Annotated in this window: 43 protein-coding genes and 1 pseudogene; 23 read left to right on the forward strand and 21 right to left on the reverse strand. The window is 62.9% G+C overall.

Translation table 11 applies throughout. The features are described 5' to 3' along the window. The 10 genes and pseudogenes from H620_RS27110 to madM form a co-directional block, all read left to right on the forward strand. Nucleotides 1-214 (forward strand): annotated as a pseudogene (locus tag H620_RS27110) (hypothetical protein); the annotation flags it as partial. 147 nt (nucleotides 215-361) lie between these two features. Beyond that, nucleotides 362-2023 carry a malonate decarboxylase subunit alpha gene (gene mdcA / locus H620_RS0117695; RefSeq protein WP_023380288.1) on the forward strand — a complete coding sequence of 554 codons (1662 nt, stop codon included), beginning with the start codon at nucleotides 362-364 and terminating at the stop codon, nucleotides 2021-2023. 83 nt (nucleotides 2024-2106) lie between these two features. Next, on the forward strand, nucleotides 2107-2949 hold the full coding sequence (locus H620_RS0117700; RefSeq protein ID WP_244880967.1) for a triphosphoribosyl-dephospho-CoA synthase: 843 nt from the start codon (nucleotides 2107-2109) through the stop codon (nucleotides 2947-2949). A 1-nt stretch (nucleotide 2950) separates the two neighbouring features. Beyond that, nucleotides 2951-3250 (forward strand): malonate decarboxylase subunit delta, encoded by a 300-nt coding sequence (locus H620_RS0117705; protein ID WP_023380290.1) that lies wholly within the window; start codon nucleotides 2951-2953, stop codon nucleotides 3248-3250. Next, entirely contained in the window at nucleotides 3243-4091 is an 849-nt protein-coding gene (locus tag H620_RS0117710) for a biotin-independent malonate decarboxylase subunit beta (RefSeq protein WP_023380291.1), read from the forward strand. The genes H620_RS0117705 and H620_RS0117710 overlap by 8 nt, the downstream gene beginning before the upstream one ends. Then, entirely contained in the window at nucleotides 4088-4879 is a 792-nt protein-coding gene (gene mdcE / locus H620_RS0117715; RefSeq protein ID WP_027907784.1) for a biotin-independent malonate decarboxylase subunit gamma, read from the forward strand. The genes H620_RS0117710 and mdcE overlap by 4 nt, the downstream gene beginning before the upstream one ends. A 1-nt stretch (nucleotide 4880) precedes the next feature. Further along, on the forward strand, nucleotides 4881-5495 hold the full coding sequence (locus tag H620_RS0117720; protein WP_027907785.1) for a malonate decarboxylase holo-ACP synthase: 615 nt from the start codon (nucleotides 4881-4883) through the stop codon (nucleotides 5493-5495). Further along, entirely contained in the window at nucleotides 5492-6412 is a 921-nt protein-coding gene (gene mdcH, locus H620_RS0117725) for a malonate decarboxylase subunit epsilon (RefSeq protein ID WP_027907786.1), read from the forward strand. The genes H620_RS0117720 and mdcH overlap by 4 nt, the downstream gene beginning before the upstream one ends. A 136-nt stretch (nucleotides 6413-6548) precedes the next feature. Next, the gene (gene madL, locus H620_RS0117730; RefSeq protein ID WP_023380295.1) at nucleotides 6549-6971 is read left to right on the forward strand and encodes a malonate transporter subunit MadL; all 423 of its coding nucleotides are present in this window, start codon (nucleotides 6549-6551) and stop codon (nucleotides 6969-6971) included. Nucleotides 6972-6973: 2 nt separating this feature from the next. After that, a complete protein-coding gene (gene madM / locus H620_RS0117735) occupies nucleotides 6974-7738 on the forward strand; it encodes a malonate transporter subunit MadM (RefSeq protein WP_027907787.1) in 765 nt (254 codons plus the stop codon). An 89-nt stretch (nucleotides 7739-7827) separates the two neighbouring features. Here madM and H620_RS0117740 read toward each other — a convergent pair whose 3' ends face one another. The 6 genes from H620_RS0117740 to H620_RS0117765 all read right to left on the reverse strand — a co-directional run bounded on the left by H620_RS0117740 (nucleotide 7828) and on the right by H620_RS0117765 (nucleotide 13048). Further along, on the reverse strand, nucleotides 7828-8739 hold the full coding sequence (locus H620_RS0117740; RefSeq protein ID WP_027907788.1) for a LysR family transcriptional regulator: 912 nt from the start codon (nucleotides 8737-8739) through the stop codon (nucleotides 7828-7830). Between the two features lie 60 nt (nucleotides 8740-8799). Further along, a complete protein-coding gene (locus H620_RS0117745; protein WP_027907789.1) occupies nucleotides 8800-9900 on the reverse strand; it encodes an LLM class flavin-dependent oxidoreductase in 1101 nt (366 codons plus the stop codon). Nucleotides 9901-10187: 287 nt separating this feature from the next. Beyond that, a complete protein-coding gene (locus tag H620_RS0117750; RefSeq protein WP_023380299.1) occupies nucleotides 10188-10982 on the reverse strand; it encodes a class II aldolase/adducin family protein in 795 nt (264 codons plus the stop codon). Next, complete coding sequence (locus H620_RS27475; protein ID WP_238346520.1) at nucleotides 10979-11356, reverse strand: hypothetical protein; 378 nt, start codon at nucleotides 11354-11356, stop codon at nucleotides 10979-10981. The genes H620_RS0117750 and H620_RS27475 overlap by 4 nt, the downstream gene beginning before the upstream one ends. Before the next feature lie 219 nt (nucleotides 11357-11575). Next, complete coding sequence (locus H620_RS0117760; RefSeq protein ID WP_023380301.1) at nucleotides 11576-12469, reverse strand: LysR family transcriptional regulator; 894 nt, start codon at nucleotides 12467-12469, stop codon at nucleotides 11576-11578. Nucleotides 12470-12568: 99 nt separating this feature from the next. Continuing rightward, on the reverse strand, nucleotides 12569-13048 hold the full coding sequence (locus tag H620_RS0117765) for a GNAT family N-acetyltransferase (protein ID WP_023380302.1): 480 nt from the start codon (nucleotides 13046-13048) through the stop codon (nucleotides 12569-12571). 129 nt (nucleotides 13049-13177) lie between these two features. Here H620_RS0117765 and H620_RS0117770 point away from each other — a divergent pair, with 129 nt between their 5' ends. From H620_RS0117770 to H620_RS0117785, 4 genes are all read left to right on the forward strand, one after another. Continuing rightward, a complete protein-coding gene (locus H620_RS0117770) occupies nucleotides 13178-13807 on the forward strand; it encodes a LysE family translocator (RefSeq protein WP_023380303.1) in 630 nt (209 codons plus the stop codon). 21 nt (nucleotides 13808-13828) lie between these two features. After that, the gene (locus H620_RS0117775) at nucleotides 13829-14701 is read left to right on the forward strand and encodes an alpha/beta fold hydrolase (RefSeq protein ID WP_023380304.1); all 873 of its coding nucleotides are present in this window, start codon (nucleotides 13829-13831) and stop codon (nucleotides 14699-14701) included. Nucleotides 14702-14802: 101 nt separating this feature from the next. Further along, on the forward strand, nucleotides 14803-15690 hold the full coding sequence (locus tag H620_RS0117780; protein ID WP_027907791.1) for a pirin family protein: 888 nt from the start codon (nucleotides 14803-14805) through the stop codon (nucleotides 15688-15690). Nucleotides 15691-15890: 200 nt separating this feature from the next. Continuing rightward, nucleotides 15891-16151, forward strand: coding sequence for a DUF1652 domain-containing protein (locus tag H620_RS0117785; RefSeq protein WP_027907792.1), 261 nt, complete (start codon nucleotides 15891-15893; stop codon nucleotides 16149-16151). 46 nt (nucleotides 16152-16197) lie between these two features. On the opposite strand, the gene H620_RS0117790 is transcribed toward H620_RS0117785, so the two are convergent. Together H620_RS0117790 and H620_RS0117795 are read right to left on the reverse strand one after the other, a co-directional pair. Further along, nucleotides 16198-16485: a hypothetical protein gene (locus tag H620_RS0117790; protein ID WP_023380307.1), complete on the reverse strand. Its 288-nt coding sequence runs from the start codon at nucleotides 16483-16485 to the stop codon at nucleotides 16198-16200. Between the two features lie 141 nt (nucleotides 16486-16626). Continuing rightward, a complete protein-coding gene (locus H620_RS0117795) occupies nucleotides 16627-18204 on the reverse strand; it encodes a phosphoethanolamine transferase (protein WP_244880968.1) in 1578 nt (525 codons plus the stop codon). A gap of 423 nt (nucleotides 18205-18627) precedes the next feature. On the opposite strand from H620_RS0117795, the gene H620_RS0117800 reads away from it, so the two are divergent. The 3 genes from H620_RS0117800 (at nucleotide 18628) to H620_RS0117810 (ending at nucleotide 21375) form a co-directional block, all read left to right on the forward strand. Continuing rightward, a complete protein-coding gene (locus H620_RS0117800; RefSeq protein ID WP_023380309.1) occupies nucleotides 18628-19518 on the forward strand; it encodes a LysR substrate-binding domain-containing protein in 891 nt (296 codons plus the stop codon). Nucleotides 19519-19627: 109 nt separating this feature from the next. Next, complete coding sequence (locus tag H620_RS0117805; RefSeq protein ID WP_023380310.1) at nucleotides 19628-20332, forward strand: SDR family oxidoreductase; 705 nt, start codon at nucleotides 19628-19630, stop codon at nucleotides 20330-20332. A 224-nt stretch (nucleotides 20333-20556) separates the two neighbouring features. Then, nucleotides 20557-21375 carry a substrate-binding periplasmic protein gene (locus H620_RS0117810; RefSeq protein WP_027907794.1) on the forward strand — a complete coding sequence of 273 codons (819 nt, stop codon included), beginning with the start codon at nucleotides 20557-20559 and terminating at the stop codon, nucleotides 21373-21375. 44 nt (nucleotides 21376-21419) lie between these two features. On the opposite strand, the gene H620_RS0117815 is transcribed toward H620_RS0117810, so the two are convergent. From H620_RS0117815 to H620_RS0117835, 5 genes are read right to left on the reverse strand one after another with little or no spacing between them, the layout of a single operon-like run. Then, nucleotides 21420-22001 (reverse strand): nucleotidyltransferase family protein, encoded by a 582-nt coding sequence (locus tag H620_RS0117815; protein ID WP_027907795.1) that lies wholly within the window; start codon nucleotides 21999-22001, stop codon nucleotides 21420-21422. Then, nucleotides 21998-23011 (reverse strand): XdhC family protein, encoded by a 1014-nt coding sequence (locus H620_RS0117820; protein ID WP_023380313.1) that lies wholly within the window; start codon nucleotides 23009-23011, stop codon nucleotides 21998-22000. Before H620_RS0117820 ends, H620_RS0117815 begins: the two co-directional genes overlap by 4 nt. A 13-nt stretch (nucleotides 23012-23024) precedes the next feature. After that, entirely contained in the window at nucleotides 23025-24371 is a 1347-nt protein-coding gene (locus tag H620_RS0117825; protein WP_023380314.1) for a c-type cytochrome, read from the reverse strand. Nucleotides 24372-24388: 17 nt separating this feature from the next. Further along, nucleotides 24389-26638, reverse strand: coding sequence for a xanthine dehydrogenase family protein molybdopterin-binding subunit (locus H620_RS0117830; RefSeq protein ID WP_027907796.1), 2250 nt, complete (start codon nucleotides 26636-26638; stop codon nucleotides 24389-24391). Continuing rightward, on the reverse strand, nucleotides 26638-27093 hold the full coding sequence (locus tag H620_RS0117835) for a (2Fe-2S)-binding protein (RefSeq protein ID WP_023380316.1): 456 nt from the start codon (nucleotides 27091-27093) through the stop codon (nucleotides 26638-26640). Before H620_RS0117835 ends, H620_RS0117830 begins: the two co-directional genes overlap by 1 nt. 261 nt (nucleotides 27094-27354) lie before the next feature. Here H620_RS0117835 and H620_RS0117840 point away from each other — a divergent pair, with 261 nt between their 5' ends. Beyond that, nucleotides 27355-29544 carry an OsmC domain/YcaO domain-containing protein gene (locus H620_RS0117840; protein ID WP_027907797.1) on the forward strand — a complete coding sequence of 730 codons (2190 nt, stop codon included), beginning with the start codon at nucleotides 27355-27357 and terminating at the stop codon, nucleotides 29542-29544. A 3-nt stretch (nucleotides 29545-29547) separates the two neighbouring features. On the opposite strand, the gene H620_RS25905 is transcribed toward H620_RS0117840, so the two are convergent. Next, complete coding sequence (locus tag H620_RS25905) at nucleotides 29548-31383, reverse strand: bifunctional diguanylate cyclase/phosphodiesterase (protein WP_049818814.1); 1836 nt, start codon at nucleotides 31381-31383, stop codon at nucleotides 29548-29550. Between the two features lie 264 nt (nucleotides 31384-31647). Here H620_RS25905 and H620_RS0117850 point away from each other — a divergent pair, with 264 nt between their 5' ends. Next, the gene (locus H620_RS0117850) at nucleotides 31648-32457 is read left to right on the forward strand and encodes a class I SAM-dependent methyltransferase (RefSeq protein WP_023380319.1); all 810 of its coding nucleotides are present in this window, start codon (nucleotides 31648-31650) and stop codon (nucleotides 32455-32457) included. A 27-nt stretch (nucleotides 32458-32484) separates the two neighbouring features. On the opposite strand, the gene H620_RS0117855 is transcribed toward H620_RS0117850, so the two are convergent. Together H620_RS0117855 and H620_RS0117860 are read right to left on the reverse strand one after the other, a co-directional pair. Then, on the reverse strand, nucleotides 32485-32784 hold the full coding sequence (locus tag H620_RS0117855) for a hypothetical protein (protein WP_023380320.1): 300 nt from the start codon (nucleotides 32782-32784) through the stop codon (nucleotides 32485-32487). A 238-nt stretch (nucleotides 32785-33022) separates the two neighbouring features. Further along, on the reverse strand, nucleotides 33023-35143 hold the full coding sequence (locus H620_RS0117860; RefSeq protein WP_027907798.1) for a TonB-dependent receptor: 2121 nt from the start codon (nucleotides 35141-35143) through the stop codon (nucleotides 33023-33025). Between the two features lie 223 nt (nucleotides 35144-35366). On the opposite strand from H620_RS0117860, the gene H620_RS0117865 reads away from it, so the two are divergent. The 3 genes from H620_RS0117865 to H620_RS0117875 all read left to right on the forward strand — a co-directional run bounded on the left by H620_RS0117865 (nucleotide 35367) and on the right by H620_RS0117875 (nucleotide 37775). Then, nucleotides 35367-35945, forward strand: coding sequence for a hypothetical protein (locus H620_RS0117865; RefSeq protein WP_023380322.1), 579 nt, complete (start codon nucleotides 35367-35369; stop codon nucleotides 35943-35945). Nucleotides 35946-36057: 112 nt separating this feature from the next. Next, nucleotides 36058-37272, forward strand: a complete 1215-nt coding sequence (locus H620_RS0117870; protein WP_023380323.1) for a YeeE/YedE family protein — start codon at nucleotides 36058-36060, stop codon at nucleotides 37270-37272. A 32-nt stretch (nucleotides 37273-37304) separates the two neighbouring features. Then, nucleotides 37305-37775 carry an OsmC family protein gene (locus tag H620_RS0117875; RefSeq protein WP_023380324.1) on the forward strand — a complete coding sequence of 157 codons (471 nt, stop codon included), beginning with the start codon at nucleotides 37305-37307 and terminating at the stop codon, nucleotides 37773-37775. 192 nt (nucleotides 37776-37967) lie between these two features. Here the strand turns inward: H620_RS0117875 and H620_RS0117880 are convergent, their stop codons facing one another. Beyond that, nucleotides 37968-38297: a hypothetical protein gene (locus H620_RS0117880; protein ID WP_027907799.1), complete on the reverse strand. Its 330-nt coding sequence runs from the start codon at nucleotides 38295-38297 to the stop codon at nucleotides 37968-37970. Nucleotides 38298-38513: 216 nt separating this feature from the next. Between H620_RS0117880 and H620_RS0117885 the strand changes: the two genes are divergently transcribed. Continuing rightward, nucleotides 38514-39263 carry a FadR/GntR family transcriptional regulator gene (locus H620_RS0117885; RefSeq protein ID WP_023380326.1) on the forward strand — a complete coding sequence of 250 codons (750 nt, stop codon included), beginning with the start codon at nucleotides 38514-38516 and terminating at the stop codon, nucleotides 39261-39263. A gap of 335 nt (nucleotides 39264-39598) precedes the next feature. On the opposite strand, the gene H620_RS0117890 is transcribed toward H620_RS0117885, so the two are convergent. The 4 genes from H620_RS0117890 to kdgD form a co-directional block, all read right to left on the reverse strand. Beyond that, nucleotides 39599-41179, reverse strand: a complete 1581-nt coding sequence (locus H620_RS0117890) for an aldehyde dehydrogenase (NADP(+)) (protein ID WP_027907800.1) — start codon at nucleotides 41177-41179, stop codon at nucleotides 39599-39601. A gap of 127 nt (nucleotides 41180-41306) precedes the next feature. Continuing rightward, a complete protein-coding gene (garD, locus tag H620_RS0117895) occupies nucleotides 41307-42860 on the reverse strand; it encodes a galactarate dehydratase (protein ID WP_023380330.1) in 1554 nt (517 codons plus the stop codon). A 78-nt stretch (nucleotides 42861-42938) separates the two neighbouring features. After that, entirely contained in the window at nucleotides 42939-44303 is a 1365-nt protein-coding gene (locus H620_RS0117900) for an MFS transporter (protein ID WP_023380331.1), read from the reverse strand. 102 nt (nucleotides 44304-44405) lie between these two features. Next, on the reverse strand, nucleotides 44406-45317 hold the full coding sequence (gene kdgD / locus H620_RS0117905) for a 5-dehydro-4-deoxyglucarate dehydratase (RefSeq protein WP_023380333.1): 912 nt from the start codon (nucleotides 45315-45317) through the stop codon (nucleotides 44406-44408). Nucleotides 45318-45572 lie beyond the last annotated feature (255 nt).

The raw sequence follows: 45572 nt of genomic DNA on the forward strand, positions 1-45572 counted from the left end.
GGCTGGAACCAGATGCAACGCGCCAAGCGCCAGCGCGAACTGGGTTGCGGTTACACCCTGTACGGCTGGGATGGCGACAACCTCGCCTGGGAAAGCTCGCCGCCGCAGGACGAAGGCGAGATACCTGTACCAACCGGACAGCTTCGTGCCCGTCGCGCAGGCGCTGCGCAAGGTACCGATTCGCCTGTTGCGTCAGCCGGACTGGCGTGGACGAAGCCGTGCTGATCCCCCTGCAGTCGTCACGGTGCTCAATGCCCCGCCATCGTTAACCTGAGCGTAACGATCACGCACCCAGCTTGATTGATCGAGCCGACAGTACCGCCCTAATGTGCCTCCACGACAGCGAACCGTGGAGTCACCCATGACCATAACAACGAATCCACCGCCGCAATGGTCGAGGCGGCGCGCCGAGAAGCAGCGTCGTCTCGATCGGGTCCGGCACCTCGCCGACAGTGTGGTGCTGCCCACCGAGCGGATCGTCGAGGCCCTGGAGTTGCTGATCGCTCCCGGCGACCGGGTCGTGCTCGAAGGCAACAACCAGAAGCAGGCCGACTTTCTCTCGCGCGCCCTGGCCAAGGCCGACCCCGAGCATCTGCATGACCTGCACATGATCATGCCCAGCGTGAGCCGTGCCGAGCACCTTGACCTGTTCGAACGCGGCATCGCCCGCAAGCTCGACTTCTCCTTCGCCGGCCCGCAGAGCCTGCGCATCGGCCAGCTGCTGGAAGACGGCCTGCTGGAAGTCGGCGCCATTCACACCTACATCGAACTGTATTCGCGGCTGCTGGTCGACCTGATCCCCAACGTCACCCTGGTCGCAGGTTTCATGGCCGACCGCGACGGCAACCTGTATACCGGCCCCAGCACCGAGGACACCCCGGCCTTGGTGGAACCGGCAGCCTTCAGCGATGGCATCGTCATCGCCCAGGTCAACCAATTGGTCGAGCGTACCGATGACCTGCCACGGGTGGACATTCCGGCTTCCTGGGTCGATTTCGTGGTCGTTGCCGACAAGCCGTTCTATATCGAGCCGCTGTTCACCCGCGACCCGCGTCACATCAAGCCGGTGCATGTGCTGATGGCGATGATGGCCGTCCGTGGCATCTACGAAAAGCACCAGGTCCAGTCGCTCAACCATGGCATTGGCTTCAATACCGCCGCGATCGAACTGATCCTGCCAACCTACGGCGAGTCCCTGGGCCTCAAAGGCAAGATCTGCCGCAACTGGACCCTCAACCCGCACCCAACCCTGATCCCGGCCATCGAGACCGGCTGGGTCGAAAGCGTGCACTGCTTCGGTACCGAGCTGGGCATGGAGGACTACATCGCTCAGCGCCCTGACGTGTTCTTCACCGGCCGCGATGGCTCGCTGCGTTCCAATCGCATGATGTGCCAGCTGGCAGGGCAATACGCAGTGGACCTGTTCATCGGCGCCACCTTGCAGGTCGATGGCGATGGCCATTCCTCGACCGTCACCCGTGGCCGCCTGGCAGGTTTCGGCGGTGCGCCGAACATGGGGCACGACCCCAGGGGACGGCGCCATGCTACTCCGGCCTGGCTTGACATGACCGTGCCGCAAACCCTGCTCGAGCGTGGTCGCAAACTGGTGGTGCAGATGGTCGAGACCTATCAGGAGGGCGGTAAACCCACCTTCGTCGAGACGCTCGACGCGGTCGAGGTCGCGAAGAAAACCGGCATGCCCCTGGCCCCCGTAATGATCTACGGCGACGACGTCACCCACCTGTTGACCGAAGAGGGCATCGCCTACCTGTACAAGGCACGCAGCCTTGAACAACGTCAGCAGATGATCGCCGCCGTGGCCGGGGTTACCGCCATCGGCCTGCGTCACGACCCGAAAGTCACCCTGCGGCTGCGCCAGCAAGGCCTGGTGGCTTTGCCCGAAGACCTGGGCATTCGACGCACCGACGCCGGCCGCGAACTGCTCGCCGCGCGCAGCATCGCCGATCTGGTGGAGTGGTCCGGAGGTTTGTACAACCCGCCTGCGCGTTTCAGGAGTTGGTGATGGAAACCTTGAATCCCCAATCGGATTGGCCATCGCGCCGCCCCCTGAGCCTTGAGCCTCCTGCAGGAGCGAGCTTGCCCGCGATGAGGCCCGAACGGTCATCGGCCATCACCTTGCCCGAGCACCTCGCCGACCTCGCTGTGGCTGCCTTGATCGACGAGGCCGACCTGTCGCCCAAGCCTGGGTTGGTGGACCGCCGCAGCAGCGGCGCTCACAACGACATGACCCTGAGCTTGATGCATGCTTCGGCAATGGCGCTGTGGCCTTGTCTGCGACAGATGGCCGAGGCTGCCCAGGATCATGGGTATATCGACCAGCCACTGCGCGGCGCGCTCGGTCGCATCGGCCGTGAAGGCGAAGCCGCCATGCTGAGTGTCACGGCCGGGGTGAATACCCATCGAGGCGCAATCTGGGCGCTTGGCCTGCTGGTTGCGGCCTGCGCCCTGGACCCTGGCGCAGGCGCCCAGGTAGTGGCCGCCCGCGCAGGGCGTATTGCGCTGCTCGACGACCCGGCCGCCATCGCCCCGGACAGCCACGGCAACCAGGTACGCCGTCGCTACGGCGCCAGTGGGGCGCGTGAGCAAGCTCAGCAAGGCTTCCCAGCCGTCATCGAGCATGGCCTGCCGCAACTGCTGCGAAGCCGCGCCGCCGGAGCCAGCGAAACCCATGCCCGTCTGGACGCCTTGCTGGCGATCATGGCCGCACTGAGCGATACCTGCGTCCTCTGGCGCGCTGGGCCACAGGGTCTGGCCGCGGTCCAGCAGGGTGCCCGCGCCGTGCTCGATGCTGGGGGCAGCGCCACCCTCGGCGGGCGCCGGCAACTGCGTCAGCTGGAGATGCAACTGCTGCAACTGAATGCCTCACCGGGCGGTGCCGCCGACTTGTTGGCCGCTTGCCTGTTCCTCGACTTTGCCGGGAGCCTGTGACATGCAAACCCTTACGTTTCAATTTCCCGCCGCCGGACCGGGGCGTGGCCGCACCCTGGTGGGGTGCGTCAGCTCCGGGGACCTGGAGGTACTGATCGAGCCCGGCACCGCCGGCCGCCTCGATATTCAGGTGGTAACTTCGGTCGACGGCAGCGACGCCCGCTGGACGCAACTGTTTCAGCGCTTGTTCGAAGGCCGCACATTGCCGGCGGTGAAGATCGACATCCACGATTTCGGCGCCACTCCAGGAGTGGTGCGACTGCGCCTGGAGCAAGGTTTCGAGGAGATTGCCCATGACTGACATCGACCGCCTGCTGCGCAGCCGCAGCTTCGTCGAACTCGGCGCACGCCAACGCGCCCGCGCCTTGTTCGATCCTGGCACCTTTCGCGAACTGCTTGGCCCGTTCGACCGACTCATGTCGCCTTGGCTACCGCGTCAGGGCATCGTGCCCCAGGCCGACGATGGCGTGGTGATCGGCAAAGGCCGTTTGAAAGGCACACGTGCAGTGATCGCGGCCATCGAGGGCGGCTTCCAGGGTGGCAGCATGGGCGAAGTAGGAGGTGCCAAGATCGCTGGGGCGCTGGAGTTGGCCATCGAGGATAACCGCAAGGGTATTCCCACGTGCGCGGTGTTGTTGCTGGAAACCGGTGGTGTGCGCCTACAGGAAGCCAACCTGGGCCTTGCTGCCATTGCCGAGATTCAGTCCGCCATCGTCGAGTTGCGCGCCCATCAACCTGTGGTAGGCCTGATCGCAGGCTCGGTCGGCTGTTTCGGCGGCATGTCCATCGCCGCTGGCTTGTGCAGCCACTTGCTGGTCACCCGCGAGGCCCGGTTGGGGCTCAACGGCCCCCAAGTAATCGAACAGGAAGCCGGTATCGAGGAATACGACGCCAAGGACCGTCCTTTCATCTGGAGCCTGACCGGCGGTGAACAGCGTCATGCTTGCGGGTTGGTCGACGCCTACGTTGCCGATGATGTCGACCGTATCCGCCAGCGACTGGTGCAGTTGCTCGACAGTCCCTCTGCCAATCGGGTCGCTCGCCATGCCTGGTTCCTCGATCGCCTGGCAAGCCTCGGTGATGACTGCCCGCAATTGGACGCCGCTGCCGTGCGAACTCTCTATCAAGGAGCAATCTCATGAACCGTGCCTTGAACTGGCTGCCCGGCCTGGCCGGAGGTGAGGCTCTGCCTGGTTACCCGGCGTCGATACAGGTGATCGATGGTGAGCTGGATAATCGTCTGGCGCGCTTCATCGCGGTGGTGCCAGATGCCAGCAACCCCTTTCCCCGCGCGCGCTCGGGGGAGGTTGGGCTACTCGAAGGCTGGGGCTTGGCCAAGGCGGTGAGCGAAGCTGTGGAAGCCGATCGCTCGGGTGAAAAACGTGCCATCGTCGCCGTCATTGACGTACCGAGCCAGGCCTACGGCCGACGGGAGGAGGCGTTGGGCATACATCAGGCCTTGGCCGCCGCGGTGCACGCCTATGCCCAGGCGCGCCTGGCCGGCCACCCGGTGATAGGCCTGCTGGTCGGCAAGGCCATGTCTGGCGCGTTCCTGGCCCACGGCTACCAGGCGCAGCGCCTGATTGCTCTGGAGGATGACGGCGTCATGGTTCATGCCATGGGCAAGGCCGCCGCGGCGCGCATCACCCTGCGCAGCGTCGAGGCACTGGAGGTGCTGGCCGCCGAAGTTCCGCCAATGGCCTACGACCTGGCCAGCTATGGGTCGCTTGGCTTGTTGTGGCGGCGGCTGTCGGTCGACAACGCCCGGACCCCGAGCGTCAGGGACCTGGCTCAGGTGCGCGCCTGCCTGGCTGATGCCGTGCGCGATATTGGCAGCTCCACGTCGCTTGCATCACGCCTGCTGGGTGAAAACCGCCGTGCTTCGCGCGAAGTTCGCGAACAGTTGCGTCGCCAGTGGCAGGAGGCCTGAGATGGGCGTCCCATACCCCCACGACCTGCTCTGGGGCATGACCCCGCAGAACCTGCCTGATGCAGCGCCGGCCTGGGCGCATCAGGTATTGGCAGGTGGCGAGCCCGTGGTGGTCCGTCGGGCCTGCAGTCCACCCGGCTGGGTGGCGGTGGGGCTTCGTGGGCACGGACGCGAGCAGCGCCTGGGCGTGCAGATGCCTCTGGCCAAAGTCCAGCGGCGGTTGAGCCCGCAAGCGCTGCGCTGGCAGGGCGATAGCCCCTGGCCGGCACTGCAGGCCCTGGCTTCGGTGGCTCCGGTGCTCGATAGCACAGGCTTGGAATGGGGGCCGACCGGAAGCGTGGGGTACCAGATCGCCACCGCTCGCAATGTGCTGCACCTGGCCAGCGATCTGGATCTGCTGCTGCGCACACCGCAGCCGGTAGCACGGGCAAAGGCGCGGGAACTGCTGGCCATTCTGGACTGCGCTCCCTGCCGTATCGACCTGCAACTGGACACCCCAAATGGCGCCATCGCCCTGCGCGACTGGGCGGGGATGGCACGGCGGGTTCTGCTCAAGTCGGCCAATGGCGCCCGCCTGGTGACAGACCCCTGGAACGCCTTGGAGTGTGCGGCGTGAGCAGTCTGTTCGCATTTCCCGGCCAGGGCGTTCAGCAGCCAGGCATGCTGCATCGTTTGCCCGAGGGTTCCGGGCGGCTGCTCGAAGAGGCCAGCGATACCTTGGGCGAACAGGTGCTGGACCTGGACAGTGAAGCAGCCCTGCACTCCACCCGTGCCGTGCAGTTGTGCCTGCTGCTGGTCGGCGTCGCGTGGGCACGTTGGCTGATGCAGCGCGGCCCAGCCCCGGATTACGTGGCGGGGCTGTCGATCGGGGCCTATCCCGCCGCAGTGACCGCCGACGCGCTGGATTGGCGTGATGCCGTGCGCTTGGTAAGCCTGCGTGGCGAGTTGATGCAACGCGCCTATCCGCAAGGGTACGGCATGATCGCCATCAGTGGCCTGGACCTGGCCTGTGTCGAGCGTCTGCTGGCGCAGGTGGGGGGCGAGGTGTTTCTGGCCAACCTCAACAGCGACAACCAGATCGTCATCGCCGGCCGAGACACTGCGCTGGATGAAGTCGCCGCTCGCGTTCGCCGCCAAGGCCAGGGCGTCGCTCGTCGCCTGGCTGTCAGCGTGCCGTCCCATTGCGCCTTGCTCGACGAACCCGCGCGGACGTTGGCCGAAGCCTTTGCCGATGTGCCATTGCGCCGTCCACGTATCACCTACCTGAGCAGCACCAGCGGCCGGCCGATCTTCGACCCAGAGCGCCTGCGCGACGACCTGGCAGGCAACATGGCGCGGCTGGTGAACTGGCGTGCTACGTTGCGCAACGCATATGAGCGCGGTGTGCGCCTGCACCTGGAACTGCCGCCAGGCAGCGTATTAAGCGGCCTGGCGCGTCCTGTATTCGAACAGGGCAGGGTGCTGGCAGTCGAGTCGACCCGGCCCGATACCATGGACGTCTTGTTGCGTCAGGAGGTGGCCAACGACCGATGATGTCCCTGGGCTAGCTGTCTCCTTCAGCCGCGGTAGCCGTCGGCTTGCCGGCGATGAGGCTGGCACGGGCAGCGCAACAAAAGCGTTATCGAAGAACAACAACAAGCAACTTCGACACAAGCTGAGGACAACGACAATGATTATCTATGGTGTGGCTCTGCTGGCGGTATGCACGCTGGCCGGCGTTATCGTCGGCGACTTCCTGGGCGTGCTGCTTGGGGTCAAATCCAATGTGGGCGGGGTTGGCATCGCCATGATCCTGCTGATCTGCGCGAGGCTGTACATGCACCGCCACGGCGGCATGAGCAAGGAATGCGAATTCGGCGTTGGGTTCTGGGGCGCGATGTATATCCCGGTGGTGGTGGCCATGGCGGCCCAACAGAACGTGGTCACGGCCCTGCATGGTGGGCCTGCCGCACTGCTGGCGGCGGTCGGTGCCGTGCTGGTTTGCGGCTTGACGATCGCCCTGATCAGCCGCAGCCATCGCGGCGAACCCTTGCCCGCGCTGAATGCGGACCCCGCAACCCAGACGCAGGTCGTCCCTGCGGGAGGTCGTTGATCATGTGGCCGATCATTGACAATGCCCTGGAGCACAACGGCCTGATCACCGCGTTCGCGGTGGTGGGTGGGATCATGTGGTTGTCGGTACTGCTGTCGAAATACCTGACCTTCGGCCGGGTGCACGGATCGGCCATCGCCATCGTCATTGGCCTGGCACTGGCCTGGGTCGGCGGCACCGTGACCGGCGGGCAGAAAGGCTTGGCCGATATGGCGCTGTTCTCGGGCATCGGCCTGATGGGAGGGGCCATGCTGCGTGACTTCGCGATTGTCGCCACAGCGTTCGAGGTGCAGGCCACCGAAGCACGCAAGGCGGGGATGATCGGTGCAGTATCGCTGCTGCTGGGAACGGTGCTGCCGTTCATGGTCGGGGCGGCGGTTGCTTATGCCTTCGGTTATCGCGATGCGGTGAGCATGACCACCATCGGAGCCGGCGCAGTGACCTATATCGTCGGGCCGGTCACTGGCGCCGCGCTGGGGGCGAGTTCGGACGTGGTCGCGCTGTCGATTGCCACCGGTTTGATCAAGGCGATCTTGGTAATGGTGTTCACTCCGGTCTCTGCGCGCTTGCTGGCCCTGGACAACCCACGTTCGGCCATGGTGTTCGGCGGGCTGGCGGGAACAGTCTCGGGTGTAACAGCGGGCCTTGCGGCGACGGATCGACGGTTGGTGCCCTATGGCGCTCTGACGGCGACCTTCCATACCGGGCTGGGGTGTTTGATGGGACCTTCGATACTGTACTTCTGTGTGCGTGGGCTGGTGGGCTAGGCGTCTGCGTTGCGGTGCAGCCTATCGCCAGCAAGCCGGCGCCTGCAGGTTCAATCGGTAGGCGTCGGCTTGACGGCAATGAAACTCGCTCAGTTTTCCCGGCTATACATCCGGCATTCAGCCAACAACGCCAACAGGTTCGGCTCTCGCTCCCGGGCCTTGAGAAACACCACGCCAATGTGCTGTTGCAAGCGGTAGCGCGGTTGCAGCGGTAGCAGCCGCACGCGGTTCTCGTACACTGCGGCGATGCGCCCCGGTAGCAGGGCATAACCCACGCCCGAGCTGACCATGCTCAGCAGTGTGAAGATATCGTTCACCTGCATCGCTACCTTTGGCTCGAAGCCGGCCTGTTGGAACACCCGCGCGCCATCACGGTGGGTGGCGAAGCCCTGGGTCAGGGTTATGAAGGTAGAATCGGCCAGGTCCGCCAAGTCCACCTCGGCCTGTGCCGCAAACGACGAATCGGTGGGCACGGCAAGGAAGATATCGTCCGAGAACAGCGGCAACTGTTCGCAGGTCGGGTCATCGACGCTGTCGTCCAGCGACACCAGAATCGCATCCAGTTCGTGGTTTTTCAGGCGCTGTAGCAGGTCGATGTTCGAGCCAAGGGTCAGGTCGATATTCAGTTCGCTGCGCCGCAGCTTCAGGCCCATCACCAGCTTGGGCACGGTCTTGACCGTCAGCGAGTACAGCGCACCCAGCCGAAAGCGCTCGGCATAGAAGCCTGCCGCTTCCCGGGTCTGCCGCACCATTTGCTCAGCATCCTGAATCAGCTGGCGGGCTTTCTTCTCCAGCACATAGGCGCTTTCCAGCGGAATCAGCTGACGGCCTTCGTGCTTGAACAGCGGGCAGCGCAGGGCGCTTTCCAGGGAGTGGATCGCCCGGTGCACGCTCACCGCGCTGGTCGACAACTCAGCGGCGGCACGGCCGAGGTTGCCGCTGCGCATGAAGGCGAGAAAAGTCTCGAGCTTCTTGAGGGTCAGTTCTTCGTCGATGAGCATGGAATGGCTCGCAGTCGAGGGAGACTGATCTTGCCACAAGCGCAGTGGATTTAGGTCAGCTCAAGCTTGCAGCGCCTGGCCCTCGGGCGGTTGTCTCTGCACCCGCGACTTGATGCGTGGAATCAGCGCTTGGCCGTACTCTACGGCATCGCGAAGCTGATCGAAGCCACGGAACAGGAAGGTGGTAACACCCAGCTCGTAGTAGGCCAGTGCTGCCTCGGCGACCTGATCGGCAGTGCCAACCAGCGAGGTGGAGTTGCCAGCTCCGCCGCCCAGCGCAGCGATCTCGGTCCACAAGCGGGTGTCGTGAACCTTGCGTTGGCTGGCCAATTGCACCAGGCGCTCCGAGCCGACGTTGCTCTTGCCGACGTTTTTATCGCGGCGGTTGCCCTGGCGCAAGCCGATGCGGTGCTGAGCGTCGGCGAGGATGCGTTCGGCCCGTGCCCAGGCCTCTGCCTCGGTGGCACCAAGGATCGGCCGTAGCGACAGGCTGAAGCGGATCTTCTGTTCGCGGCCATAGCGTGCCGCGGCCTTGCGCACCTTGCCGATGCGCTCGCGTACTTGCTCCAGCGGTTCGCCCCACATCATGTAGACATCGGCATGCTTGGCCGCCACCTCCACCGCCGCGTCAGAGGCACCGGAGAAGTAGACAGGCAGCTTGGCCACCGGCTTGACCAGGGTCAAGTTGTCCTCGACCCGGTAGTGTTCACCGTGGTGGTCGAAAGGTTCGGTGCGGGTCCAGGTCTTGCGCATCACCTCCAGGTACTCGTCGGTGCGGGCGTAACGTGCATCCTTGTCGAGGAAGTCGCCGTCGCGTTGCAGATCACCGCTATCGCCGCCGGTGATGATGTTGATCGAGGCGCGGCCACGGCTGAGCTGGTCGAGGGTGGCGAGCTGTCGAGCGGCGAACGTCGGCGCTTGGAACCCGGGGCGGTGCGCCACCAGCAGGCCGATGCGCTCGGTTAGCGCCGCCACATAGCTGGCCAGAATCAGCGAGTCCGGCTCGCTGGTGTTGACTGCCAGCAACGCTTTGTCGAAACCGCCGTATTCCTGGGCGTGGGAAAAGGCCCTGATGAATTCGAGGTCGACCAGCGGGCCACGCGGCGCCTGCGATTCGCTGCCTTCCTGGGGGCCGATGAGGCCGATGAATTCGAGACTCATGAATCAGAACTCTCTGTCGTGGTGGGCTCAGGCCGCCGCGTCTGTCCGGTCGAGGCGAGCCAGGCGGCCGGGAAGTGGGTGGTTGTCGGCCTCCGCCAGGAAAGGGGTCGGTCTGCAGTGAACTTAGCGGTTGTGGGGTGAGGTTGTGAAAGGCTTTGTGGTTCTATTCTAATTATGTTTATGATTCATAAAAAATATAGATATAAATGCATTATTGTAATTTTTTGCGATGGGCTTGGGTGCCGATCCAGAACGCCGCCGACGTGCAGTCGATGAGGCCGATCCAATCAGCGCTGGTAATCAAGCCCCTCCCGGTCCAGTTGCCGAATCAGTGCATCCCAGTGCCGCTTGATGCCCTCACCCTGCCCATCGGAAAACCGCTTGGATTGCTCATGGACCTTGGCGATCGCTGCCGGCGATGCATGCAACAACTGATCATGGCCGCCAACTTGCGCCGCCACTTGGATGTTGCAGGCGCGCTCCAGCCCATGCAGTTCGCGAAAGGCATGCTCGACACTGATGCCGCCCGTCAGCAGGCCGTGATTGCGCAGAATCAGGATATTGCCGGTGCCCAGGTTGGCCACCAGTCGTTGTTGCTCGTCAAGGTCCAGCGCGACGCCTTCATAGTCGTGGTAGGCCACCCGGCTGTAGTAAGCCAGGGCATGTTGCGAGATCGGCAGCAGACCCTTGCGCTGGGCCGACACGGCGGCACCGTCACGGGTATGGGTATGCAGCACCGCCTTGAGGTCGGGGCGGGCACGATGGATAGCGCTGTGAATCACGTAGCCGGCCTGGTTGATGCCCAGGCCCAGTGGGTCGTCGATGATCGTGCCGTCGACATCCACCTTCACCAGGTTCGAGGCGGTGATTTCGTCGAACAACAGGCCAAACGCGTTGATCAGGAAGTGTTCATCCGGCCCAGGCACGCGGGCCGAAAAATGTGTGTAGATATGGTCGGTCCAGCGGAACAGTGCCGCCAGCCGGTAGGCCGCGGCGAGCTTGACTCGCACCTCCCATTCTTCGGCGCCGACCCGCTGGCGCACGCCGCTTTCGTTGGGGGATACCGCAGACAATGAACTCATGATGCTCTCCAGAAGTCAGGAACGGTAGCCGCGCTGGGTGTCCACCCGCGCAGCGGGGCTTGCTTGGGGGAACGGGCACAGTTGTCGAGGAAGGCGTCCTGCAGGGCGAGGTAGCCTTCTTCGAAAATCACCGAGGCGTGAGGCGACAGGTACACCCGCCGATGGCGATAGAGCGGATGTCCGACAGGAAGTGGCTCCGGGCGGTGACCTTGAGGCTGGGCCGAGCGATCAGGCCCCATCGCATCGGCCGGCTCGTCCAGTTGCAATTGGCCGGTGATCACCGACTGGCTCTTGCGGCCACCTCCGCCAGCGCAGTGCGCACGGTCTGGCCGAGCACCATATCGTCTTGCGGGGCGTGGACGGGGGTGACTCATGGGGCATTCATCCATCCCTGGAACACGTTAGGTTTCAAAGAACGTATTCGTAGGAGCGGATGCTGTAAAAGTCTTTTTGGTTCTATGCTAATTATTTGTTTTGAGAATAAAATAATTTCTTATTTATGCGGTATGTGCATTTAGCGATGGTGCCGGCGCGGATCGGCTCGCCCCTCGCAAGCCCACTCTCACAAGGGCCGGCGATAGGAGCGTGCGAGCTCACTCCGCTTTCAATCGATTGCCCGCGATTTCCCCGAACAACTCAACCGGCTCTTGCAGATTCCCCAGGTATCGGGGGTGGAACAACCACAAGTCGACCTGCGGCTTGAAGTCGGACACATTGACCACCTCCAGTGCATCGCGATGGCGGCTGCCCTCCAGCAGCGGTTCTGGCACAAGGCCCAGTCCTTGGCCTGTGGCGACCAGGCCCAGTTGCAACTCGGTACCGAAGGTCTCCAGGTTGATCGTCAGGCTCAGGCCCTGTTCGCTCAGTGCCCGCTGCAACCCGGCGCGAAAGCCGCAACCATCGGGGTTGAGTACCCAGCCGCGGGTGTAGCAGTCCTTGAGCTTGAAGCTACGTTTGCTGGCACTCCCCTTGGCAGCCACTACTCGCAACGGCATTCGTGCAACCGACTGGCTGGCGATGCCCTCCGGGAAAATCTTGCCCGGCGGGAACAGCGCCGCAGCGGCGTCGAGTTCGCCATTTTCCATACGGGCGATCAGGCTGCTGCCCCAACCGCTGGTGACTTGGGTACGCAGTTGCGGATAGGTTTCGCGCAACTGCGCCAGGGCATCGAGCAATATCACATCGCCCAGTGTCTGTGGCACGCCAAGTCGCAGGGTGCCGGACGGTGCACCGTCGTTGGCCACCAATTCGCGCAGCGAGTCGATCTCGCGCAGGATGGCCTTGCACTGCTCGTATACCCGCAGTCCCATGGGTGTCGGTCTGAGCGGTTTGGTGTTGCGGTCGAGGAGGGTGGCGCCCAGGTCTTGCTCGAAGTTCTGCACCCGGCGCGTGATGGCCGGCTGGGTCAGTTGCAGGGCCTCGGCGGCAAGGTTGGTCGACTGGCAACGGATGACCGCCACGAAGGCGTCCATGTCATCGATTTTCATATTCGGCGCTCACATATTGAAACGTGGGGACATGCCTACAGAGCATAATCCCCGTGACGCCGATTGTCACAGCGAGTTGGGCTGCCAGGCCGTTCCGCCTCAGCCGTGGGCGAAGCCCAGCAAGGTTTCACCCTCCATCCGATACCGGACCCACTCATCCTGGGCCTCTGCGCCCAACGATTTGTAGAACCCGATGGCGGGCTCGTTCCAGTCCAGCACGCTCCACTCCAGGCGCCCACACTGGTTTGCCACCGCCTCACGGGCAATGTGCCGCAGCAGTTGCCGTCCTGCGCCATCGCCGCGTTGCTCGGGGGTGATGTACAGGTCTTCCAGGTAGATGCCGTTGCGCCCCAGCCAGGTCGAGTAACTGTAGAAATACACGGCAAAGCCGATGGCCCGGCCGTCTCGCTCGCAGATCAGGCTATGCACCGTGCTGCCCTCGTCGAACAGGCTGTGCTCGATGTCGGCTAGGGAGGCGACCACTTCGTGGCGGGCACGTTCGTAGTCGGCGAGCTCGGTGATGAAGGCCAAAATCTGCGCAGCATCGCTACGAACGGCAGGGCGGATGTTGAGGCTCATGGGGCGTCCTTGTGGGTGGAGAACATCGCGGGTCGGTACAGTGATTTGTATCTGTTTAATTTAACCCAACTGTATCGGTTGCAGTCAGGGCGACTCGGCTAGTGTGGCAGCAACGACAATAAATGCGGAATGCCGATCATGCTTGCCTCTGCCGATTTGCTCATGGCCTTCATGTTATTCGCCTTCGTTTCCTCCATCACCCCAGGGCCGAACAACACCATGTTGCTGGCGTCGGGGGTGAACTTCGGCGTGCGTCGGACCATTCCCCACGCCATCGGAATCAGTGTCGGCTTCATGGTGATGGTGCTGGCGGTGGGCTTTGGCCTGGGCGAAGTGTTCAAGGCCTGGCCGCCGCTGTATACCGTGCTGCGTTATACCGGCGCCGTTTACTTGCTTTACCTGGCCTGGAAAATCGCCACCTCCGGACCGGTCGGCAGCTCTTCTTCCGGCGCCCGCAAGCCCCTTGGGTTCTGGGGCGCGGCAGCGTTTCAATGGGTCAATCCCAAGGCCTGGGTAATGGCCGTGGGGGCGATCACCACTTACACACCGGCCCAAGGCTATGTGCTCAATGTCATCGTGATCGCTGCGGTGTTCGCCCTGGTCAACCTGCCCAGCGTCGGGGTCTGGGTGATGTTCGGCAGCGCCTTGCGCAATGTGCTGCAGAACCCGCGCTGGCTGATGCTGTTCAATGTCCTGATGGCCTTGTTGCTGGTGATTTCGCTGTACCCGTTGCTGTTTGTAGAATCGGCGTTTTCCTAGAACGATGAGTAGCGCGCGCCGATGGAGTTGATTCCCTGGTCCCATACCTGCACCGAAGGTTTCACCTTGCGCGGCTGGCGTTCGCCAGCCAGTGGCAAGCCGCTGGTGCATTTTCTCCATGGCAATGGTTTTTGCAGCCTGGCTTACCAGCCACTGTTGATGCGTCTGGCAGAGCATTTCGACTTGTGGCTGAGCGACGTGCAGGGGCATGGAGACAGCGACCACGGCGGTGATTTTCTGGGCTGGAACCGCACGGCGGCACTGGCCTTGGAGGCCTTCGAAGCGGGACGCGGCGAATATGGCGATGTACCTCGATATGCCGTCGGGCATAGCTTCGGTGGCGTGCTCACCGGGCTGATGCTGGCCAGCGACCCGCTGGCCTTCGCGCGAGCCGTTTTGCTTGACCCGGTATTGTTCAGTCGGCGGATGATCGGGGTCATGGGCGCGGCCGCAATGGTTGGCCTGCATCGTCGTCATGCCCTGGCGCGCAAGGCGGCCAGCCGCCGCAGTCACTGGCCGGATCGCGAAGCCGCACTGGCCTCGCTTCAAGGGCGGGGTATCTTCAAGGGGTGGAGCGCCGCAGCGCTGCAGGCCTACGTCGAACACGCTATCGGTGACTGCGGGGAAGGGGTGGTGCTCAAGTGCCGGCCCAGCCGCGAAGTGGAGATATTCAGTTCTTTCCCCACCCGCATGTGGCCCAATCTTGCCCGTATCCAGGTGCCGACCCTGGTGCTGTACGGCGAGCACACCTATCCCTTCGTCCCTCGCTCGGTAAACCGCCTGGCCACGCTCAATGCCAATGTCACCGCGCTACCCGTACCCGGTGGTCACTGCTTCATGCAGGAAGACCCTGTCATGGCGGCGGAACAGGTGCTCTCCTTTCTTCACCAATGAGCGTATTGTCCTGTCAGTGGAACGATCCATGCCATTTGAGCCGTCTTCCGGCGGATTGACATGGTTGTTAAGGTGAGCCCAGCCGAGAGAGGAGACTTCTCATGAAAACGATACTGGGTATCCACCGCAGCCCCCATGCGCACTGGGTGGGGGACGGTTTTCCGGTACGCAGCCTGTTCACCTATGACAACCTGGCCAGCCAGATCAGCCCATTCCTGCTGTTGGACTACGCGGGGCCCCATGACTTCACGCCCACCCATGACCGGCGTGGGGTTGGGCAGCACCCGCACCGGGGCTTCGAGACCGTGACAATCGTCTACCAGGGCGAACTGGAGCACCGTGACTCCACGGGTGCCGGCGGCCTGATCGGCCCAGGCGACGTGCAATGGATGACCGCCGCCAATGGCATCATTCACGAAGAATTCCATTCGCCAGCGTTCGCGCGCCAAGGCGGTACCCTCGAAATGGTGCAACTTTGGGTCAACCTGCCTGCGCGGGACAAGCGCGCCGCTGCGGGCTACCAGACGCTGCTGGCCTCTGACATTCCTGTTGTGCCGTTGGCGCATGAGGGGGGCAGTGTCCGGGTGATTGCCGGTGAGTACGAAGGCCGGCGAGGCCCCGCCCGCACCTTTACCCCGATGGACGTCTGGGACTTGCGCCTGAAAGCCGGTACTTCGCTGCAGTTGCCGGTGGCGCAGGGGCGCACGGCCGCTCTGGTGGTGTTGCGCGGTATGCTGCGCGCCAACGGCGAGCGAGAAGCCGGCCCGGCCAGCCTGGTGCTGTTCGAGCGCGACGGAGAGCATGTGGTGATCGAGGCGCAGCAGGACAGCAGTGTGTTGCTGCTCAGTGGTGAGCCGATCGACGAACCGATAGTGGGCTATGGTCCGTTCGTGATGAACAGTCAGGTCGAGATCGCCGAGTCGTTCGATGACTTCCATGCCGGTCGGTTCGGACAGATGGCCGAGGACCGCGACGGTGCCGCGCACTGACCGCCCGTCGCGAACTGCCAGCATCCAGTCGAACCACCCGGCCCGGATCGCATTCTTCCACTAAGGTGCTTAGGGATATCTGAGCCGATCATTGTTCAGGCACATGGAGTGCCGCTTGGACATGCGCATTATCAATTGGCACCCCACGCGGCAAAGGCGTACTCACACAACAGGCCATCCAGTACAGAGAGGGTCGTACCATGTCGTTGATTGGAGTTTCGATGCTAGAGATGCGGCAGATGATCGAGCAAGCCTGCCTGCCCGATCGTTGCGAGGTAAGCTGCCCGGACGGCGCCACCCTGACAATCCGCCTTGGCCAGGGACAATCGCTCGATGACGGTGTAACGTTGACATCGATCCCGCTGCAGAATCTGAACAGTTGCCGTGACCTGGTGCATCTGGTCAGTCAGTTGCACGCCCTTCGTGACGCACAGCCAACGGTGCTGAAAGCCATTGCCTGACAGTGTCTAGCCCCGGCTGGCCCAAGCTGGCCGGGGGCGATCCCCGCTACTGCAGTTCGAGCAACAGGTTCAGCCCGCCGTCTCCGCACTTTCCATGGTCCCGTACCACTCCACGGTAGTCTCGCCCGTCCCAGATGAAGGCGACGCTATGGGCACGGTCGACTTTATCTGGCAGCGGGGGGCAGATGTGCAGGCGTAACGCGGGGCGGCCCTGGAGCGTGAGGGCGGCCAGTTGGCATTGGCATTCGACGCTCTGGGCCACGGGCCCGAAAAGCGTATCGCGCACATAGTCCAGTTGTAGGCAGGCATTGGGCGAGCGACCGGGCATTTTCATGGGCGTGGCGTCCCCATGGGCGGTCGCTGTCCAGATTGGACGCGGGTCATGACAGGCTCCTCGCAGGTGGCGATTGGTATCTTCGTTTGAAGCGTGTTTTTCGCAGATGTTCAATCGATTTGATGAACATGCGACCGATCGCTAACGGGTGCTGAACTTGAACGACGGTACATACCCTGAGCCAAGCAAGTACGGGCATTTGGACGGTACAAACGCATCGGTCATCAGGTCGTGGGCGCTGTTGTATTCATTGGTCAGCACACCTGTGATACCAAGCAGCGTATGGGGTAGCGAAGAGGTACTGATGGGTTGGTCGGCCCGGTCCTTGAGTTTTGCGAGCCTGAGGTTGAGTGGTGCCGGCAGGTTGTCGGATGCCCAGATGAACGAAGAGACCGGCAGGTCGTATTCATTGCCGATGCCATGACCCAGCAGCTCGCGGTGATCGTCCAGGATATTTTCGCCATGGTCGGACGCGTAGACCAGCAGGGCAGGCCGTCGACGGGCCTGCAGTTGGGTGATGAGGCTGTTCAGCAGCCAGTCGGTGTACAGAATGGTGTTGTCGTAGTCTGCGGTGATCTGGTCTTTCGCACTGCCGCTGGCCGGTTTGAATTGCTTGAAGTTGTCGGGGTAGCGCCGGGCGTAGTCGAAGTGGCTGCCCTTGATGTGGATGAAGATCGCCTGTTTGCGCGTGCCGCCGTCGCGCACTATTTTTTCGTAGGCAGGAAGCAGGGCGCCGTCATGACTGCGTTCGAAATACTGACGGTACTGCGCTTCCGCGGCGATGTGCGGGATGATGCCGCCGAAGCTGTCGACTTCCTGGACCGAAAGCCAGTGGGTGTCGTAGCCCGCTTTTCGGTAGATGCCGACCAGTGATTGGGTCGAGGCAATCATGTCCCAGTTGGAAATGGGCGACAGGCTGAGCATGGCGGGAACGGCCACCGACGTATACGGCGAGGTGGTGCACACGTTGTCCAGCCTGTAGATACCCTTTTGCCGGTCGAGGTTCGGCGTGGTGGGTTTGTGGTAGCCATAGAGTGACCAGTTATGTGGCCGTGACGATTCGCCGATCACGAACACCACTGTTTCGATACTCGCTTCGTCGGCCTGGCTGATGATGTCGATCTTCGCGGTGCGACGTTTGCTGATGTGTTCCTGGGATTGCATGTGCAGGTAGGTGGTCAGGCCGATCTGCGACAGGTAGCCGAACGGCGTGCTCTGGTCCTTTGCGGCAAGGTCCAGGACTGCACTTGTGCCAAGGCTGTTGAGTTTGACTGTCTTGTAGAAGTAGGCGCCGTAACCTAGCAGCAGGGTGCAGGCCGTCAACAAGGCGAGGGCCGGGCTTCTGTAGTAGCGCCGTTTGTACAGCCCGGCCAGTCCCAGGCCGTAGCACAGGGCGAATATGGCCAGCACCGAGACGACCGGCTTCCAGTAGGTGGCTGCGAAATCGCTCGCCTCCTTGTAATTGGTCAGGGCAATGAATACATAGGCAGCAGTCAACCGGGAGTTGAAGTTCAGTACCAGGAACAGGTCGATCGTGGCCAGCAGGTAGAAGGGCAGCAGCAGCGCGTGGACTTTGAACTGATTGGACGAAACGAGCCGCAGCAACACCAGCCAAAGCCCGGAGATGGCAAGGTTATAGAGGGCCAGCAAGTCGATGCTCGCATGCTGCTGGTTGGCAATGCCCCGTATCAACAGGGGGGACAGAAGGTATGCCCACAAGACCAGGGTTGGCCATTGCGATATCAGTGAATGAGGGGTAAGCGGGGGCGTTCGTTCCGAGGTCTGCATGTTTGAATCGTCCTCGTGATAAGCCCAACCACCCCAGCGCGGGTAGCGCCTGAAGAAGGTGTGGCGAGCTACAACGTTCCATGCGCAAGCGTGCAATAGCCAATTGCCGGTAGCTAAGCACCAGCATAGTCAGCCCAACACACTCCCAGCACTCAGTGCCCTGATATTTTGTGTAACCGCCCGATAAGCGGTGGCGTCGCATCAACCTGTGCGTGACTTTTTCTTCCGCTGCCGGTTTATTTGGCGGCAGTTTGAGGCTAGCTTCCTCGAGTCGCTGTCCCAGTTGTCCTGCTCGCGCCGCCGTGCTCCTGGGGCAGACCACGCTCCTTACTTAACCAACAGACATCGCTCCCTATGCCCGAAGGCTTCCCGAACCTGCCATCGTTGAACGCCCTACGGGTGTTCGAAGTGGTTGCGCGCCATCTGAACTTTCGCCTGGCGGCCGAGGAACTGGGTGTTACCCAGGCTGCGGTGGCCCAGCAGATTCGCGGGCTGGAAGCCAGCCTGGAGATTCGTCTGTTCGAGCGCTTGCCGCGAGGGCTAGGCATGACCGATGCCGGGCGCTCCTACGCCAGCCGCGTGCGCAGCGCCTTGTCCATGATCGACGAGGCGACCCGTCTGCTCAGGCCGCAGCCGCTTCACCTCACGGTCAGCGTCACCCCCTCCTTTGCCTCGAAGTGGCTGATCCCAAGGTTGGGTGCCTTCGCCGAGGACTACCCGGATATCGACCTGCGCGTACTGGCCACGGACAAGCTCTCGCACTTCAGCACGGATAGTGTCGATTTGGCGGTGCGCTATGGCCAGCCCCCGTTCGGGCCAGGGCTGAATACCGAGTTGCTGATGGACCAGCGGATCGTGGCGGTGGCCAGCCCACGGTTGCTGGCCAGCAAGGGGGCCCCCGACAGCTTCGAGGCATTGCAGGACTTCGTGATGCTGCATGATGCGCATGATTTCTGGCCAGAATTTACCGGTGCGTTGTTTGCGCAGCACGCCCAGGGCACGGCGAAAAACGTGCGGTTCAACCAGACGTCGCTGGCCATCGAAGCTGCCATCAACGGCCAGGGCATTGCCTTGGCCAGCCAGATGTTCGTTCAAGGAGACATCGATGCCGGACGACTGGAGCAAGTGTTTGCCCAGCAGTTGCGGCTCGATAAGGCGTTCTATCTGGTCTGGCCACGCAAGGCTGGTACACCGCCAGGTTTGGCGGTAGTCAAGGATTGGCTGTTGCGTCAGGCTCATCTGTAGACAGTAGTTTTGCTACTGCCAGCACCAACTTCGGCTGCCTCCCTCACCGGCGACTCTGCTGCTAGTGTGATGACATCAATTCACACGATGTCCATCCAGAGGAGGCAACATGTCCATAGAAAAAGTAGCGATCATCACGGCAGGCGGCAGTGGTATGGGCGCGGCAGCTGCGCGGCGTCTGGCAGCGGATGGCTTCAAGGTCGGCATCCTCTCATCGTCGGGCAAAGGTGAGGCGTTGGCCAACGCACTGGGAGGCGTCGGCGTGACCGGTAGCAATCAGTCGAATGAGGATCTCCAGCGCCTGGTCGATGCCGTGGCGGAAAAATGGGGCCGTGTCGACGTGCTGGTCAACAGCGCAGGTCACGGCCCGCGCGCGCCGATCCTGGAAATCTCCGACGCCGACTGGCACCTGGGTATGGACACCTATCTGCTCAACGCCATCCGTCCGTCCCGCCTGGTCACGCCTATCATGCAGCGCCAGGGCGGTGGAGTGATCATCAATATTTCGACGGCCTGGGCATTCGAGCCCAGCGACATGTTCCCCACTTCGGCGGTGTTCCGCGCAGGTCTGGCCGCGTTCACCAAGATTTTCGCCGATACCTACGCCGGCGATAACATCCGCATGAACAATGTCTTGCCAGGCTGGATCGACAGTCTGCCCGCCACCGAGCAGCGCCGCGACAGCGTACCGCTCAAGCGCTACGGTACCTGCGAGGAAATTGCAGCGACCATTGCCTTCCTGGCCGGGGAGGGTGCCGCTTACATCACCGGGCAGAACATCAAGGTCGATGGCGGTATCACTCGCCATCTCTGACAGGAGCACGCGCCCACGGCATCGGCCCTGTTGTGCGATTGGATGGTTCATCGGGTAGCCGCTCGTGGCTTTTACCTGTGATGCAAAAAGCGGCCTGGCAGCTGGCCGTCGATGGTCCAGACTGTCTGATGCGAGCGGCTTGCGATGCCATCGCTGCCATTGAACCATGGCAGCGATGGCATTCATGTCTGGCCGTCGAATGCCAACCGTGCCGAGGGTCGTACATGGACGAGCGTGGTCCTTGCCTGGCGATTCTGCTGGTCTGCGTCCTGGCGGTGCTACCAAAGACGGCACTGGCGGCGCGAGACTGCCATTATCTCACTGCAACAGGTAATCCCGAGTATCCGCCTTACCTGTGGCGTGACCCGGACAATCCACGGCAGCTGATCGGCGCCAATGCCGACCTGCTCCTGCACCTGGGCAGAAGCCTGGGCCTGGAGGTACAGGTGTTGTATACCGGGCCCTGGTCCCGGGCGCAGGAGGAAGTACGCACTGGCCGTATCGACCTCATGGCGGGCTACTTCCTGACCCAGGCGCGGCAACAGGTGATGGATTTCGTGATGCCGGCGTTCCTGCATACGCCCAGCGTGGTCTGGGTGCGCCAGGACAGCGTCTTTGCCTATCAGGGGTGGGCTGACCTGCAAGGACTCAAGGGCGGGACCTTGGTCAGCAACAGCCATGGCCAGCAGTTCGACGACTACGCCAAGGCACACCTGAACCTCGAAGCGGTGCCCAGCGCCAGGCAAGCCTTCGAGAAACTGCTGCACAAGCGCAACGACTATGTGGTCTACGAGCAATACCCCGGCATGGCGCTGGCGCGTACGCTGGGCATGGACCCGCTACTGAAGGTGTTGGAGCCACCGGTGGCCAGCGAGGGGCTGTATCTGGCGCTGTCACATCAATCGCCGTGCAACCAGCCTCTGCTTCGGCAACAGCTGGCGCAGAAAATGAAAGCGATCGTCGATGGGTCGCTGCCGGCGCAATGGCTTGAGCAAAACCTCGAGCGCTGGAAAAAACAGCAGAAGAACGCGGCGCAACCCTGAAGGAGGCTGGCCCACGATGGCCAGCACCGCGGCCCCTTCTGACCCTAACCGAGCAAATCAGTCGGGGTATCGACATCCCGCAAGACGCCGGAATCTTCCACGTCCACCCTGCGCCAGGCATGCCGGTTGTCCAGAATGACCTGCCGACCACCCTGGTCACCCTGCACGCATTCAAGCGCCGGCCAGAACGCCCGCCCGAACAGCACCGGATGGCCGCGCTCGTCCTGGTGGAACGGCATCACGATATGCGTTTCGCTGGCCTCGGCGCGCAGGCGTCGCAGTGTGTGCGCTGTTACCCAAGGCATGTCCCCAAGCATGATCGCCACCGCCTGGGCCCGCGACGCCTGCAGCGCTTGGATGCCGGCGGCCAGGCTGGCTGACAGGCCGTTTTCGGCGTGCGCGGCGTAGACGAGCTTCGCGTCTGGCCCGATGCCCAGTCGCTGTGGCTCATCCCCCGGGCGCACCACCACCAACACTTCGTCGAAGTGCTCAAGCGCTTGCCTGAGTGTCTCGGCCAGCAGTGTCTGGCCCGAGGGCAGGGCGGCGACGCGTTTGTCGCTGCCAAAGCGCGTTGCCCGCCCAGCCGCTAGTACCAGTGCTGCGCAGGTCGCCAGGCCCGCCGTCACGCGCCCTCCTCTTGGGCGTACTTGGCCTGGCTGACATCGAGGGTACCAGGCAGTACCACGCCATTCTTGGCCGCGAGCAACTCGGCCATGACGCTGACGGCGATTTCGGCCGGGGTCTTGCTGCCGATGTAGATGCCGATGGGGCCGTGCAGGCGCTGCAGCGAGGTTTCGCTCTCGCCGAAGTGTTCGATCAAACGCGCGCGGCGCAGCTCATTGTTGCGCCGCGATCCGATAACGCCGATATAGAACGCCGGGCCTCGCAGGGCTTCGAGCAGGGCCAGGTCGTCGAGCTTGGGGTCGTGGCTCAGGCCAACGATGGCGGTACGCATGTCGGCGGCGTAGGCGCGCACCACGTCATCCGGCATGCCGACGAGCTTCTCGACACCGGCAACGTTCCAGCCATCCATGTACTCCGGGCGCGGGTCACAGACCGACACCTTGAAGCCATTGAATAAAGCCATGGTCGCCAGGTATTCGGCCAGCACACCAGCGCCTATCAGCAGCAGGCGGTAGCCTGGCCCCAAGGTATTGACCATGCGTTGGCCGTCGAAGCTGAACGGGACCGGCGTATCGGTAACGTTCAGCCGAGCCTCGCCAGTGCCAACTTCCAGCGTGCGCTGTACCAGGTTGCCGGCGTCGAGCTGGACCAAAAGTTGATCCAGGCTGCGCCATGCTGGGTTGGCCTCCAGGATCAGTTCCAAGGTGCCGCCACACGGCAGGCCGAAGCGATGAGCTTCATCGGCGCTGACGCCGTAGCGCAGCACTTGCGGGCTTCGTTGCGCAATTCCGCTGCCGCCATAGGCGGTGGTGTGGCGATGAATGAGGTCGTCCTCGATACAGCCACCGGAAACGCTGCCAACCACTCGACCGTCGTTGCGCAGGGCCATCATCGAGCCGACGGGCCTGGGCGACGAGCCCCAGGTCCGAGCCACCGTGGCAAGCAGCACGGACTCGCCGGCTTGCAGCCAGTCTCGGGCGGTGCGTAGGACCAGCAGGTCGATACTTTCCATCGGTCAATCCTGTTCAACGCATATGCAGAATGATCGGGCTGCTACTGGCTGGGTCGGTGTGCCCGCGCAGCTTGGCCACTGCCGGGGCATCGACCGCGCCGCCATGGTTGCCCCAGGTGGTGCGGATATAGCTCAATACTTCGGCAATCTCCTGGTCGGATAGCTGTTCGCGGAACGCCGGCATGCGATAGGCATCCGGCAGCCCGGCCGTGACCACCCGCTGCGAGCCATTGAGGGTGATATTGATTGCCGATGCTTGCTCCTTGGCCAGCGCCGACGTGGCGCCAGCCAGCGGTGGCATCCACTCTTTCTGGCCTTTGCCGTCCAGGCCATGGCAGGCGGCGCAGCGGGTAATGTAGGTGTGCGCGCCTGGCGTGTCCGGCTGGGCGTCGGCAGCGACGGCCTGGTACTGCCACGGCGTGCCGTCACGTTGCGGGTCGCCAGGCAACGACGCCAGGTAATGGGCGATCGCTGCCAGGTCCTGGTCATTCATGAACTGGGTGGAGTTGTTGAAGGCCTCGGTCATCGAGCCGAACACAACCGTGTGTTGGTTGCGACCGGTCTTGAGGAACTGCACGATGTCGGCCTCGCTCCAGCGCCCCAGGCCAGTGTTCGGGTCAGCACGCAGGCTTGGCGCATACCAGCCATCGAGCAGGGCGCCGGACAGGAACGTGTCGCCAGCCTCGTCCAGGGCTTTTTCGTTGAACGCCAGGCCCCGTGGGGTGTGGCAACTGCCGCAATGGCCCGGACCCTGGACGATGTAGGCGCCGCGGTTCCACTGGGCATCCTGTGCGGGTTTTTCCGCATAGGGCATGTCGGGGGCGAACAGCCCGTTCCACAGCGCAATCGGCCAACGCAGGTTCAGCGGCCAGGGAATCTCGCCAGGGAGGTTGGGCTGGTTGGCCGGTTGCACGCCTTTCATGAAGAAGGCGTACAGCGCACGCACATCGTCGTCACTGAGCTTGGCGTAGGAGGGGTAGGGCATGGCCGGGTAGAGCCTGCGTCCACCCGGCGCGACCCCGTGGCGCACGGCGCGGTCGAAGTCGGCAAGGCTGTAGTTGCCGATGCCGGTAGCGCGGTCGGGGGTGATGTTGGTGGCATGGATGGCACCCAGCGGGGTGGCCATTTCCAGTCCGCCTGCGAAGGGAGCCTGCCCAGGCAAGCTGTGGCAGGCCACGCAGTCGCTGAGCCTGGCCACGTACTCGCCGCGGCTGATCAGCGACGGTTCATGTTGGGTGATGGGCTGGTTCTGGAACGGCGAGGCGGGCTCGCGGCTGACATACCAGGCCAGCAGGCCCGCCGCCACGAGGCAGGGCAGCGCGAGCCAGCCTGCGGTGCTTGCGAAACGGCTTTGGGTCATGGGCAATCCTTGCTCGGTCAGCTGAAGGTGTAACGGCTAAGGGGCATGCTGCGAATGCGCTGGCCGGTCAGCCGCGCCACGGCGTTGGCCACAGCCGGGGCGACTGCCGGCAGTGGTGGTTCGCCGATGCCGCCCATCTTCGCGCCGCTTTCCACGATCCGCACATGCACGTTTGCCATCCGCGACGGTGGCAGGATCGGGTACAAGTCGTAGTTGCGCGCCTTGGGCTTGCCGTCGACGTACACCGCTTCCTCAAGCAGCGCCTGAGACAGCCCCAGGGCCACTGCACCGTTGACCTGCGCTTCGATGATCGCCGGGTTGACGATGCTACCAGGGTCGATGGCCTGCCAGATGTCGTGCACCTTGACCTGGCCATTCTCGATGGAGACCTCGGCGATGACCGCTGCCTCGGAGCCGAACGGAGAGGCCATGGCCACGCCACGGGCGCGCTTGCTGCCATCTTCGGCGGTGAACGGGCCGCGCTTCCAGCCGCCGGAAAGCTCACCGACAGCCTGTAGCAGTTGGGTCAGCCGTGGGTTACCTTTGAGCAACTGCAGGCGCAGTTCGAACGGGTCCTTGCCGCCTTTGTCGGCCAATTCGTCGAGAAATGCCTCGTAGAAGAAATCGTTCAGCGAATTGCCCACCGAGCGCCAGTAGCCAAGCATCACCGGACCTTTTACATAGATCTGCGCAATGCGCTTGTTGGCAATGGCATAGGCCTTGCCGGACAGCCCTTCCAGCGCGGTAGGGTCGATCTTCTCGCCCTGCTTGCCGGCCAGCGCCTCGGTTGGACCCTCGGTGGCACTGACGGCCTCGATGGCGACTGGCAGGCCCTCGGCATCCAGCGCGGCGCGAAACTTGACCACCGCCATGGGCCGATGCACGTCGCGCAGGAACTCTTCCTCGCGACTCCAGATGAGCTTGACCGGTCGGCCGACCGCCTTGGCCAGCGCGATGGCCTGTGGGTAGGGGTTGGCCGAGTCGTACAGGAAGTGTCGCCCGAAGAAGCCACCCAGCAGCGGTGAGTGCAGGGTGATGTGTGCCGGGTCCAGGCCGGTGCGCTTGGCGATGTCGTCGCGGAACATGTCCGGCGCCTGGTTGGGTAGCCAGACTTCCAGCGAGCCATCCGGGTTGAAGCGTGCGATGGCCGACGGCGGCTCCAATTGGGCATGGTTCAGGTACTGGTTGTGGTAGGTGGCCTCGACCGTGGTCTTGGCTTCGGCCAGTACCTTGGCCACGTCTCCCTCTACCTCGTCATCACGGGCCGGTCCTTGCTGGGCAGCCAGGTGGTCGCGGTAGGCGTCGCTGGAGAAGTCGGCCGGCATGGCCCGCACTTTTGAGTCGGCGGCAGGTTCTTGCCAGTCGACCTGAAGGGCCTCGACCGCACGCTTGGCGTGCCACCAGCGCTCGGCCACCACCGCAACGGCGCCAGGCAGGCGGTGCACCGAATGCACGCCTTTCATGGCCTTGACCTGGTCCTCGTTGCGCAGGTTGCCGACGGTCATGCCCAAGCGTGGCGCATGTTGCACGGCGGCGTGGAGCATGTCGTCGACCTTGATATCGATGGTATACAGCGCCTTGCCGGTGGACTTGTCATAGGCATCGACCCGGCGCACCGGTTTGCCGATCCAACGGAACTGACTGGGGTCGCGCAGCTTGATGCTGGCAGGGTCCGGCACCGGCAGGTCCATGGCGCGCCCTGCCAGCTCACCGTAGGCCAGCGAACGGCCAGATGCGGCATGGACGACTTTGCCAGGCTCGGTGGACAGCTCGCCGACCGGCACGCCCAGCTGTTGAGCGGCGGCTTGCAGGAGCATGGCCCGGGCCAGGGCGCCGAGGCGGCGCATGGTCGGGTAGCTCATGCGCACCGACATGCTGCCACCGGTAATGCGCATGCCGTTTTCCATCACCACATAGGTTTCGCCGGGCGGTGCACTGTCGAGCACGAAGGTGGCGGGGTCGGCATCCAGCTCTTCGCCGACGATCTGCGCCATGGCGGTGTAGATGCCCTGGCCGCCTTCCATGAATGGGCACAGCAGGCGCACGGTGCTGTCCGGGCGGATTTCCAGAAATGCCGGAACCTGGGTGCCGCGCGCTTCGGGGGCAGCGGTTGCGGCCTGGATCCGGGCCGAGCCCAGTGGCAAGCCGAAGCCCAGGACCAGCGCGCCTACCGCGCTGCTGGCCAGGAAGCGTCGGCGCGACAGGTTGACCGTTTCGCCCGCCGTTAGCTTCAGCAGGTCTTCAGGGGTGTCGATGCGAGTGTTCATTACGCCTTACCCCCTTCGGCCAGCGCATGCACCGCCGCATGGATGGCGTTGTAGGTGCCGCAGCGGCACAGGTTGACCATTGCCGCATCGATCTGCTCGTCACTGGGTTTCGGGGTGTGCTTGAGCAGAGCCGTGGCAGCCATCACCTGGCCGGACTGGCAGTAGCCGCACTGAGCCACCTGGTGCTCGACCCAGGCAGCCACCACGCGTTTGCCCACCTCGTCGGTTTCGATGGCCTCGATGGTGGTCACCTCGCGGCCGACCACGCCTGCCACCGGCGTCACGCAGGCGCGCACCACATTGCCGTCCACCAGCACCGAGCAGGCGCCACATTGGGCCAGGCCGCAGCCGTACTTGGTGCCGGTCAGGCCCAGGTCGTCACGGATCACCCACAGCAAGGGCGTGTCCGCATCGGTCTCGACCTGATAGGTCTTCTGGTTGATCCGTAGTTCCATGGTTCACCTGCTGATCATCGGTTGCTGTCGCATGTTCTGGGTGGGCTGGGAATACACTGTTCCCTGACCCAGAAACGCTAGCACAGGAGGGTGACCGCTGGTCTGGTGCGGGGTGCAGGTCAGGAGGATCAGGCAAGTAATTCGGTGAAATGCGCAAGCCAGCAACGATGATGCCGGTGCAGACAAACAGGACTTCCGGGTCGAAAACCCGGATAATGCCGGCCAATTTCGTTTTGCACGCTTAAATCACGGTAATCCCGCATGGAAATCAAGGTCAATTTTCTCGACAACCTACGTCTTGAAGCCAAGTTCGACGACTTCACGGTAATCGCCGACCAGCCGATCCGCTATAAAGGCGATGGCTCGGCGCCGGGGCCGTTCGACTACTTCCTGGCGTCGTCGGCCTTGTGCGCGGCTTACTTCGTGAAGTTGTACTGCCAGACACGCAATATCCCCACCGAGCACATCCGTCTTTCGCAGAACAACATCGTCGACCCGGAGAACCGCTACAACCAGATCTTCAAGATCCAGGTCGAGCTGCCCGAGGACATTTCCGAGAAGGACCGTCAGGGCATCCTGCGCTCCATCGACCGCTGCACGGTCAAGAAGGTGGTGCAGACCGGTCCGCAGTTCATCATCGAGGAAGTCGACAACCTCGACGCCGATGCCCAGGGCCTGCTGATGCCGGTGGCCGACACCACCACTTACATCGCCGGCAAGGACCTGCCTCTGGAGCAGACCATCGCCAACATGTCGTCGATCCTGGCGGGGTTGGGCATGAAGATCGAGATCGCGTCGTGGCGCAACATCGTGCCCAACGTGTGGTCGCTGCATGTGCGTGACGCACAGTCGCCGATGTGCTTCACCAACGGCAAGGGTGCGACCAAGGAGGCTGCGCTGGCTTCGGCGCTGGGCGAGTTCATCGAGCGGCTGAACTGCAACTTCTTCTACAACGACCAGTTCTGGGGCGAGGAAATCGCCAATGCGCCGTTCGTGCACTACCCCAATGAGCGCTGGTTCAAGCCAGGGCCAAAGGATGCGCTGCCGGTGGAGATCCTCGACGCGTATTGCCTGGACATCTACAACGCCGATGGCGAGTTGCGCGGCTCGCACCTTTACGACACCAACTCGGGCAATACCGAGCGCGGTATTTGCTCGCTGCCATTCGTGCGCCAGTCGGACGGTGAAGTGGTCTATTTCCCGTCCAACCTGATCGAGAACCTGTTCCTCAGCAATGGCATGAGCGCGGGCAATACCCTGGCCGAAGCCCAGGTGCAGTGCCTGTCCGAGATCTTCGAGCGGGCGGTCAAGCGCGAAATCCTCGAAGGCGAACTGGCGCTGCCGGATGTGCCGCAGGAAGTGCTGGCCAAGTACCCAGGCATCCTGGCCGGAATCCAGGGGCTGGAAGAGCAGGGCTTCCCGGTGCTGGTCAAGGATGCGTCGCTAGGCGGTGAGTTCCCGGTGATGTGCGTGACCCTGATGAACCCGCGCACCGGTGGCGTATTCGCCTCGTTCGGCGCCCACCCGAGCTTCGAAGTGGCACTGGAACGCAGCCTCACCGAATTGCTGCAGGGCCGCAGTTTCGAAGGGCTGAACGACTTGCCGCAGCCAACCTTCGAAAGCCATGCCCTGACCGAGCCGAACAACTTCGTCGAACACTTCATCGACTCCAGCGGCGTGGTGTCGTGGCGCTTCTTCAGTGCCAAGGCCGATTTCGAGTTCGTCGAGTGGGACTTCTCCGGGCACGGCGAGGATTCGAACGTCCAGGAAGCCCAGACCCTGTTCGGTATTCTCGAAGACATGGGCAAGGAAGTGTACATGGCGGTGTACGATGACCTCGGCGCCAATGCCTGCCGCATCCTGGTGCCGGGCTACTCGGAGATCTACCCGGTCGAAGACCTGATCTGGGACAACACCAACCGTGCCCTGGCGTTCCGCGCCGACATCCTCAACCTGCACAGCCTCGACAACCGTGCGCTGCGGGCGCTGCTCAAGCGCCTGGACAACTGCGAGGTGGATGACTACACCACCATCACCACCCTGATCGGCGTCGAGTTCGACGAAAACACCGTGTGGGGCCAGTTGACCATCCTTGAGCTCAAGTTGCTGATCTGCCTGGCCTTGCAGCGTTTCGACGACGCCAAGGAGCTGGTGGAGGCCTTCCTGCAGTTCAACGACAACACCGTCGAGCGCGGCCTGTTCTACCAGGCCTTGAACGTGGTGCTGGAGGTCGTGCTGGACGATGAGCTGGAAATGGCGGATTACGAAGTCAACTTCCGTCGCATGTTCGGCAACCCGCGCATGGACGCGGTGCTGGGTTCGGTGGACGGCAGCGTGCGCTTCCATGGGCTGACCCCGACCAGCATGAAGCTCGAAGGCCTCGACCGCCACTTGCGTTTGATCGAAAGCTACAAGAAGCTGCACGCGGCACGGGCCAAGGCCGCCCAGTAAGGGTCAGTCGGGCGCGACGTTGCAACGGTTGCGTCCGAGCCGCTTGGCTTCGTACATCGCCTTGTCCGCGCGCGCCAATACCTCTTCCGGGGTGTGGCTACCGCCCCCAGCACCGCGCACGTAGATGCCAATACTGGCACCGATGGTGACCTGCGTATCGGCCAGGCGGAACGGGCTGGCCAGGGTGTCGCAGAGCTTGCGTCCGATATCCCGGGCAGCGGCCTGGTTGGCCACGGACTGGGCAATGACGATGAATTCGTCTCCAGCCAGACGGGCAACCACATCATCGGCCCGCATGACCGCCAGCATCCGACTGGCGGCCGCCTGCAGCAGGAGGTCGCCGGTTTCATGGCCGCATTCGTCGTTGACCTTCTTGAAACCGTCCAGGTCGATGAAGTACAGGGCGAAGGCAGTCTGCTGGCGCAGCGCGTAGGTCAGCTCGTGCTGCAGCACCGCACGATTGGGCAGGCCGGTCAGCGGATCGAGGGTCGCCTGGTCCAAGAGCGATTTTTCGCGTTTCTTGCGTTCGGTCACATCCAGCGACATCACGAAGAAACCTTCAACCTTGCCCTGGCGCACGTCGGGTACATAGCTGGTGTGCCAGATGCGCGGGTCGGCCGGGTTGTAGCGGACATCGTCGGCCTCCACGCGCTCGCCGGCCAGCGCCTTGCCAAAGTATGGGAGCAGGTGTTCGTAGACATGCTCTGGCAGCACTTCGGCGACCTTGCGCCCCTTCAGGTGAGCGGGGTCCAGGCCGAAGATTTCCTTGTACAAGGCATTGTTGAAACGGTACCTGAGCGCCGTGTCGATGTGTGCGATCAACACCGGCAGGTTGTCGGCGATGGCCTGCAGCGTGGTCTGGCTGCGCTGCAGATCTTCGGTGCGCTGGGCCACTTGTTGTTCCAGCGAGGCCTGGTATTGCTGCAGGCGTGACTGGGTGCGGCGCAACTCGGTGATATCGCGCACCGAAGCCACCAGTTGCGCGGGCAGACCGTGCTCATCGCGCAGCGCCGACATGCTCAGTTCCACCCACACCACGCCACGAGCATGGCTGTGCAAGCGCAAGGTCTGCATGGCGTTGTCCTGCTCACCGGTCAGCAGCCGATGGACCAGGGCGGTGTACAGTTCGCGATCCTCGGCATGCACTTGCTGCAGTAGGGTTTGCAGCACCAATGCCTCGGGCGGCTGGCCCAGCAATTGGCAGAACTCCCGATTGGGCTCGTAGATACGGCCTTCCAGGCTGATGATTGCCTTGCTCGAAGGGCCCTCCTGGAAGACCGCGCGGAAGCGCTCGGCCGAGGACACCAGGGCGCTGCGTTCGGCTTCATCGACGATACGCGCGTCGATGGCCAGGCTGCGGTGCAGCAACTCACGCTCGACGATCCGGGCCAGGTCGCGCAGGTGCTCCAGGTCTTGCTCGCCGAGTTGCCTCGGACGGGTGTCCAGCGCACACAGCGTGCCGACGGTCAGCCCGCCGGCAAAGCGCAGTGGCACGCCAGCGTAGGAGCGGATGAACGGGGCACCGACCACCAGCGGGTTATCCGCGAAGCGTGGGTCGGTTTTGGCGTCGGCGATCACCAGGATGTCATCGGCGTGTAGGGCATGGGCGCAGAAAGCGACATCCCGCGAGGTCTGTTGCGCATCGAGGCCGTGGCGTGACTTGAACCATTGGCGGTTCATGTCCACCAGCGAAACCAGCGCCATTGGCACGTCGAGCAGGCGGCTGACCAGCCGTGTGATGCGGTCGAAGTTTTCCTCTGCCGGCGTGTCGAGGATATTCAGGCTGTCCAGGAAGCACAGTCGGGCAGCTTCGTTGAGGGGTGGTGGGGCAATTAGCATGACGGATTTTGTTTTCCAGGCTGCGATGTCCTGAAGCCAACCTTAGCGGGACGTTCGGCAAGCGCAAGCCCCTGCAACGGGCATCTAAACAGATGCATCGTTGTAATGAACCGTTCTTGCCATTCAGCCAGGTGCTGCTTGCCGCGCAGCGAATGTGGGGTTTAGCTGGTGAATGGCCCTCAGCGGGTCTCAATTCTTTCTGACTCAAGGCGCATCGACCGCCGCAAAGTCGTCCGGTCGAGCACTACACAGTAGGCGTGGACCATGAGCACATCCCTGGATTTCAATGCGTTGAAGACCCGCCAGCAGGCCGCCTGGGCCAGCGGCGATTATGCCGTGATCGGAACCACCCTGCAGATTGTCGGTGAGCGCCTGGCCGAAGCCTGCGACTTGCGCTGGGACGAGCAGGTGCTGGATGTCGCGGCCGGTAACGGTAACGCCACACTGGCTGCCGCGCGGCGCGGGTGCAAGGTGACGTCTACCGATTATGTACCCGCGCTGCTCAAGCGCGGCGAGGAACGCGCCCGTGCAGAACACCTGAGCGTGGACTTCCAGGTGGCGGACGCCGAGGACTTGCCATTTCGAAACGGTGCCTTCGATGCCGTGATCTCAACCTTCGGCGTGATGTTCGCCCCCAACCAGGCGCAAGCGGCCCGCGAGCTGGCCAGGGTTTGCCGTTCTGGTGGGCGTATCGGCATGGCCAACTGGACGCCCCAGGGCTTCGTTGGGCAAATGTTCAAGACCTTGGGACGACATGTCCCGCCACCTGCCGGGGCGTTACCACCGTCGCGCTGGGGGGACGAGCCGCAGTTGAGGGAAATGTTCAGTGGTGAGATCGGCTCGATGACGGTCAGCCATGAGCTGTTCAATTTCCGTTATCGTTCGGCTTCGCATTTCATCGATGTCTTCCGTACCTGGTACGGCCCGGTGCACAAAGCCTTTGCCGCGCTGGAGCCGGAAGCGGCGAGGGCGCTGGAGGATGACCTGACGGAGCTGCTCAATGAAAACAACATCGGCGGTGCGTCGCTGGTGGTGCCCAGCGAGTACCTTGAGGTCGTGATCGTGCGGCGCTGAACCGGGTTGTCGCGGCCTGGGTACCCGTCAGTTCTTGCACTTGGCCAGGACCACCTGGCACGTGTCCGGGGTGCCCCCGGACCTGCTGGCATAACGGATGCAGTTGTTCAGTGATTTTTGCTGGGCGATGCTCAACGTGTTGCCCCAGGCCAGGCCGCCTTCGCCGCTGCTGGGCAGTGCTTTTGCGTAGCATTTGGAGCCCGTTGTCGCCATGGCGTAACGGGCCTTGCTGGTTTTGTTGGAACACCCGGCCGTCATGGCCAGACTGATGGCGATCAGAGCACTGGCGAACAGGTAGTTGCAGTGCCGTAGAGGGTGCGCATTCATGACATGCCCCAAGCTCGGTGAACGCTACGGTCCGGTTGGTGAATGCGCGTCAGGATATGTCATTCCGGCCAAGCGGTGAACCCGACGGTCCCTCTTTCCTGGGGGGTACAGCAAATGTAGTCGAGCCGCGAAAGGGCCGCAGGGTCGCCCCAGCGCTTCATCCATCGAGGCTGAAGTCTGGGGCCACTTTTGTGGCACTTTCGCGGCACGAGGCCGCTTCCACAGCAGGCGCGTAGGGTCAGAAACGGTAGTTCAGGCTGGCTTCCAGGGTGCGCGGCGCACCTGGGGTTATCAGGTCGACCGAGCCGTGCGCGGAGGCATAGTAGTCGCGGTCGAACAGGTTCTTCAGGCGCAAGGCCATGTCCCACTGCGGCACGCTGTACAGCAGCGCCGCATCGAAGGTGGTGTAGCCAGGCATCACCACCTTGTTATCCAGCGCGGTGTAGCGCTCGTCGACGTAGTTGGCGCCTGCAGCCACCCGCCACTGCGGGGTGAGGGTGCGCACCAGCCACAGGTTGGCGCTGTTGCGAGGGGTCAGCGTGGGCGTCTGGCCTTCGTTGGACACCCCGTTGGTCTTGCTGTTGGACTTGGTGATTTCCGCATCCAGGTAGGCGTAGCCTGCGTAAACCTGCCACTTGTCGGTCAACTGGCCGCTGACGGTGGCTTCGAAGCCGTCGGTGCGTTGTTCGCCGGCCAGTATGGTGAGGTTCGGGTTGGCTGGGTCCGCCGTCTTCATGTTGGTGCGTTCGAGGCGGAAGATCGCCGCCGTCAGCGAAAGACGGTTGTCCAGCAGGTCCCACTTGGCGCCCAGCTCGTAGTTGGTGGTCTCTTCAGGTTCCAGGTGCTGGTTGCTCGGGCTGACCGCGAACACTTCACCAGACGGCTGGTAACTGCGGCTCACCGAAACGTAGTACGACTGGATCGCGTCAGGTTGATACACCAGGCCGGCACGCGGGCTCCAGGTCTTGTCGGTGCGGTCGAGGTCGACATTCTGGCGACGGTCGTCGTCGTACTCTTGGCCGAAGATGTCATAGCGCACGCCGACCAGGGCTTTCCAGTGCTCGCTCAGCTCGACCAGGTCCTGCACGTACAGGCCTGTGGTCTGCTGATAGTTGGTGCCCTTGGACGACAGGTTGGCCGCATGCTCTGGTACCGGTACCAGGCCGTCGCGATACACCGGTACCTGGGCCACGTTGTTCTGGCTGAAGACCCGCTGGTGCTTGTCCTGCATGCCCACTTCCACGCCGTACAGCAGGTTGTGCTGCATGCCAAGCAATTGTGCCTGCTGCTTGAGCTCGGTCTGGTTGAACACGCCGTACTCGTCACGCGCCACGTTGCCGCGGTTGAGCTTGACGAGCAACTCGCCGTTGGGCGCGGTGACGAAGCGGGTAGGGCTGCTGTCGGCCAGCGTGTTGTTGCGGTCCAGGTCGTAGCGGTAGAAGCGGCTGGTGTTGGTCAGGGTGAAGTCGTCGTTGATGCGGTAGTCGAGGCTGGCGGTGAACGAGAATACCTCGCTGCGGGCGTAGTCCTGGTCGGCATCGCCTGAGCCGAAGCGCTTGTCGCGATCGACATCCACTGGACGGTTGCCCAGGGCGGGGATACCGAAGTCGATCAGGCGCTTGTCGTACAAGTAGGTAGCACCCAGGTTCAGCTCCAGGTCGTCGGACAGCCTGAAGTAAGCCGACGGGGCGATGGCCTTGCGGTCGATGTAGCCATCGTCGCGGAAGGTGTCGCTGTCTTCGAAGGCGCCAGTGACGCGGTAGGCCTGGTTGCTTCGCTGGTCAGCCCAGCCGGTGTCGAACTGGGTGCGGCGCTTGCCTTCACTGTCGAAACTGACGCCGACCTCGCGCGTGGGCGCAAAGCCAGGTTTCTTGCTGATGCTGTTGATCAGGCCGCCCGAGGAGCCACGGCCGTAGAGCACGGCGGCAGGACCTTTGATGACTTCGACCCGCTCGATGTTGGACAGGTCGCGAAAGTACAGGGCGTCGTCCCGAACACCGTCGATGTACATGTCGCCGATGGCGCTGAAGCCGCGGATGGTGACCTGGTCGCGCTGACCATCGCCGTTGGACAGGCCGACGCCGGGCACGTTCTTGAGCACGTCCGCCATGGACTGAGCGCCCTGGTCCTTGATCACGCTCTCTGGAACGACGTTCACGGTCTGTGGAATGTCGCGCAGCGGCGCATCGATCTTCAGCGCGCTTTTGCTTTCGCTGGCCTTGTAGCTTTGCTGCTCGTAGGCGCTGGTAACGGAAGTTGCGGGGAGGGCAAGGGCCTCCTGGGTGTCGGCATGAGCGGTGGGGGCGACCAGCAAGCCGAGTACTGACAATGAGGCAGGAGCAGCAGACAGTTTTGCCATGAAGGGCGACTCAGTTGTTGTTTTGAAGTCGCGAATGGTAATGGTTAACAAATGTAAAGCAAGTGTAAAGGTTAATCATTCCCTAATAATTTTGTAATGGCTTTTGGGATCCAAAAATGGCGCCCGCTGCTAACGGGGGCGGCGGGTTGGTGCGCAGTGGCTATGCTTGTCTGCGCGTAAGGATTTCCCCACTCATTCGCTCTGAATCACATGGAAGCTGCCTATGAAACCCATTAGCTCCCTGGCTCGCGCCGTTGCCCTTGCTTCGATGCTGACCACTGTCAGCCTCCTCGCCCAGGCGGCGGACGTACCGATTGGAAGTGAGGCGCTGGAAAGTCATGTCACCACCCAGGTGCAGGCCATCGACCTGGAAAAGCGTCAGGTGACGGTTAAAGGGCCTAACGACAAGGATGTAACCTTTCAGTTGACCGAGAAGGCCAAGGCGTTGCCCAACCTGAAGGTCGGTGACACCGTCGACATCTATGTCACCCGCGCGGTGGCCTACGTGCTCAACACCCATGTAGGTGGGGCGCCAAAGATGAGCGATGAGTCTGGCACCCTCCGTGCCACTGCCGACAACCCCAACCCAGGGGGCGAAGCGTTCCGCCAGGTCAGGGTGACGTCACAGATCCAGAAAGTCGACCTTAAGAACCATGAGGTAAGCCTGCTGCCGCCTGAGGGCAAGTTACAGGTGGTCAAGGTCGAGAACCCTGACCTTCAGGCCCGGATGAAGAACCTCAAGGTCGGGCAGACGGTCGATGCCATCTACACCGAAGTATTGCGCGTGGAGACGTCACGCTAGCGACGGGATGAGGCGCCGTCCCCGCATAACGCTCGTACTCGCCGGCTGAGCGGTTTTCGAAGACCCAGGGCGTTATACTCGGCGCCCGCTTCATTGAAATCCGAGTATTGTGATGGGTCTTTCCTCTGCCGCCACACCCGAACCGCGCCGCTTGGGCGCCCCCTCGATCGCCCTGGCCTTGTTGCTGGCCGGGGCCTGGTTTCTCAACCGCAATGCCGGTTTCAAGCAGGTGTTGCTGCTGCTTGTCGGCGCGGCCTTGGGCCTGACGCTCTACCACGCAGCGTTCGGCTTCACCTCGGCCTGGCGAGTGTTCATCAACGAGCGCCGTGGCGCCGGTCTGCGGGCCCAGATGGTCATGCTGGCGCTGGCGGTACTGCTGTTCTTTCCGGCGCTGTCGGCGGGTAGCCTGTTGGGTAACCCGGTAAGCGGACTGGTGGCTCCGGCAGGGGTCTCGGTGGTGTTCGGCGCGTTCATCTTCGGCATCGGCATGCAGTTGGGCGGTGGTTGCGCTTCCGGGACGTTGTTCACCGTCGGCGGTGGCAACGCGCGAATGCTGGTGACCCTGTTGTTCTTCATCATCGGTTCGGTGTCGGCGACCCATCACGCTGATTGGTGGTTTGCGCTGCCATCGTTTCCGGCCACTTCGATCGTTCAGGTGTGGGGTGTCGGACCCGCTTTGCTGGTGAGCCTGGCGCTGTTCGGCCTGATTGCCTGGACGACCGTGGTGCTTGAAAAGCGTCGGCATGCAACGCTGCAAGCGCCGGTTGCCCGCGAACACCAAGGCTTGCAACGCTTTGTGCGTGGCCCGTGGCCGCTCTTGTGGGGCGCTATCGCCCTGGCCTTGCTGAACTACGCCACCCTGGCCCTGGCGGGGCGACCTTGGGGGATCACCTCGGCGTTCGCCCTGTGGGGCGCCAAGACTCTGAACGGCCTGGGGGTGGACGTGAGCAGTTGGGCGTTCTGGCAGATGCCAGCCAACGCCAAGGCGCTGGCGGCGCCACTGTGGCAGGACATCACCACGGTCATGGACCTGGGTATCGTTCTGGGGGCTTTGCTCGCCGCGGGGCTGGCAGGCCGTTTCGCACCTAGCCTGAAGATTCCCCTGCCATCGTTGATCGCTGCCATGGTCGGCGGCTTGATGCTGGGTTATGGTTCACGCTTGGCTTACGGTTGCAACATTGGCGCTTATTTCAGCGGCATCGCCTCGGGCAGCGTGCACGGTTGGTTGTGGTTGCTGGCGGCCTATGCCGGCAACGTGATCGGTGTGCGCCTGCGTCCGTGGTTCTTTGCCGGTGAGCGTAGTCCCGTGGCGCTCACCGGCTGCTGAATTCTAATGATGATCTGGACAAGGAGGTTTGCGTGGCGCAATACACGGCACAAGTAGCCTGGGCCCGTGAGGGGCAGGATTTCCTCGGTAACCAGTACAGCCGCAGGCACCTGTGGCGTTTCGATGGCGGTGTCGAGGTAGTGGGTTCCTCGTCGCCCCATGTGGTGCCGTTGCCGCTGTCCGATGCTTCGGCGGTCGACCCCGAAGAAGCCTTCGTCGCATCGCTGTCCAGTTGTCACATGCTGTGGTTTCTGTCGCTTGCGGCCAAGCAGCGTTTCTGCGTCGAGCAGTACGTGGACGATGCTGTCGGCGTGATGGATCGCAATGAAGCGGGGCGCACGGCGATGACCCTTGTGACCCTGCGCCCCCGGGTGGCGTTCTCGGGCGAGCGCCAGCCGACTCGGGAGCAGTTGGAGCGCTTGCACCATCTTGCTCATGAAGAGTGCTTCATCGCCAACTCGGTGAGGACAGAGGTGCGTTGCCAGCCAATCTACCCAGGCTGACCCTTACTTCACTGCGTGCGGCAATGATAAACATGCAGCTGATTGCGGTGACAGGGTGGCCTATTTTCTCGATTTTGATTCATTTTGTGCAATTAAGTTATTGATCAAAAAAGGAAAATACTTCTGGATGTAATGGATCGCCAGCTAGATTATTCATCAGTATTTAGCCATAACATTTTGATAAATAAGAAATTATCTCTTGGCGACCGCATGCTGCACGCACTGCTCGTAATACGTCTGCTTGATAGCCGCCGGCTTGAGTCGCGAGCGGCTGTTGTAGGTCTGCTCGGTGATGCCGAATGCGGTCATGCGCATCCATGGTTTGGGGAATTTACGTACCTGCAGCTTCTTGCGGGTGGCGTACAGCGTAACCCCGGAGAGCTTGGCCTGCTGAGCCTCGGCGGCGATCTGCGAACCCCAGGCGCAGACGTGGCGATCATTCTGGCTCAACGTCCTGGCTTGGACGCCGAAGGCGATCGTGGCCAACAGGCAGCCGGCCATGGTTGCTAGAAATACCCGCATGTTGCTGTCCTAAGCTTCTGAAGGAGAAGGGAGTTTGCCTCGCCTGCGAAGGGCTGGGGGCCAGCAGTTTGCTGGCAGGTGGGGGCAATGCGACCGCCAATCGCCAGTTCAAGTGGGGAGCGGTGCGGCACGGTAATAAATACCGGGCGGGGTGTATGTGATCGTACAACTGCTTGCGCTATCATGACGGCTGTCTTTCAAGGTGAAATACAGGGCATGACAGAGCAACAGGTACAGGCAAGAACCCGGCGCAAGCCGCGCAGTCTGGCCCAGGAACTGGTTACGGTGCTGACCGAGCGCATTCGCAGCGGCCAGCTCAAGCGTGGCGACAAGTTGCCGACCGAATCGCAGATCATGGCCGAGGAAGGCGTGAGCCGCACGGTCGTGCGTGAAGCGATCTCGCGGCTGCAGGCAGCCGGTCAGGTCGAGACTCGCCATGGTATCGGCACTTTCGTGCTGGACGCTCCGGCCTCTAGCGGTTTTCGCATCGACCCGGCGACCGTGGTCACGCTGCGTGAAGTGCTGGCGGTGCTGGAATTGCGCATCGCTCTGGAGATCGAGTCGGCAGGCCTTGCGGCGCAGCGGCGCAGCGACGAGGAACTGGCCGGCATGCGTGCTGCGCTGGACGAGCTCAACGAAGGTGTTGCCCATGCCTTCGATGCGGTGTCGGCGGACTTCCAGTTCCACCTGCGCATCGCCCAGGCCAGCGGCAACCATTACTTCGCCGATATCATCAACCACCTGGGCACCAGCATTATCCCGCGCACCCGGCTGAATTCGGCGCGCCTGGCGCGTGACGACCAGGCCCATTACATGAGCCGGCTGAGCCACGAGCATGAAGCGATCTATGAAGCGATTGCCCGGCGCGATAGCGAGGGGGCGAAGATGGCCATGCGCATGCATTTGAGCAATAGCCGCGAGCGGTTGCGCCAGGCGCATGAGGAGGCTGAGGCGCAAGAGGGCTGAGGTTTTTAGGGCAGGGTTGGAGTGGGTTGGTGTGTGTGAGATCGAGCGCCGCCCGCGCGGCGCATCGCGAGCAAGGCTCGCTCCTACGTTTGTTTCGGGCCAGTAACCCCAGCAATAGACGTGCGCGACCGCCTCGTTTGTACGGCTCAATCGCGCCCAGCACCAAAGTGGTCGCGCGCAACTCTCACAGGAATAATTGGCCCGAAACAGACGTAGGAGCGAGCCTTGCTCGCGATGCGCCGCGCGGGCGGCGCTCGATCTACCGGACGGCGCAACTCTAACGCCGAACAGCCAAAAACGCCCCGCATCAGCAGGGCGTTCTTGCATCAGGCCACTTAGATCGCCCCATCGCTCCATTGCCCATTCACCAGCCGACGCAGCCCAAGCGGATTGCTGTCACGCAGCGCCTCGGGCAGCAGCGTCTGCGGGTAGTTCTGGTAGCACACCGGGCGCAGGAAGCGATCGATGGCCAGGGTGCCGACCGAGGTGCCACGGGCATCGGACGTTGCCGGGTACGGCCCGCCATGCACCATCGCATCGCACACTTCCACGCCGGTCGGATAGCCGTTGACCAGAATGCGGCCGACTTTTTCTTCAAGCAAGGGCACCAGCCAGGCGAAGGCTTCGAAGTCTTCAGGCTCGCCGATCAGGGTAGCCGTCAGTTGCCCGCGCAGGCCTAGTAGGGCAGCGCGTAATTCGGCATTGTCCTTGGCTTGCACGGCTACCGTGGCCGGGCCGAACACCTCCTCCTGCAGCAGCGGGTCGGACTCGACCAGCAGGCGGGTGTCCGCCTTGAACAACTGTGCGCGGGCCTGGCCGCCTTCCTGCGGCTGGCCGGCCAGGTGTTCGATGCCAGCGTGGGCATGCAAATGCTTCAGGCCGTCCACATAGCTGCGCAGGCCGCCCGCGTTGAGCATGGTCTGGCCGGCTTGCTGCTCCAGGTGTCGGCCAAGGTCGGCGAGTAGCTGGCTGAATGGCGCCGACTGCAGCCCTATCACCAGGCCCGGATTGGTGCAGAACTGGCCGGCGCCAAGGCATACGGATCCCGCCAGTTCACGGGCGATGGCGTCGCCACGCCTGGCCAGGGCGCCCGGCAGGATGATGACCGGGTTGATGCTGGACATCTCGGCGAACACTGGAATCGGCTGAGGGCGTTCGGCGGCCATGCGGCACAGGGCATCGCCACCTTTGAGCGAACCGGTGAAACCGACCGCCTGGATAGCCGGGTGCTTGACCAACCACTCACCGACCCCGCCACCAAAGACCATGTTGAACACGCCTTTGGGCATGCCGGTACGCTCGGCGGCCCGGATGATCGCGGTGGCGACCATGTCGGCGGTTGCCATGTGGCCGCTGTGGGCCTTGAACACTACCGGGCAGCCTGCGGCTAATGCAGCGGCGGTGTCGCCGCCGGCGGTGGAGAAGGCCAGCGGGAAGTTGCTGGCACCGAAGACGGCGACCGGGCCTACACCGATGCGCATCTGGCGCAGGTCGACGCGGGGCAGCGGTTGGCGCTCTGGCAGGGCCAGATCGATGCGCGCGCCAAGGAAGTCGCCACGGCGCAGCAGCTGCGCGAACAGGCGCATCTGGCCGCTGGTACGACCGCGCTCACCCTGGATGCGTGCGGCGGGCAGGGCAGTTTCACGGCAGACGATGGCGACGAAGGCGTCATCGAGTTCATCCAGTTCGGCGGCAATGGCGTCGAGGAACTCGGCGCGGCGGGCCGGGCTCGACTGGCGGAATTCGGGGAATGCCGCGGCAGCGGCCTTGGCGGCTTGGTCGGCTTCGCTTTCGGTGGCCTGCATGAAGCTGAAAGGCAGGGCTTCGCCGGTGGTGGCGTCCAGGCTCTGCAGGCGCAGCGAACCTGTGGCGCTGCGCTGGCCGGCGATGAAGTTGTGGCCGAGGATCTCAGGCATGGGGTACTCCTTTGGAGAAAAAGACTGGAGGACAACGTCGTTCCTGTAGGCGCCAGGCGCCAGGCGCTGGGCGAGTGCTGCGCACTCCAATCGCCGACAAGCCGGCCGCCACAGGGCAGGTGGCGTATCAGGTGATCGGCGCCGGGTTGAACAGCGTGATGTCGTTGTGCAGCTTGTGCTGCTCGGCCCAGGTCCGCTTGCGGCCGCTGGCCACGTCCAGGTAGTAGTGAAACAGCTCCCAGCCCAGTTCCTCGAGGGTCGAACGGCCACTGGCAATGCGCCCGGCGTCGATGTCGATCAGGTCAGGCCAGCGCTGGGCCAGTTCGGTCCGGGTGCAGACCTTGACCACCGGCGTCATGGCCAGGCCATAAGGCGTGCCGCGACCGGTGGTGAACACATGCAGGTTCATGCCTGCGGCCAGTTGCAGCGTGCCGCAGACGAAATCGCTGGCGGGGGTGGCGCAGAAGATCAGGCCTTTGCGCTTGACCCGCTCGCCAGGGCCAAGCACACCCTGGATGGCACTGCTACCGGACTTGACGATAGAGCCCAGGGATTTTTCGACGATGTTGGACAGGCCGCCTTTCTTGTTGCCCGGTGTCGTGTTGGCGCTGCGGTCGGCCGCGCCTTGTTGCAGGTAGCGGTCGTACCAGTCCATCTCGCGCACCAGGGCATCGGCGACTTCCTGGTTCTCGGCGCGGGAGGTGAGCATGTAGATGGCGTCGCGCACTTCAGTCACTTCCGAGAACAGTACGGTAGCGCCGGCGCGTACCAGCAGGTCAGCGGCAAACCCCAGCGCCGGGTTGGCGGTGATGCCCGAGAAGGCATCGCTGCCACCACACTGCATGCCCAGAATCAACTCGCTGGCGGGTACCGTTTCGCGGCGGCGTTGATCGAGCTTCTTCAGGCGCGTTTCGGCCAGTTCCATGATCTGCTCGATCATTTCGACGAAGCCCAGGCTGGCATCCTGCAGGCGGTATAGCCACGGTTCGCTGAGGTCCACCGACGGGTCGTCATCGTGCATCACCTGACTGGCCTGTAGCTTTTCGCAGCCCAGACTGATGACCAATGCCTCGCCGCCGAGATTCGGGTTGCGTGCCAGGTTGCGCACGGTACGGATGGGGATGTAGGCGTCGCGCGCATTGATCGCCACGCCGCAGCCGTAGCTGTGGGTCAGTGCCACCACGTCGTCGACGTTCGGGTACTTGGGCAGCAGTTCGCTGCGGATGCGCTTGACCGCATGTTCGAGAACGCCGGTCACGCATTGCACCGTGGTGGTGATGCCAAGGATGTTGCGGGTACCGACGGTCCCATCGGCATTGCGATAGCCTTCGAAGGTAAAGCCTTCCAGTGGCGGCAGGGGCGCGGGCACTGCGTCGCAGCGTGGCAGGCTGTCCAGTGCCGGGGCCGCTGGCATGGCCAGTTGGCTTTCCTGGACCCAACTGCCCTGGCGCAGGTCCTCAAGGGCGTACCCGATTATTTGCCCGTAACGGCGCACCGGCTCGCCCTTGGCGATGTTCACGGTGGCGACCTTGTGGCTCTGCGGTACACCCTCGATCAAGGTCAGGCCGTCGGCGAAGCGGGCGCCTTCGCCCAGGCCGCCGTCGTTGACCACCACCACGACGTTATCGTCGTCGTGAAGGCGAACGTAGCGGGGCGAGTCTGAGTGTTCGATCAACTGCATATGGGGGCCCTGTTTGTCAGATTCTCAGGCGTTGTACGTCCGCCCGCCCACGGCATCCGCCGGCGCGGGCGTGCTCTGTCAGTGGCGAGAGCTGGCCAGCTCGCCAGTGGCGCGTAGCTCGGCTTCAGTCTTTGGGTCGTCGCGCAACTCGATCCGTTTGATCGGGCCGACGATCACCAAGTAGCTGAACACCGCCACCAGCGCGTTGGCGCCTACATACACCAGCGCCCACTTGAACGAACCGGTGGCGCTGATGATGTAGCCGATGACGATTGGCGTGGTGATCGAGGCAATGTTGCCGAAGGTGTTGAACAGGCCACCGGACAACCCGGCGATCTGCTTGGGCGAGGTGTCGGCGACCACTGCCCAGCCCAACGCGCCGATGCCTTTGCCGAAGAAGGCCAGGGTCATGAATCCTACGACCATCCATTCGGCATCGACGTAGTTGCAGAAGACCATGGTGGTCGACAGCAGCAGGCCACAGACGATGGGCAGCTTGCGGGCGAAGGTCAGCGAGTTGCCCCGTCGCAGCAGCCAGTCCGAGATCACCCCGCCAAGCACGCCACCGATGAAGCCGCACACTGCCGGCAGCGAGGCGATGAAGCCGGCCTTGAGGATGGTCATGCCACGTTCCTGCACCAGGTATACCGGGAACCAGGTGAGAAAGAAGTAGGTGATGGCGTTGATGCAATACTGGCCAAGATAGACGCCCAGCAACATGCGGCTGGTCAGCAGTTGCTTGATGTAGCCCCATTTGGGGCCTGCGTTATCGCCACGCTTTTGGTCCATGTCCACGAGGCCGCCGTTCTGCTCGATGTGTTCGAGCTCGTCCTGGCTGATGCGTGGGTGCTGACGTGGGTTGTAGATGGTCTTCATCCACACCATCGAGAACAGGATCCCGAGCGCGCCCATCACCACGAATACGTGCTCCCAGCCGAAGCTGAACACGATCCAGCCCATGATCGGGGCGAACAATGCGGTGGCGAAGTATTGTGCCGAGTTGAAGATGGCCGAGGCGGTGCCGCGTTCCTGTGTAGGAAACCAGGCCGCGACGATGCGGGCATTGCCCGGGAACGACGGGGCTTCGGCAAAACCGACCAGAAAGCGAAGGGTGAACAGGGTCACCACTGCCCAGGCCACGGGCAAACCGCCGACGAAGCCTTGCAGCAGGGTGAACAGCGACCAGGTGAAGATGCTGAAGGCGTAGACGTTCTTGGAACCGAAACGATCGAGCAGCCAGCCACCAGGAATCTGGCCAGCCACGTAAGCCCATCCGAAGGCGGAGAAGATATAACCGAGGGTTACGGCGTCAATGCCGAGGTCTTTCTGCAGGCTGGAACCTGCGATGGCGATGGTTGCTCTGTCGGCATAGTTGATCGTGGTCACCAGGAACAGCATGAACAGGATCAGGTAGCGCACATGCGTCTTTTTAGTCGCTTGCATGCTGGCAATACTCCCACTAGTTATTTTTGTGCGGGCTCACGAGTTGTAGCCGGAGTGGGGCATCCCACTCCGGTGGCGGCGATGGCAGGCCGCCGGGGGCGCTTATTGCGGACCCATCTTGTCCATCAGCGCTGCGAGCATTTCGTATTCTTCGCCAGTCAGGTCGGTCAGCGGGGTGCGTACCGGCCCTGCGTCGTAGCCGGCGAGCTTGGCCCCTGCCTTGACGATGCTGACGGCGTAACCGGCCTTGCGGTTACGGATGTCCAGGTATGGCAGGAAGAAATCGTCGATCAGCTTGGCCACGGTGGCGTGGTCGTCGCGGGCGATGGCGTTGTAGAAGTCCATCGCAGTTCTCGGGATGAAGTTGAATACCGCCGACGAGTAGACCGGCACACCAAGTGCCTTGTAGGCGGCAGCATACACCTCGGCGGTCGGCAGGCCACCCAGGTAGCTGAAGCGTTCGCCCAGACGGCGACGGATCGACACCATCAGCTCGATGTCACCCAGGCCGTCCTTGTAGCCGATCAGGTTCGGGCAACGCTCGGCCAGCCTCTCCAGCTGTACCGCGTTAAGGCGGCAGACATTGCGGTTGTAGACCACCACACCGATGTTCACCGATTTGCACACGGCCTCGACATGGGCTGCAACGCCGTCCTGGCTGGCTTCGGTCAAGTAGTGTGGCAGCAGCAGCAGGCCTTTGGCGCCCAAGCGCTCGGCTTCCTTCGCATATTCGATGGCCTGGCGGGTGGAGCCGCCGACGCCGGCGAGGATCGGCACCGACGTGGCGCAGGTGTCGACCGCGGTCTTGATGATCTGGCTGTATTCGCTGGCGGCCAGCGAGAAGAATTCACCGGTGCCGCCTGCGGCGAACAGGGCGCTGGCGCCATAGGGGGCGAGCCATTCCAGGCGTTTGATGTAGCCGGCCTGGTTGAAATCGCCCTGGGCATTGAAATCGGTTACCGGGAACGACAGCAGGCCGTGGGAGAGGATGGATTTGAGTTCTTGTGGAGTCATTGTTGTTGGCATCCTATGGCGCTTGGGTGACGAGTGATGTTCAGCGATGGATGTAAGTTATCGTACAACTATGGTGTTGGCTAGTCCCTTTTGGGGATTTTTTGCTTGGGTGGTGCTTGTCTTGGGATTTGCGGCGTATGTCCGAAGAGGCGTAGCGCCTGGGAGATCGAGCGCCGCCCGCGCGGCGCATCGCGAGCAAGGCTCGCTCCTACGCTTGTTTCGGGCCAGTGATGTCAGTGGCCGATGCGCGACCGT

The sequence above is a fragment of the Pseudomonas taiwanensis DSM 21245 genome, from assembly GCF_000425785.1.
Classification (GTDB): domain Bacteria; phylum Pseudomonadota; class Gammaproteobacteria; order Pseudomonadales; family Pseudomonadaceae; genus Aquipseudomonas; species Aquipseudomonas taiwanensis.

Bases quoted from the DNA above. Each gene is read 5' to 3' on its own strand.
- mdcA (WP_023380288.1), top strand. From the start codon at position 362: ATGACCATAACAACGAATCCACCGCCGCAATGGTCGAGGCGGCGCGCC.
- H620_RS0117700 (WP_244880967.1), top strand. From the start codon at position 2,107: ATGAGGCCCGAACGGTCATCGGCCATCACCTTGCCCGAGCACCTCGCC.
- H620_RS0117705 (WP_023380290.1), top strand. From the start codon at position 2,951: ATGCAAACCCTTACGTTTCAATTTCCCGCCGCCGGACCGGGGCGTGGC.
- H620_RS0117710 (WP_023380291.1), top strand. From the start codon at position 3,243: ATGACTGACATCGACCGCCTGCTGCGCAGCCGCAGCTTCGTCGAACTC.
- mdcE (WP_027907784.1), top strand. From the start codon at position 4,088: ATGAACCGTGCCTTGAACTGGCTGCCCGGCCTGGCCGGAGGTGAGGCT.
- H620_RS0117720 (WP_027907785.1), top strand. From the start codon at position 4,881: ATGGGCGTCCCATACCCCCACGACCTGCTCTGGGGCATGACCCCGCAG.
- madL (WP_023380295.1), top strand. From the start codon at position 6,549: ATGATTATCTATGGTGTGGCTCTGCTGGCGGTATGCACGCTGGCCGGC.
- madM (WP_027907787.1), top strand. From the start codon at position 6,974: ATGTGGCCGATCATTGACAATGCCCTGGAGCACAACGGCCTGATCACC.
- H620_RS0117740 (WP_027907788.1), bottom strand. From the start codon at position 8,739: ATGCTCATCGACGAAGAACTGACCCTCAAGAAGCTCGAGACTTTTCTC.
- H620_RS0117745 (WP_027907789.1), bottom strand. From the start codon at position 9,900: ATGAGTCTCGAATTCATCGGCCTCATCGGCCCCCAGGAAGGCAGCGAA.
- H620_RS0117750 (WP_023380299.1), bottom strand. From the start codon at position 10,982: ATGAGTTCATTGTCTGCGGTATCCCCCAACGAAAGCGGCGTGCGCCAG.
- H620_RS27475 (WP_238346520.1), bottom strand. From the start codon at position 11,356: ATGAGTCACCCCCGTCCACGCCCCGCAAGACGATATGGTGCTCGGCCA.
- H620_RS0117760 (WP_023380301.1), bottom strand. From the start codon at position 12,469: ATGAAAATCGATGACATGGACGCCTTCGTGGCGGTCATCCGTTGCCAG.
- H620_RS0117765 (WP_023380302.1), bottom strand. From the start codon at position 13,048: ATGAGCCTCAACATCCGCCCTGCCGTTCGTAGCGATGCTGCGCAGATT.
- H620_RS0117770 (WP_023380303.1), top strand. From the start codon at position 13,178: ATGCCGATCATGCTTGCCTCTGCCGATTTGCTCATGGCCTTCATGTTA.
- H620_RS0117775 (WP_023380304.1), top strand. From the start codon at position 13,829: ATGGAGTTGATTCCCTGGTCCCATACCTGCACCGAAGGTTTCACCTTG.
- H620_RS0117780 (WP_027907791.1), top strand. From the start codon at position 14,803: ATGAAAACGATACTGGGTATCCACCGCAGCCCCCATGCGCACTGGGTG.
- H620_RS0117785 (WP_027907792.1), top strand. From the start codon at position 15,891: ATGTCGTTGATTGGAGTTTCGATGCTAGAGATGCGGCAGATGATCGAG.
- H620_RS0117790 (WP_023380307.1), bottom strand. From the start codon at position 16,485: ATGAAAATGCCCGGTCGCTCGCCCAATGCCTGCCTACAACTGGACTAT.
- H620_RS0117800 (WP_023380309.1), top strand. From the start codon at position 18,628: ATGCCCGAAGGCTTCCCGAACCTGCCATCGTTGAACGCCCTACGGGTG.
- H620_RS0117805 (WP_023380310.1), top strand. From the start codon at position 19,628: ATGTCCATAGAAAAAGTAGCGATCATCACGGCAGGCGGCAGTGGTATG.
- H620_RS0117810 (WP_027907794.1), top strand. From the start codon at position 20,557: ATGGACGAGCGTGGTCCTTGCCTGGCGATTCTGCTGGTCTGCGTCCTG.
- H620_RS0117820 (WP_023380313.1), bottom strand. From the start codon at position 23,011: ATGGAAAGTATCGACCTGCTGGTCCTACGCACCGCCCGAGACTGGCTG.
- H620_RS0117825 (WP_023380314.1), bottom strand. From the start codon at position 24,371: ATGACCCAAAGCCGTTTCGCAAGCACCGCAGGCTGGCTCGCGCTGCCC.
- H620_RS0117830 (WP_027907796.1), bottom strand. From the start codon at position 26,638: ATGAACACTCGCATCGACACCCCTGAAGACCTGCTGAAGCTAACGGCG.
- H620_RS0117835 (WP_023380316.1), bottom strand. From the start codon at position 27,093: ATGGAACTACGGATCAACCAGAAGACCTATCAGGTCGAGACCGATGCG.
- H620_RS0117840 (WP_027907797.1), top strand. From the start codon at position 27,355: ATGGAAATCAAGGTCAATTTTCTCGACAACCTACGTCTTGAAGCCAAG.
- H620_RS25905 (WP_049818814.1), bottom strand. From the start codon at position 31,383: ATGCTAATTGCCCCACCACCCCTCAACGAAGCTGCCCGACTGTGCTTC.
- H620_RS0117850 (WP_023380319.1), top strand. From the start codon at position 31,648: ATGAGCACATCCCTGGATTTCAATGCGTTGAAGACCCGCCAGCAGGCC.
- H620_RS0117855 (WP_023380320.1), bottom strand. From the start codon at position 32,784: ATGAATGCGCACCCTCTACGGCACTGCAACTACCTGTTCGCCAGTGCT.
- H620_RS0117860 (WP_027907798.1), bottom strand. From the start codon at position 35,143: ATGGCAAAACTGTCTGCTGCTCCTGCCTCATTGTCAGTACTCGGCTTG.
- H620_RS0117865 (WP_023380322.1), top strand. From the start codon at position 35,367: ATGAAACCCATTAGCTCCCTGGCTCGCGCCGTTGCCCTTGCTTCGATG.
- H620_RS0117870 (WP_023380323.1), top strand. From the start codon at position 36,058: ATGGGTCTTTCCTCTGCCGCCACACCCGAACCGCGCCGCTTGGGCGCC.
- H620_RS0117880 (WP_027907799.1), bottom strand. From the start codon at position 38,297: ATGCGGGTATTTCTAGCAACCATGGCCGGCTGCCTGTTGGCCACGATC.
- H620_RS0117885 (WP_023380326.1), top strand. From the start codon at position 38,514: ATGACAGAGCAACAGGTACAGGCAAGAACCCGGCGCAAGCCGCGCAGT.
- H620_RS0117890 (WP_027907800.1), bottom strand. From the start codon at position 41,179: ATGCCTGAGATCCTCGGCCACAACTTCATCGCCGGCCAGCGCAGCGCC.
- garD (WP_023380330.1), bottom strand. From the start codon at position 42,860: ATGCAGTTGATCGAACACTCAGACTCGCCCCGCTACGTTCGCCTTCAC.
- H620_RS0117900 (WP_023380331.1), bottom strand. From the start codon at position 44,303: ATGCAAGCGACTAAAAAGACGCATGTGCGCTACCTGATCCTGTTCATG.
- kdgD (WP_023380333.1), bottom strand. From the start codon at position 45,317: ATGACTCCACAAGAACTCAAATCCATCCTCTCCCACGGCCTGCTGTCG.